At 37.7% G+C, this 57671-nt stretch carries 58 protein-coding genes, 2 tRNA genes and 3 pseudogenes (1 of these 63 cut by a window edge); 38 read left to right on the top strand and 25 right to left on the bottom strand.

Features of this window, described 5'->3' with window-relative positions; all coding sequences use genetic code 11:
- Positions 1 to 76 precede the first annotated feature (76 nt).
- From AC012T_RS12850 to map, 3 genes are all read left to right on the top strand, one after another.
- On the top strand, positions 77 to 709 hold the full coding sequence (locus AC012T_RS12850) for a PEP-CTERM sorting domain-containing protein (RefSeq protein WP_487066281.1): 633 nt from the start codon (positions 77 to 79) through the stop codon (positions 707 to 709).
- Positions 710 to 1120: 411 nt separating this feature from the next.
- Positions 1121 to 1519 (top strand): cupredoxin domain-containing protein, encoded by a 399-nt coding sequence (locus AC012T_RS12845; RefSeq protein ID WP_487066571.1) that lies wholly within the window; start codon positions 1121 to 1123, stop codon positions 1517 to 1519.
- 459 nt (positions 1520 to 1978) lie between these two features.
- Positions 1979 to 2806, top strand: a complete 828-nt coding sequence (map, locus tag AC012T_RS12840) for a type I methionyl aminopeptidase (RefSeq protein ID WP_487066279.1) — start codon at positions 1979 to 1981, stop codon at positions 2804 to 2806.
- A gap of 61 nt (positions 2807 to 2867) precedes the next feature.
- Here the strand turns inward: map and AC012T_RS12835 are convergent, their stop codons facing one another.
- On the bottom strand, positions 2868 to 3236 hold the full coding sequence (locus AC012T_RS12835) for a response regulator (protein WP_487066277.1): 369 nt from the start codon (positions 3234 to 3236) through the stop codon (positions 2868 to 2870).
- 364 nt (positions 3237 to 3600) lie between these two features.
- Here AC012T_RS12835 and AC012T_RS12830 point away from each other — a divergent pair, with 364 nt between their 5' ends.
- Both AC012T_RS12830 and AC012T_RS12825 read left to right on the top strand, forming a co-directional pair.
- Positions 3601 to 4998: an amidase gene (locus AC012T_RS12830; RefSeq protein WP_487066275.1), complete on the top strand. Its 1398-nt coding sequence runs from the start codon at positions 3601 to 3603 to the stop codon at positions 4996 to 4998.
- The gene (locus AC012T_RS12825) at positions 4998 to 5696 is read left to right on the top strand and encodes a Crp/Fnr family transcriptional regulator (RefSeq protein WP_487066273.1); all 699 of its coding nucleotides are present in this window, start codon (positions 4998 to 5000) and stop codon (positions 5694 to 5696) included. Before AC012T_RS12830 ends, AC012T_RS12825 begins: the two co-directional genes overlap by 1 nt.
- Before the next feature lie 75 nt (positions 5697 to 5771).
- Here AC012T_RS12825 and AC012T_RS12820 read toward each other — a convergent pair whose 3' ends face one another.
- From AC012T_RS12820 to AC012T_RS12810, 3 genes are read right to left on the bottom strand one after another with little or no spacing between them, the layout of a single operon-like run.
- The gene (locus AC012T_RS12820; protein WP_487066271.1) at positions 5772 to 6263 is read right to left on the bottom strand and encodes a hypothetical protein; all 492 of its coding nucleotides are present in this window, start codon (positions 6261 to 6263) and stop codon (positions 5772 to 5774) included.
- Between the two features lie 21 nt (positions 6264 to 6284).
- The gene (locus AC012T_RS12815) at positions 6285 to 6611 is read right to left on the bottom strand and encodes a cupin domain-containing protein (protein WP_487066269.1); all 327 of its coding nucleotides are present in this window, start codon (positions 6609 to 6611) and stop codon (positions 6285 to 6287) included.
- A 31-nt stretch (positions 6612 to 6642) separates the two neighbouring features.
- Positions 6643 to 7422 (bottom strand): SAM-dependent methyltransferase, encoded by a 780-nt coding sequence (locus tag AC012T_RS12810; protein ID WP_487066267.1) that lies wholly within the window; start codon positions 7420 to 7422, stop codon positions 6643 to 6645.
- Between the two features lie 450 nt (positions 7423 to 7872).
- Between AC012T_RS12810 and AC012T_RS12805 the strand changes: the two genes are divergently transcribed.
- The 5 genes from AC012T_RS12805 (at position 7873) to AC012T_RS12785 (ending at position 14815) form a co-directional block, all read left to right on the top strand.
- On the top strand, positions 7873 to 8640 hold the full coding sequence (locus AC012T_RS12805) for a hypothetical protein (RefSeq protein WP_487066265.1): 768 nt from the start codon (positions 7873 to 7875) through the stop codon (positions 8638 to 8640).
- Between the two features lie 198 nt (positions 8641 to 8838).
- A complete protein-coding gene (locus AC012T_RS12800) occupies positions 8839 to 10083 on the top strand; it encodes a family 10 glycosylhydrolase (protein ID WP_487066263.1) in 1245 nt (414 codons plus the stop codon).
- A 121-nt stretch (positions 10084 to 10204) separates the two neighbouring features.
- Positions 10205 to 10819: a hypothetical protein gene (locus tag AC012T_RS12795; protein WP_487066261.1), complete on the top strand. Its 615-nt coding sequence runs from the start codon at positions 10205 to 10207 to the stop codon at positions 10817 to 10819.
- 105 nt (positions 10820 to 10924) lie between these two features.
- Complete coding sequence (locus AC012T_RS12790) at positions 10925 to 11950, top strand: IS630 family transposase (RefSeq protein WP_487059962.1); 1026 nt, start codon at positions 10925 to 10927, stop codon at positions 11948 to 11950.
- A 51-nt stretch (positions 11951 to 12001) separates the two neighbouring features.
- Entirely contained in the window at positions 12002 to 14815 is a 2814-nt protein-coding gene (locus AC012T_RS12785) for a KGGVGR-motif variant AAA ATPase (protein ID WP_487066259.1), read from the top strand.
- A gap of 104 nt (positions 14816 to 14919) precedes the next feature.
- Here AC012T_RS12785 and ilvC read toward each other — a convergent pair whose 3' ends face one another.
- On the bottom strand, positions 14920 to 15915 hold the full coding sequence (gene ilvC, locus AC012T_RS12780) for a ketol-acid reductoisomerase (protein ID WP_487066257.1): 996 nt from the start codon (positions 15913 to 15915) through the stop codon (positions 14920 to 14922).
- A gap of 335 nt (positions 15916 to 16250) precedes the next feature.
- Between ilvC and AC012T_RS12775 the strand changes: the two genes are divergently transcribed.
- The 10 genes and pseudogenes from AC012T_RS12775 (at position 16251) to AC012T_RS12730 (ending at position 28560) form a co-directional block, all read left to right on the top strand.
- Positions 16251 to 17609: an NAD(P)/FAD-dependent oxidoreductase gene (locus AC012T_RS12775; protein ID WP_487066255.1), complete on the top strand. Its 1359-nt coding sequence runs from the start codon at positions 16251 to 16253 to the stop codon at positions 17607 to 17609.
- A 203-nt stretch (positions 17610 to 17812) separates the two neighbouring features.
- Positions 17813 to 18346 carry an REP-associated tyrosine transposase gene (locus tag AC012T_RS12770; RefSeq protein WP_487066253.1) on the top strand — a complete coding sequence of 178 codons (534 nt, stop codon included), beginning with the start codon at positions 17813 to 17815 and terminating at the stop codon, positions 18344 to 18346.
- A gap of 85 nt (positions 18347 to 18431) precedes the next feature.
- On the top strand, positions 18432 to 19466 hold the full coding sequence (locus AC012T_RS12765) for a pentapeptide repeat-containing protein (RefSeq protein ID WP_487066251.1): 1035 nt from the start codon (positions 18432 to 18434) through the stop codon (positions 19464 to 19466).
- A gap of 617 nt (positions 19467 to 20083) precedes the next feature.
- Positions 20084 to 21397 (top strand): FAD-binding oxidoreductase, encoded by a 1314-nt coding sequence (locus AC012T_RS12760; protein ID WP_487066249.1) that lies wholly within the window; start codon positions 20084 to 20086, stop codon positions 21395 to 21397.
- Between the two features lie 53 nt (positions 21398 to 21450).
- Entirely contained in the window at positions 21451 to 22803 is a 1353-nt protein-coding gene (locus AC012T_RS12755) for a (Fe-S)-binding protein (RefSeq protein WP_487066247.1), read from the top strand.
- A 169-nt stretch (positions 22804 to 22972) separates the two neighbouring features.
- Positions 22973 to 24189 (top strand): annotated as a pseudogene (locus AC012T_RS12750) (acetate kinase).
- Between the two features lie 25 nt (positions 24190 to 24214).
- On the top strand, positions 24215 to 25000 hold the full coding sequence (locus AC012T_RS12745; RefSeq protein ID WP_487066245.1) for a hypothetical protein: 786 nt from the start codon (positions 24215 to 24217) through the stop codon (positions 24998 to 25000).
- A gap of 266 nt (positions 25001 to 25266) precedes the next feature.
- Positions 25267 to 26058: an aminotransferase class IV gene (locus tag AC012T_RS12740; RefSeq protein ID WP_487066243.1), complete on the top strand. Its 792-nt coding sequence runs from the start codon at positions 25267 to 25269 to the stop codon at positions 26056 to 26058.
- Positions 26059 to 26198: 140 nt separating this feature from the next.
- Positions 26199 to 28040, top strand: a complete 1842-nt coding sequence (gene ftsH3 / locus AC012T_RS12735) for an ATP-dependent zinc metalloprotease FtsH3 (protein ID WP_438890052.1) — start codon at positions 26199 to 26201, stop codon at positions 28038 to 28040.
- A gap of 373 nt (positions 28041 to 28413) precedes the next feature.
- On the top strand, positions 28414 to 28560 hold the full coding sequence (locus AC012T_RS12730) for a TPR end-of-group domain-containing protein (protein WP_487066241.1): 147 nt from the start codon (positions 28414 to 28416) through the stop codon (positions 28558 to 28560).
- A 72-nt stretch (positions 28561 to 28632) separates the two neighbouring features.
- Here AC012T_RS12730 and AC012T_RS12725 read toward each other — a convergent pair whose 3' ends face one another.
- The 3 genes from AC012T_RS12725 to AC012T_RS12715 all read right to left on the bottom strand — a co-directional run bounded on the left by AC012T_RS12725 (position 28633) and on the right by AC012T_RS12715 (position 30331).
- The gene (locus AC012T_RS12725; protein ID WP_487066239.1) at positions 28633 to 29037 is read right to left on the bottom strand and encodes a type II toxin-antitoxin system VapC family toxin; all 405 of its coding nucleotides are present in this window, start codon (positions 29035 to 29037) and stop codon (positions 28633 to 28635) included.
- Positions 29034 to 29279, bottom strand: a complete 246-nt coding sequence (locus tag AC012T_RS12720) for a type II toxin-antitoxin system Phd/YefM family antitoxin (RefSeq protein WP_487066237.1) — start codon at positions 29277 to 29279, stop codon at positions 29034 to 29036. Before AC012T_RS12720 ends, AC012T_RS12725 begins: the two co-directional genes overlap by 4 nt.
- Positions 29280 to 29377: 98 nt before the next feature.
- Positions 29378 to 30331, bottom strand: coding sequence for an NAD(P)-dependent alcohol dehydrogenase (locus tag AC012T_RS12715; RefSeq protein ID WP_487066235.1), 954 nt, complete (start codon positions 30329 to 30331; stop codon positions 29378 to 29380).
- A gap of 241 nt (positions 30332 to 30572) precedes the next feature.
- On the opposite strand from AC012T_RS12715, the gene AC012T_RS12710 reads away from it, so the two are divergent.
- The 6 genes and pseudogenes from AC012T_RS12710 to AC012T_RS12685 all read left to right on the top strand — a co-directional run.
- Positions 30573 to 30734, top strand: a complete 162-nt coding sequence (locus tag AC012T_RS12710; protein ID WP_487066233.1) for a hypothetical protein — start codon at positions 30573 to 30575, stop codon at positions 30732 to 30734.
- 701 nt (positions 30735 to 31435) lie between these two features.
- On the top strand, positions 31436 to 32896 hold the full coding sequence (nifB, locus tag AC012T_RS12705) for a nitrogenase cofactor biosynthesis protein NifB (protein WP_487066231.1): 1461 nt from the start codon (positions 31436 to 31438) through the stop codon (positions 32894 to 32896).
- A 102-nt stretch (positions 32897 to 32998) separates the two neighbouring features.
- On the top strand, positions 32999 to 33337 hold the full coding sequence (locus tag AC012T_RS12700) for a DUF362 domain-containing protein (protein WP_487066229.1): 339 nt from the start codon (positions 32999 to 33001) through the stop codon (positions 33335 to 33337).
- A 129-nt stretch (positions 33338 to 33466) separates the two neighbouring features.
- Positions 33467 to 34672, top strand: coding sequence for a cysteine desulfurase NifS (gene nifS / locus AC012T_RS12695; RefSeq protein WP_487066569.1), 1206 nt, complete (start codon positions 33467 to 33469; stop codon positions 34670 to 34672).
- Between the two features lie 128 nt (positions 34673 to 34800).
- Positions 34801 to 35703 (top strand): Fe-S cluster assembly protein NifU, encoded by a 903-nt coding sequence (gene nifU / locus AC012T_RS12690; protein ID WP_487066227.1) that lies wholly within the window; start codon positions 34801 to 34803, stop codon positions 35701 to 35703.
- A 203-nt stretch (positions 35704 to 35906) separates the two neighbouring features.
- A pseudogene (locus AC012T_RS12685) lies at positions 35907 to 36341 on the top strand (AAA family ATPase); the annotation flags it as partial.
- A gap of 367 nt (positions 36342 to 36708) precedes the next feature.
- Here AC012T_RS12685 and AC012T_RS12680 read toward each other — a convergent pair.
- On the bottom strand, positions 36709 to 37581 hold the full coding sequence (locus tag AC012T_RS12680) for a hypothetical protein (RefSeq protein WP_487066225.1): 873 nt from the start codon (positions 37579 to 37581) through the stop codon (positions 36709 to 36711).
- Between the two features lie 418 nt (positions 37582 to 37999).
- On the opposite strand from AC012T_RS12680, the gene AC012T_RS12675 reads away from it, so the two are divergent.
- From AC012T_RS12675 to AC012T_RS12655, 5 genes are all read left to right on the top strand, one after another.
- Positions 38000 to 38197, top strand: a complete 198-nt coding sequence (locus AC012T_RS12675) for a hypothetical protein (protein ID WP_487066223.1) — start codon at positions 38000 to 38002, stop codon at positions 38195 to 38197.
- On the top strand, positions 38184 to 38444 hold the full coding sequence (locus AC012T_RS12670) for a hypothetical protein (RefSeq protein WP_127053906.1): 261 nt from the start codon (positions 38184 to 38186) through the stop codon (positions 38442 to 38444). The genes AC012T_RS12675 and AC012T_RS12670 overlap by 14 nt, the downstream gene beginning before the upstream one ends.
- Positions 38437 to 38856, top strand: coding sequence for a pepsin/retropepsin-like aspartic protease family protein (locus AC012T_RS12665; protein WP_487066567.1), 420 nt, complete (start codon positions 38437 to 38439; stop codon positions 38854 to 38856). The genes AC012T_RS12670 and AC012T_RS12665 overlap by 8 nt, the downstream gene beginning before the upstream one ends.
- A gap of 194 nt (positions 38857 to 39050) precedes the next feature.
- Entirely contained in the window at positions 39051 to 39311 is a 261-nt protein-coding gene (locus AC012T_RS12660; RefSeq protein WP_487066221.1) for a type II toxin-antitoxin system ParD family antitoxin, read from the top strand.
- On the top strand, positions 39311 to 39613 hold the full coding sequence (locus AC012T_RS12655; protein ID WP_487066219.1) for a type II toxin-antitoxin system RelE/ParE family toxin: 303 nt from the start codon (positions 39311 to 39313) through the stop codon (positions 39611 to 39613). The genes AC012T_RS12660 and AC012T_RS12655 overlap by 1 nt, the downstream gene beginning before the upstream one ends.
- Positions 39614 to 39657: 44 nt before the next feature.
- Here AC012T_RS12655 and AC012T_RS12650 read toward each other — a convergent pair whose 3' ends face one another.
- Both AC012T_RS12650 and AC012T_RS12645 read right to left on the bottom strand, forming a co-directional pair.
- Complete coding sequence (locus AC012T_RS12650; RefSeq protein WP_487066217.1) at positions 39658 to 39912, bottom strand: UPF0175 family protein; 255 nt, start codon at positions 39910 to 39912, stop codon at positions 39658 to 39660.
- Between the two features lie 39 nt (positions 39913 to 39951).
- Positions 39952 to 41382: a site-specific integrase gene (locus AC012T_RS12645; protein ID WP_487066215.1), complete on the bottom strand. Its 1431-nt coding sequence runs from the start codon at positions 41380 to 41382 to the stop codon at positions 39952 to 39954.
- 110 nt (positions 41383 to 41492) lie between these two features.
- Here AC012T_RS12645 and nifH point away from each other — a divergent pair.
- Positions 41493 to 41954 (top strand): annotated as a pseudogene (nifH, locus tag AC012T_RS12640) (nitrogenase reductase); the annotation flags it as partial.
- A 136-nt stretch (positions 41955 to 42090) separates the two neighbouring features.
- Positions 42091 to 43485, top strand: a complete 1395-nt coding sequence (nifD, locus tag AC012T_RS12635; RefSeq protein ID WP_487066213.1) for a nitrogenase molybdenum-iron protein alpha chain — start codon at positions 42091 to 42093, stop codon at positions 43483 to 43485.
- Between the two features lie 336 nt (positions 43486 to 43821).
- Here nifD and AC012T_RS12630 read toward each other — a convergent pair whose 3' ends face one another.
- Positions 43822 to 44526 carry a nuclease-related domain-containing protein gene (locus AC012T_RS12630; protein WP_487066211.1) on the bottom strand — a complete coding sequence of 235 codons (705 nt, stop codon included), beginning with the start codon at positions 44524 to 44526 and terminating at the stop codon, positions 43822 to 43824.
- A gap of 50 nt (positions 44527 to 44576) precedes the next feature.
- On the opposite strand from AC012T_RS12630, the gene AC012T_RS12625 reads away from it, so the two are divergent.
- A complete protein-coding gene (locus AC012T_RS12625) occupies positions 44577 to 45485 on the top strand; it encodes a Uma2 family endonuclease (RefSeq protein ID WP_487066209.1) in 909 nt (302 codons plus the stop codon).
- A gap of 105 nt (positions 45486 to 45590) precedes the next feature.
- Here AC012T_RS12625 and AC012T_RS12620 read toward each other — a convergent pair whose 3' ends face one another.
- The 3 genes from AC012T_RS12620 to AC012T_RS12610 form a co-directional block, all read right to left on the bottom strand.
- Positions 45591 to 46106, bottom strand: coding sequence for a peptidylprolyl isomerase (locus AC012T_RS12620; RefSeq protein ID WP_487066207.1), 516 nt, complete (start codon positions 46104 to 46106; stop codon positions 45591 to 45593).
- A gap of 155 nt (positions 46107 to 46261) precedes the next feature.
- Positions 46262 to 46840 carry a hypothetical protein gene (locus AC012T_RS12615; RefSeq protein ID WP_487066205.1) on the bottom strand — a complete coding sequence of 193 codons (579 nt, stop codon included), beginning with the start codon at positions 46838 to 46840 and terminating at the stop codon, positions 46262 to 46264.
- A gap of 71 nt (positions 46841 to 46911) precedes the next feature.
- The gene (locus AC012T_RS12610; protein ID WP_487066203.1) at positions 46912 to 47487 is read right to left on the bottom strand and encodes a Uma2 family endonuclease; all 576 of its coding nucleotides are present in this window, start codon (positions 47485 to 47487) and stop codon (positions 46912 to 46914) included.
- 283 nt (positions 47488 to 47770) lie between these two features.
- On the opposite strand from AC012T_RS12610, the gene AC012T_RS12605 reads away from it, so the two are divergent.
- The gene (locus AC012T_RS12605) at positions 47771 to 48694 is read left to right on the top strand and encodes an SDR family NAD(P)-dependent oxidoreductase (protein WP_487066201.1); all 924 of its coding nucleotides are present in this window, start codon (positions 47771 to 47773) and stop codon (positions 48692 to 48694) included.
- A gap of 112 nt (positions 48695 to 48806) precedes the next feature.
- On the opposite strand, the gene AC012T_RS12600 is transcribed toward AC012T_RS12605, so the two are convergent.
- The 6 genes from AC012T_RS12600 to AC012T_RS12575 form a co-directional block, all read right to left on the bottom strand.
- Positions 48807 to 49103, bottom strand: a complete 297-nt coding sequence (locus AC012T_RS12600; protein ID WP_487066199.1) for a type II toxin-antitoxin system RelE/ParE family toxin — start codon at positions 49101 to 49103, stop codon at positions 48807 to 48809.
- On the bottom strand, positions 49088 to 49273 hold the full coding sequence (locus AC012T_RS12595) for a hypothetical protein (protein ID WP_487066197.1): 186 nt from the start codon (positions 49271 to 49273) through the stop codon (positions 49088 to 49090). Before AC012T_RS12595 ends, AC012T_RS12600 begins: the two co-directional genes overlap by 16 nt.
- 120 nt (positions 49274 to 49393) lie before the next feature.
- Positions 49394 to 50554 (bottom strand): PIN domain-containing protein, encoded by a 1161-nt coding sequence (locus tag AC012T_RS12590; protein WP_487066195.1) that lies wholly within the window; start codon positions 50552 to 50554, stop codon positions 49394 to 49396.
- Between the two features lie 69 nt (positions 50555 to 50623).
- A complete protein-coding gene (locus AC012T_RS12585; protein ID WP_487066193.1) occupies positions 50624 to 52162 on the bottom strand; it encodes a slipin family protein in 1539 nt (512 codons plus the stop codon).
- A gap of 417 nt (positions 52163 to 52579) precedes the next feature.
- Positions 52580 to 52655: transfer RNA gene (locus tag AC012T_RS12580), tRNA-Lys, on the bottom strand.
- Between the two features lie 2 nt (positions 52656 to 52657).
- Positions 52658 to 52730: transfer RNA gene (locus AC012T_RS12575), tRNA-Lys, on the bottom strand.
- Between the two features lie 226 nt (positions 52731 to 52956).
- Between AC012T_RS12575 and AC012T_RS12570 the strand changes: the two genes are divergently transcribed.
- Positions 52957 to 53112, top strand: coding sequence for a hypothetical protein (locus AC012T_RS12570; RefSeq protein ID WP_487066191.1), 156 nt, complete (start codon positions 52957 to 52959; stop codon positions 53110 to 53112).
- A gap of 41 nt (positions 53113 to 53153) precedes the next feature.
- Here AC012T_RS12570 and AC012T_RS12565 read toward each other — a convergent pair whose 3' ends face one another.
- From AC012T_RS12565 to AC012T_RS12555, 3 genes are all read right to left on the bottom strand, one after another.
- Positions 53154 to 54878, bottom strand: coding sequence for a hypothetical protein (locus AC012T_RS12565; protein WP_487066189.1), 1725 nt, complete (start codon positions 54876 to 54878; stop codon positions 53154 to 53156).
- Positions 54879 to 54995: 117 nt separating this feature from the next.
- A complete protein-coding gene (locus AC012T_RS12560) occupies positions 54996 to 55364 on the bottom strand; it encodes a DUF5615 family PIN-like protein (RefSeq protein WP_487066187.1) in 369 nt (122 codons plus the stop codon).
- A complete protein-coding gene (locus tag AC012T_RS12555; RefSeq protein WP_487066185.1) occupies positions 55361 to 55645 on the bottom strand; it encodes a DUF433 domain-containing protein in 285 nt (94 codons plus the stop codon). Before AC012T_RS12555 ends, AC012T_RS12560 begins: the two co-directional genes overlap by 4 nt.
- A gap of 316 nt (positions 55646 to 55961) precedes the next feature.
- On the opposite strand from AC012T_RS12555, the gene AC012T_RS12550 reads away from it, so the two are divergent.
- Together AC012T_RS12550 and AC012T_RS12545 are read left to right on the top strand one after the other, a co-directional pair.
- On the top strand, positions 55962 to 56186 hold the full coding sequence (locus tag AC012T_RS12550; protein ID WP_487066183.1) for a DUF433 domain-containing protein: 225 nt from the start codon (positions 55962 to 55964) through the stop codon (positions 56184 to 56186).
- Positions 56183 to 56524, top strand: coding sequence for a DUF5615 family PIN-like protein (locus AC012T_RS12545; protein WP_487066181.1), 342 nt, complete (start codon positions 56183 to 56185; stop codon positions 56522 to 56524). The genes AC012T_RS12550 and AC012T_RS12545 overlap by 4 nt, the downstream gene beginning before the upstream one ends.
- A gap of 16 nt (positions 56525 to 56540) precedes the next feature.
- On the opposite strand, the gene AC012T_RS12540 is transcribed toward AC012T_RS12545, so the two are convergent.
- Positions 56541 to 57671 carry the 3' portion of a site-specific integrase gene (locus tag AC012T_RS12540; protein ID WP_487066179.1) on the bottom strand. Its footprint extends 171 nt past the window's final position, so the window shows 1131 of its 1302 coding nt (coding positions 172-1302); its start codon lies beyond the right edge, outside the window — the gene reads right to left on this strand; its stop codon occupies positions 56541 to 56543.

Below are 57671 nucleotides of genomic sequence, written 5' to 3'. Positions count from 1 at the left end.
AATTTCACGTTTTCTTAAGCTAACCAAAAATTAGCTGATAGCTAAAAGCAAAATCACAATAATTGGCATCAAAAAAATGAAAAGCATTTACAATCAAATCAAAGCAACAGTAGCTGTTGCTGCTGTTTCCTCTGTAGCGACTTTTGTTAATATTCCTAGCGCTAATGCAGCCGTATTCGGTATAAATTGGACAGGGGAACAAGGTTATACTGCTGAAGGGCGGTTCAGTTATAGTGATAGTCTCTTTGGTAGTGTCGTTACCCAAGATCAACTAAAGACATTTAGTCTTTCTTTCTTCAACCCCAGCGGCGATTTATTACAAACTTTCTCTTACAATTTCTCAAGCCCTAGTACTAGCCCTAGTTCTAGCTTCTTCAATTTCAACTTTGATACAGTAAACCAGACTGTTCTGCAATCAGGTAGTTATGATGCAGCTACTGGCTTTGACTTGGGAGATGAATTTACCGGATCTGGTAATGGGTTATTATTCTATACCTTCCAAGATCCTTTCCAAGGCTTGACAAACGCGACCATTTTTTTAAAGCCTAATGACCTTAACGCAGAAACCTGTGTCATTAGTGGAGGATGTGATTTTGATTTTGGTGGTCAGTTAACAGCAAATAAAATCCCTGAACCTGGAACAATTTTTGGTCTGTTGGTACTGGGTTCTGCGGTTGGATTCCTAAAGAAAAAGTCAGCTGTTGCCTAAGCAATCAAGCTAACTTAATTAAAAATCAAACTAATTGACTTTTATTCTAGCTCCAGCACCCAAAATGTCGAGGACTAGAACCGCATAAAATGTGTCAGGGGCTTATTTGCATAAGTCCCTGTATACTTTTGGATCAATCTTGTGATGTCATGTCAGACTAAAAAAGTTATGATTGCGATCGCTGCCAAGCAATCCTAAAACCTTACGTCTGATGTCCTGGCAATAATAGTAGAGGTGACAGGGAACAGAAAAATAGGAGAGTTTTATTTAGAGACTTCGGCTCATATCATAGATAATAGTCAGAGGTGTTACTAATAACCAAAGTGAGAAATGAGTAGTTTACTGACAAAAATTTCCAAACATATATATCCCGTCTTTTATTTCTTGACATTCCTAGTTTGTCTTAGCTTCATGGGTGCAACTCCAGCCAGAGCAGCAAATTTATCTGGTGATCTACTCAAACAACCAGCTACAGAAATTAAAGTCAGTTTGGGTAATGCCGCTGGTGAACTCAAGTTTGAGCCAAATTATCTAGAATTACAAGCTGGTAAACGCTACAACCTCCACCTAAATAATCCTAGCCCTGTGAAGCATTATTTTACGAGTAAAGATTTTGCTGATGCCATTTGGACACAAAAAGTCGAAGCTGGTAATGTAGAAATTAAAGGTGCTATCCACGAATTAGAACTAAAACCTGATGCAGAAGCAGAATGGGTATTTGTTCCTCTCAAACCAGGTAAATATGGTTTACGCTGTACCATCGCTGGACACGCAGAAGCGGGGATGGTTGGGGAAATTGTGGTTAATTAATAACTGTCTAAATCAGGATTTTCTAGGATTTACAAATCCTGTTTATCCTGTAAATCTTGATTCTGAATTGAGGATAGAAACAACCTTGCTGAAAAAAATTATTACAGAGATACTTTTTGAGTATACAGGTATAATACCAGAAAAAATGTATAGGTCAATATCAATTGCTGAAAAAACCTAAATTCGTCAAATTATTGATAATGTTGTCAACAATATTGAGAATAAAGGTAACTTATTGCTAAAAAGCTGATGCTGCACAATTTTTATAAAATTCCTATTTAAAAAACTTATTTATCTCAATTACTCCAATCCGAATGAAAACTATTTCCTCTTCCTAATCACCTCTATTTCTCCAGAGGCACAAAATAAGTTAAGTTAAATGTAGATATTTTTTCTCAACTAAGCTAGACAACTAATTAACACTTAGGCAGTCAAGCACCAGCAATTATTAATTTTCCCATGAACATTTTCAGTAACTTGCTTTCTAAACCAGCCCAGCCAAAACCTGCACCAAGACAACGCAGAGGAATTGAAATTAAATCTCCCCGCGAAATTGAAATTATGCGACAATCAGCGAAGATTGTGGCAACCGTACTCAAAGAAATTTCTGAGCTAGTCCAACCAGGAATGACTACGGCTGATTTGGATGCTCATGCGGAAAAACGCATCCGGGAAATGGGTGCAACTCCGAGTTTTAAAGGTTATCACGGCTTTCCGGCTTCAATTTGCTCTAGCATTAACAATGAGGTTGTGCATGGCATTCCCAGTCATAAAAAGGTGATTCGCACTGGAGATGTTTTAAAGGTAGATACAGGTGCTTATTATCAGGGGTTTCACGGCGATTCCTGTATTACAATTGCTGTGGGTGAGGTGACTCCAGAAGCTGCTAAACTAATTCGCGTTGCGGAAGAAGCTTTATTTAAAGGTATTGAACAGGTAAAAGCTGGTGTACATTTAGCAGAAATTGCTGGTGCTATTGAAGACCATGTGAAAATCAATAAATTTTGTGTAGTGGAAGAGTTCACTGGACATGGTGTTGGTCGAAATTTACATGAAGAACCTGCGGTATTTAATTACAGAACTCGTGATATTCCTAATGTGAAATTGCGTTCTGGGATGACTTTGGCGATTGAACCAATTTTGAATGCTGGTTCTAGATTTACCCGGATTTTATCTGATAGATGGACGGCTGTAACTGTTGATAATGCGCTTTCTGCTCAATTTGAGCATACGGTGTTAGTGACAGATAGTGGTTATGAGATTTTGACAGATAGATCATTGGTTTAATAAAGTAATACCCATATCCCCAACTTCTTGAATAAGTTGGGGATATCTTGATAAATACCAATTAGCAGTTAATATGACTCTGAATAGCCTGCAACAAATTGCTAACAGGTTCAGTTTTCGAGAAAAACGCCCCAACATTGCTCCCTCTTCTTGACCAATAACGAGTAAATTCATCATCTAAAGCAGTATGAATAATTACTGGAATATCCCTGGTTTCTGGATTAGAATATAGCCACTGACAGAGTTCAAAGCCATTCATCTGTGGTAATATAATGTCTGTTATGACTAAATCAGGGTGAGTGGTTTTGATAATTTCTACTGCTTCACTACCATTAGTTGCTTCAACAGTAATTAAATTAAGATTTTTAATTGCAGATACGAGTCTCTCTCTGACTTTGGAACTATAATCTACGATTAGGATTGTTTTCACTAAATTTACTCTTTATAATCGTCAATAGCTGGTTAAAAACTCTGATTTTCATTTATTTTCAATAAATATTTTATCAAGTTTGTGTCTCTAGACACAAGCATCTATAAATGATAACTTGCTAAAAAGTAGAAGTACGATTAAAATTTTAATGTTTATAATTTTGGGCGTTGCTGATTAAGAGTATGATTTTGTTATGCCTACGGCACGCTGCGCGAACACGCAGAGGCGCAGAGTTGCAGAGAGTAAGAGTTTGAAATCATTGATTTTTAAATTTCATACTTCAGTTCAGCAATGCCTAATTTTGAAATAGCCTGAATGTATAAATTTTGATAGATGTATGAAAATTACAGTTTAAAAAACAACAATGAATGAAATTGATTTGGCTTTTACACCGGCTTTAGATTTAGCGCAATTAATCCGTCATCGGGAAGTTTCACCCCTGGAGTTGGTAGAAATATATTTAGAACGGATTTCTCGCTTAAATCCCCAACTGGGAAGTTATTTTACGGTAACGGCGGATTTAGCTATTGCTGATGCTAAAGCGAAAACAGAATTACTCACAACCACTTCAGAACTACCACCATTTTTCGGTGTACCGATTTCTATTAAAGACCTCAATGCTGTAGCTGGTGTTCCCTGTAGTTACGGAAATCCGGCTTTGAAGAATAAGATTGCTAACCACGATGATGGCGTAGTGATCAAAATTAAACAAGCTGGATTTACAATTCTTGGTAAAACTGCAACCTCCGAATTAGGTTCTTTTCCTTACAGTGAAGCTACGGGATTTACCGCAGCTAGAAACCCTTGGAATTTGGAATATACTCCTGGTGGTTCTAGTGGTGGTGCAGCTTCGTCAGTGGCAGCGGGATTAAGTGCGATCGCACAAGGTTCCGATGGTGGTGGTTCCATTCGTGGCCCTGCGGCTTGTTGTGGGTTAGTAGGCATCAAACCAGCACGGGGAAGAGTCACTAAAGCACCTGTAGGCGATCGCTTGGGAGGAATAGCAGTTAATGGCCCTATAGCCCGCACAGTAGCCGATGCAGCCGCTATGTTAGATGTAATATCTGGCTATTTTGTCGGTGATCCTTATTGGTTGCCAGATCCAGAACCCTCATTTCTCGCTGCAACTCAAACCAAAACCAGTACTTTAAAAATTGCCTTTAGTACCAATCTTCGTCCCTTTGGAGAAGCTGATGATAACTGTAGACAAGGGGTTTTAAAAACAGTTCAATTACTAGAACAATTTGGACATCAAATTGAAGAAAAATGCCCAGATTTCAGCGGTTTAGTAGAATCATTTCAAATTGTCTGGCAATCTGGAATAGCGGCTTCAGGAATTCCCGCAGAAGCTTTACAACCCGTCAATCGGTGGTTATTAGCTAGAAGCGGTTCTGTGGGTGAATATTTACAAGCACTTGCCGTCATGCAAATAGTTTCACGGCAAATAGTCGCATTTTTTGATACTGTAGATATCTTGGTGTTACCAGTTTATCTGCATTCACCGATTCGCGTAGGTGAATGGGCAAATTTGAGTCCAGAACAGACATTTGAAAATATTGTTAACTGGGTTGCACCTTGTCCGGTAGCCAATGCCACTGGATTACCTGCGATCGCAATTCCTGTAGGTTTTGATAATAACGGCTTACCCATAAGTGTACAATTAATCGGTAAACCTGCCGCTGAATCTACCCTAATTAGTCTCGCAGCGCAATTAGAAACAGCTAACCCTTGGATTCAGCATCGTCCCGCATTTGCCCTATAATGCCAGCTTCCCTAGCACAAATTGCCCAAATTAAAGTACTTGCAGACTTAGAAATAGCAGATAGAATCAGTCTGCAAACTTATACTTTGGTGCAAAGTTATAGAAAAGGCGAGATAATTTTTCATGAAGGCGATTCTTTACCCGCTAAATTATATGCTGTTGCCAGTGGAGTAATTAAAGTTAGCAAAACAGCAAACACAGGTAAAGAAACAATACTTCGCAACTTAGGAACTGGAGAAATTTTCGCCGCACCTGCATTATTAGGTAATGGCATTTCTCCAGCTACTGTCACCGCTGAAACTGATTGTGAAATTCTCACCGTCGAACGAAATGCTTTATTAACAGCAATTCAACAAAAGCCTGATATTGCTTTGCGAATGTTAGTAGTTTTCAATAACCGCATTCAGCAACTACATGAAACAGTTCACGGCTTAGTTTCCGAAAGGGCAATTATTAGACTAGCCAGATTAATTCAATATTTTGCAACCACATCAGGAACAGAAACAACACCAAAAGGTGAAAAATTAAACGAAAAACTATCTTATTATCGCATGGCGCGGAGTATTGGCATCACCTATGAAGAATGTGTGCGATTAATTAAAAGTATCAACTCCATAATATCCTATCATCGAGGTGGAGAAATCACAATAATTGATATTGATAAATTAAACAATATTGCAGATGGAAACATCGAGTAGGGTAAGCATTTTCCATCTGACCAATTAACTGTCCCTCTCCGCGTCGGAGAGGGGTTGGGGAGAGGTTCATCGAATTTAAATCACCTTAGCAAGTTTTTCTTGTTCACGGGCATCAACAACCAAAACTAAACAAAGTGCAGCAACAGCCTTTTCCCATTCCTGGCGTACTTTAACATCTTCCACACCATCAAATAAACCAACCAAACGAGGAACAGCCTGTTCTAAAGCAGCGTGTGGAACAGGACGATGTAACTCAACTAAATGATTGATACTTTCTTGATTATTGAGAAAACCAATTACCCATTTTGTCGTATGATCTGGACTATCAGGAACACGCTTAACTCCTAACTCATTTTTTAGCCAATTATAAAAAGGCGGTAAATTTTCAGCTAATACTTGTCCTGCTGTGGGTAAAGTTTCTCGTAACAAGTTAACATCTAAACTGTCTAATTCTTGTTTTAATTCTGGTGAATTTAGCACCTCATTTAACGGTGTTGAAAGTATTGCTTCTATTTCTGGTGCAGAAAAAGCTAAATTTTGAGTGAAGCTAGAAATTAGTGATGACATTTGACACATCTCCAAAAATAATTAATTAATATCTGCTGATTTTTCAGAAAGTGTCAGCAGAAATGATAGATTAGATTCAGCCTGTAAAGCATGAGGTGCATTAGCAGGCATAAAAACAAAAACTCCGGGTTCTAATTTAATTTCTTCCCCTGATAAAGTTAGTAATCCTCTACCTTCCAAAACATTGACAGTAGCATTGCGAGTAGAAGTATGTTCGGAAATCTCAGTGTTAGCCGCTAGACAAAAGAGAGTATATTGACAAGCTGAATCCTTTACTAACACCTTGCTTAAAACTCCCGTACTGGGATATTCAATTTGTTCTTGTAATTGGGTAACAGTAGTAATCATAAAAAGTGCAAATTTCCAAAGTATCTAAATATTATTCAGCAGCAACAGCACAGATAATTATGTAGCCTAGTTCTTGCTGATATTTCTGGAAAACATCACGCATTTCTAAAACACGTTTTCTGATATCTGGCTTCGTCAAAATATTCCACAAAATCTGCATAGTTTTGAAAATGCCTTCATCTTGCAACATTCGCCACAAATTCAATAAACTCATAGCACCGATTTCATGTTTCTGTACCTGTAAACCTGCTTGTGTAAAAGCCTGAATCCAGTTAGTTGCTGAAAGAGGTGTAGAATTAACTTTAATTACTTTGGCTAAATCTGCACTAATTTCTGCTTCTTTGTCATTAGCTAATAATTCATGGGAGAGAAATTTACCCCCCGGTTTCAGTCGGTTGTGAATTTCTGTTAACAGCTTGGCTTTCCCCGGTGGAGATTGCATTGTCAGAATAGCTTCTGCAAAAACGAAATCAAACTTTCCTGGTATTGTATCCAGGTGGAAAATGTCACCTTCAATAATTTCAATTTCATTTTCTAAACCAGCAGCACGAATATTGGCACGCGCACTAGCTACACTTTCGGGATTTTTTTCTATTCCTACTACCTTTACATGGTAGCGTTGAACCAAAGAAATAGCACTATAACCAAAGCTAGAAGCTAATTCTAAAACTCTATCTCCTGGCTGAAAATTCGCCCATTGGCATAATTTTTCTGTAGCTATACGTCCACCGGGACGTAAATATTTTTTACCTGCTGCTGCTAAAACTTGGTGTCCTGAAGCAGTTGAGAAATTAAGGATAGTGTTGGTCATTTGTCTGACCCTCTGAAGTTGTTCTATCCCCAATCTGCCAGAATTTTATCATACTGTCTTTGAGGTAGCTCAAAGAAGGAACTTACAAATAAAAAATCTTCAATTTTTAGGATGTGTTAGAGGATGTTTGAAAAGTTTTGGGCGAATATAATTCGCTACTACACAAACGAAGTCCACCTGCGTGGACTAACCAAAAAACAGGTGTTTTAAACCCACGGAGGTGGGTTTTTTCTATGTAGCCGCGACTTCTAGTCGCCAGGGTTAGTATGGATTGAGACTTTTCAAACAACCTCTTAGGGCTAAAGTCCGTAACGCACCATCAACTTCAAGAATAATGGTGGGTTATGCTGAGGGAAAATTAATTTTTTACAAATTATTTAGGACTGGTATAGATAGGAGAATAAAGGGAATACTGTACTGGTAGATTATGTATTCTATACAAAAGCACTGATGAAAGTTGTAGAAGAAACTCACACTAGATTAGTTATCAAACACCGACCTGTTTCCAACTGGTTATTAGGAGGCTTATTTTTTATAGGTGGTTTGAGTTTTTGGATTTATTTGATATTTTTCGATTTTGCTTCCCTCCGTCTCTCCTGTACTCGTTCCGCACCTCCAGAAATTAACTGCGAATTAGAACGGTTTACTTTGCTGGGAAGTAGGAAAAGAATCAAGCTATTTGATCCTCAACAAGCATACGTGAAGACAATACTTGGTAGCAAGGGAAGTAAAAGCTATCAAACTGTTGTGGTGAGTAGGTTTGGAGAATTTTCTCTACTACCTAATATTAGTTATCAAAAAAATGAGGAGTTTATTTTTAAACTTAATAGTTTTATCAACTCTGGGGAAACTTCCTTGATAGTGACGCAAAATCGGCGTACATATCTCTTTTATATGAGTTTATTTGCATTAGTTATCACAGGAATTGGTGCTTTTTTAGCAACATCGCCTTTAAGCATTTGCACTTTTTATAAAAGTATCAATAAGGTTTTTGTAGAACGTAAAGGTTTGCGTGGTAATACAACCATTGAATATCCGCTGGAAGAAATTGTCCGATTTTATATTCTGGATAAGCAAGTTAAATATTCTAGGATTTATCAGGCTGTGATTTTTTTCAAAGATGGTAAAGAAATTCCCATTAATCCACAATATACAGATCAACAAAGCGTTCAACACGTAGTTATGAGAATCCGCCAATTTCTGAACGTTGATTTATAAGTTGATATAGAGGAGAGAAAATAATATAATCCTGATTTGGAAAATATTGTGGTAGATAAAATAAATTGGTTGCTTTTTATGTAAAGTTGAGTGAAGATTTTGCAACTATTAACCGTAAAGTACAAAATCTAAGTTGTATCTTATTCTCATAGATGCAAATTTGTCTATAGATTAAGATTCTCAGATAATAATCATATTATGTCAAAAAATAAACAAGAACCAAGTGGCTGTGGATGTGCCAATATCCCCATTTCTGTGATGTTAGTTTTTTTTGGAGGTTGTTATTGGTTATTTACTCAAAGAAACAATATAGATGTGAGTAAATTTGTTTCACAAGCACAACAAATCATGACTCCAATCTTCAATTCTATATCAACCATTACAGCAACTCCGACACCAATTATTTCACCAATACCTAAAACAACTCCTCAAGCAATTTCTACAAAAAGTCCTTCTCCTGCTGTACCAAGCATGGCTAAAATTATTCCTAATATTCAACCAACTGCTATTAAAACAACCAGAACAAAAACAACACCATTACCTGTAAACTCTTGGGAGAAAAAAGCAATTAGAGGTATTTATTTAAGTCGCTACCAAATTACTAATAATGCTGATGAAAAAACAATTCGTGAAAGAGTGCGTAACTATCACTCTCAAGGATTTAATACAATTATTCATGGTGTTTGGGGTAATGGTTGTACAATGTACAATAGTAAGGTGATGCAGCAGACTCTCGGTTATAAAAGTTGTCCAAATCTGTTTCAAGATCAATGGTTAGATTGGTTAATTGATGAAGCACATAAACAGGGAATGCAGGTTCACGCTTATTTTGAGAAAGGTATTAAAATAGATAAAAATAGCCCTATTTTTGATTTAGCAATTGAAAAAAAATGGGTTGTTCCTGGTGTAGATAAAACCTATCCTGCTATAGAACATTATGTTTTAGATGTAGAAATTCCTGAAGTTGCAAATTTCTTTAAAAATATCTTAGTAGAATTTGTGCAGCGGTATCCAAAAATTGATGCTGTACAATGGGATGATTATTTAGGTTATCATGCTGAATTACCAGGAAAAGTAGATCGGACTGCTAAGTTAACTACTTTTGTGCAGCAAATGATTACTGGCATGAAAAAAGCTAATTCAAGCGTTAGTTTTGATATTTGTCATCATAATCCATATTGGGCTAAACGATATTTTGCGGCTGATTGGGAAAAATGGAATGTGGATAGAGTTTTTATTCAGGTTTATAATGATGCTAATTTCCAAGAAGAATTAAATTATGTCAAAAATTATAATGGTATTGCTATTAGTGAACCACAATTTCATCGTTTGCAAGCATTATTAGATAACCCAGAAGTTAAGAGTGTTTTAGTTTTTCCTGCGTCTGGAAAACCTGAAGAAACGGCTTCTACCTTCAATAATTTGATTAAAAATAAGAAATAAAATAGGATCTAGCATACTCTAAAAATAATGTGAAAATATACTTTAAGATAAAATGTTCGTATCTATACTGCTATAATCCTGTCATTCCACTCCCCAATTAATTGGAAAAGATGACAGAATTATGTCTGACCTGTCTGCACTAAATCTAGACCAGTCACAACTTAAAGTAATTGAGCAGTTACTTGATGATATTGAATTGCAAATTAAGCAAAATCCTGTATCTGCTGCAACATATATTTACACGCTTAAAAATAAAATTGTAATACTGAACAACCAAAAAAGCCAATCAAACGGTAGCATGATTCCTGCCAGTACTCGTGAATTAAAAATGGCATTTCAGATTCATTTAGGTACTATTAAGGTTCAACCAGATGAAAATATTTCCTCCCACTTGCTTAGATTCTATGCTGTAGAGTCTGGATTAAAACTTATCTGGCTTAGAAGAAACGGAAGATTAACCGGAACCGATGAAATTCAGGATCAAACAATCCTCACAAAAGATGGACATAACTTAACCAGATGGGTTAAGGAACTGAAATTACCAGCTACAATAACTGGTAATGATAAAATTCCTCGGTTTCATCTTGCAAAGGATGGATCTATTCATGATGTAAGGCAATCTCACCAAGTTTGGCGATATGGTATTAAGATGAAACCTGAAGATGAAAGAAAATTAGTTGAATGGTTAGAGTGTATTTGCACTTGGCTTGAAGACAATATTAATCAAAGAAGATAAGAACTTTTTAGCTGAAGTAATTATAAATAGCAATCCGGAATCATTCATGAGAAAATACGGAGAGAGCTTAAAAGTAACGTTTGAAACCAAGGTGCAGGTGTGGTGATGTGGATACAATTATTAGAAGATTTTATCAAAAATAATAAAGAGCCACGTGAAATCAAGCGAGCTACAGCAGTAAAAATGCTGTTATGTGGATACAAGCATGAAGAGATAATGCCAATATTAGGTGTCTCATCTGGCTTCATTAGTACCTATAAAAAAGCATTTTTTAAACTGGGGCTGGAAGGGTTAAAACTAGGGCATAAAGGAAGTAAAGGTTTTCTAGATGAGCTTCAACGTGCCGAGGTAATGGAATGGTTGCAAACCAAAGACAGATGGACTTTAAATGAATTAGAGTACTATATTGCCTCAGAATATGGAGTAACATTCTCCTCAAAACAAAGTTACTACGATTTATTTGATGCTGCCAGTATTAGTTGGAAGAAAACTCAAGCAAATAATCCAAAATATAACCAAGAATTAGTAGATTCAAAAAAAAAAGAGATTTGTGAGTTGTTGGAGACGCGACGGTCTCAAATAGAGACAGGAGACCTAGTTGTGTTCATGGTAGATGAATGTCATTTACTTTGGGGGGATATAATAGGGTATGTTTGGGGGAAAACTAGTGAACGAGTAACAATACCAGTAGTAAATGCTCGTGATAAACAAACATATTTCGGTGCATTGGATTATAAAACCAAAGAATTTCTCACGTATAAAGCTGAAAAAGGTGACTCTAAAAACACAATTAATTTTTTAGAATATCTTCAAAAACAGCGACCTGGAGCCAAACTTTTAATAATTTGGGATGGTGCAAGTTATCATCGTTCACAAGAAATTCAAGATTATCTAGATTCATTAAATCGTGAACTTGAAAAAGAACAATGGTGGATTACCTGCTTGAGATTTGCCCCGAATGCACCACAACAGAATCCTGTAGAAGATATTTGGCTACAAGCAAAACGATTAATTAGAGAGTTTTATTTTTTCTGTCATTCTTTTACTGTAGTCAAGGCGTTATTTGAGTTATCCATTCATTGTCAAATTTTTGACTTTCCAAAACTTTATGAGTATGGTGTTTTCTCATGAATGATTTAGGATTGCTAAAGCATTTTATTGTTATCCCAAGGATTAAAAATTATGATTTCTACAGATACTCTTCTTTACGCTTGGTTAGATATTCGTCTTTATACTTGGCTTGATGTCGAAGAAGTTTTACTTCGCATTCAAGAAAAAACTAATCTACCAAATTGGTTAGTTTCGGTGCAAGCTTATTGGGATAGTTTAACAATTGGAATTCGCCCTGGTACTCAGGATGAGGCAAAAAGCTGGCTAAAAAATGTATATGATACTCGATTCCGAATTGATGAAGAAGATGATAGAGTAGACGGGCTAGTCATTTTAGAGAGTTTACCTAATAAACCACAGCTTTTACCAGTAATTCTTGAAGAAACAGAGGAAGATTATCGTGTTCCCAGACTAACACCAAGTTTAGTTAGACCAGGAATAATTGTTCCACATCGTCAAGATGATGATAGAGAACTTCCACCAAGTTTTGAAGCAGATTTTCCGCCAATAGTAGCTTTTCATTCTTTTAAAGGCGGTGTCGGACGCACAACTAATGCTCTTGCTTTTGCACAGGTTTTAATAGATGCAAACTATCGTGTACTGTTGGTAGATGGTGATTTGGAAGCTCCAGGGATTAGTTGGCTTTTAGAACAAAGATTACCTTCTCCACCTGTATCTTTTGCTGATTTAATAGCTTTGGTTCATGGTGATCCAGATCCAAAAGCAACTGATTCAATTCAATTAGTTGCTGATCGAATTCAGAATGCTTTAGTTGATAATATTTATTTCTTGCCAGCATTCCGTTCTACTAAAAGATTTACTTCATTAGAAATTAAACCTGAGCATCTTATTCAAGGCGCAAAAAATCCATATATATTAACGCAAATTCTGGCAGATTTAGGTAAAGTTTTAGGTGTAGATGTTGTTTTAGTTGACTTACGTGCAGGACTGTCTGAATTGTCTACAGGTCTAATTTTAGATCCACGAGTTTACCGGGTTTTTGTTACCACTTTGAGTGGACAATCAATTGCAGGTACAAAGCAACTTCTAGAAATCATAAGAGAAAGAGCGCCTTCTCAAAGAGATACAGATCCATTACCAACAATAATTATAAGTCAGGTTCCTGATGAATTAAAAGATTCTGAACTATTACGAGATGAAAATGAAAATCTTGATAAGCTTATTAATACGTCTGAATCATTTTCAGAAAAAAATATACAAAACACAGAAGCAAATATCCTTGATTCATCTAGAGATGTCCTTGCACAAGCTTTAAGACATTTAAACTTAACCACTCAATTTTCCGATAGTTTACTTGTCTTACCTACAACATGGGAACAAGTAAATTCTCGTCTTCATCGTTCTGGAATTGTAGATGACTTACGTCCATTACTAGATGTATTACCAATAAAGCAAACTCAAACAATTAAGGAAGATATTTCCTCAATTAACGATCATCCTCCAGCTATAAAATCTCAAAGAGAAAGCCTCAGAGATATTAGTAAAAAATTGGTGTATGCTGAAACGGCAGAAATTAAACAGTTTTTACCTACTATTCCTCTACGTCACTTGGCTTCAGATCACAGACACCAAATTCCGATTACAGTTGTAGTTGGAGCTAAAGGTTCTGGAAAAACTTACACTTTTTTACAAATTATTCACAGAGAAAATTGGCAAAAATTTGCAGAAGATGCTTGTGCCGCTCAAGTTCAAGTTGATGCTATCATTTCTCCTATTTTGGCATCAAACAATCTTAAGCCTGAAGATGTGAAACTAGTGGCAGATGTTCAAAAAAAGGCAGCACAAGCATTAGGTTTTGAAAATCCTCAAGAGATCCAAATTATTCGTGAAAACATTGAAAATTTTTGTCAGCAGGATCTTCTTGAAGGTCAGTGGAGAGAACATTGGTTAGATATCATTGCTTGGGGTGTGGGATTCCAGCCTGAGCAAAAAGGGGCTGGTAGAGCATTAACAGAACATTTGTTTTCCCAGCAACAGCGATTGCTAGTAGTTATTGATGGACTTGAAGACCTTTTTCAAGATTTCGCTAGTGACAAAACTCAACAGAAAGCATTGCGAGCTTTACTTCAATCAGTTCCAGAATGGCTGGGACAGCAACCAGGTCGTTTTTTAGGCATTCTCATTTTTATTAGACGTGATATGGTTTTGTCAGCCATACTGCAAAATGCAGCTCAGATGATGGCACGCTACGAGCCTTATGCTTTGAAGTGGAATAGAGAAGAAGCTTTAAGACTAGTAGCTTGGGTTACTTCTTTATCACCAAATATCTCACTTATATTACACAATACCTCACATAAGGCTATTGTAGAAGAACTTCAGAAAATGAAAGAAGAGGATCTAACACAGATTTTAGTTCCTCTATGGGGTAAAAAAGTGGGTACTGATACCTCCAAGGAAGCTGCTTCAGCTAGATTTGTAATAGCAGCACTTTCAGACTTTAGAGGACAAATTCAATCACGAGATTTAATGCGTCTTCTTTACTTAGCCGCAGAAGCTTCTGTAGATGATAATGATGATCGCTGGTTAAACCGTATTCTTACTCCCAAAGGAATCAAAGGCGCTTTACCAGAATGTAGCACAGAAAAAATAGCAGAAATTGAAAAAGAAAATACTACCCTGAAAGATATTTTTGCTAAATTACGGGATCTTTTTGAAGAGGAGCGAAAAATTCCTTTTACACGGCAGCAATTAAGATTATCTTTGGAAGAAATGAAAATATTAGAGGAAAACGGTGTAATTATTCGAGAAAAAGATGATTATTATATGCCAGAAATATTTCGGTTAGGCTTAGATTTTAAACTGACAGAAGCAGGGCGACCTGCGGTAATGTCTCTAGCTCGTCGTGCTGCTAAACAGGGAAGTTGACTTTGTATTTGTACTACCCCTGTCGCGGTATTAATTTGGTAAAAGGTAATGGTTAAAACTGGGTAATTACCAATCATCAATTACCAATTACCAATTACCAATTTTTATGCTTTTTTTAACCAGCTAAACATGGCGCGTAAATCTTTACCAACTTCCTCAATAGGATGTTCTGCTTCTTGACGACGCATAGCGGTGAAACCTGGTTTACCTGCTTGGTTTTCGAGAACAAATTCCCGCGCAAATTGTCCAGATTGAATTTCGCTCAAGATTTTCTTCATTTCTGCTTTGGTGTCAGCAGTAACGACTCTTGTCCCACGAGTATAATCGCCATACTCAGCAGTATTAGAAATACTATCGCGCATGGTGGCTAAACCACCTTCTACAACTAAATCAACAATTAATTTGACTTCGTGCAGACATTCAAAATATGCTAATTCTGGTTGATAACCTGCTTCAACTAAGGTTTCAAAACCGGCTTTGATTAAAGCACTCAAACCACCGCACAATACTGCTTGTTCACCAAACAAATCGGTTTCGGTTTCTTCGCGGAAAGTAGTTTCTAGGATACCTGCACGTGTACCACCGATACCTCTAGCATAAGCCATTGCGCGATCGCGTGCCTTGCCTGTAGCATCTTGATATACTGCAAATAACGCAGGTACACCTTGTCCTTGTTCATAAGTCCGACGCACTAAGTGTCCTGGCCCTTTTGGTGCAACCATGACGACATCAACATCAGCCGGGGGGACAACTTGTGCAAAGTGAATATTAAAGCCATGTGCAAAGGCTAAAACATTTCCTGCTTCTAAATTTGGTTCAATCTCGTTTTTGTAAATTGTTTTTTGAACTTCATCAGGTAATAAAATCATGATGAAATCAGCAGCTTTAGCAGCGTCAGCCACATTTTTCACAGTCAAGCCAGCAGCTTCGGCTTTTGCTGTTGACTTACTACCGGGATATAATCCGACAATTACATTTACACCACTGTCTTTTAAATTAAGGGCGTGGGCATGACCTTGAGAACCATAACCAATAATAGCAACAGTTTTTCCAGCCAAAAGGTCTAAATTGGCATCTTCATCATAGTACATCCGCGCCATAGAAGCATCTCCTGTCCGCAAGCATAGTTATAAAATAGGCAGACTTTTGATTTTACCCCAAATTGTGTTACCAAAATAAATACTCTAGGTTAGAATCTTGTCTCCAAGACATATTGGTATATTTTTTAACTTCAATTGCATATAAACTTGATATTAATCTTGCTTATCTTTAGGTGAAGAAAAAGTTATACACAAAATTTGCACTTTTATGTAGAAAATATGAATCCTGTAATTTTTTTTCAATAAGTTGAACATAAACAGAAAAAAATATGACAAATTTGTATCAATTCTGTTAAGAATAGTTACAGCACCTGTAATACAAGGAAACATTTCTTATGGTTGATGCACATGACAATAACTCACCACATGAGGTAGTTATCGTTGGTGGTGGTTTTGGTGGACTTTATGCCGCAAAATCACTGAAAAAAGCAAATGTCAACGTGACACTGATTGATAAACGCAATTTTCATCTATTTCAACCACTTCTGTATCAAGTCGCTACAGGTGCTTTGTCTCCGGCTGATATTTCTTCACCGTTACGTTCTGTTCTCAGCAAGAGTAAAAATACAAAAGTGCTGTTGGGTGAAGTTGATGATATTAATCCTGATGCAAAACAGGTAATTGTTGGTGGTGAAGCCGTAGCTTATGATACTTTAATTGTAGCTACAGGTGCGAAGCATTCTTATTTTGGCAAAGATAACTGGGAAGAATTTGCACCCGGTTTGAAAACGGTGGAAGATGCTATTCAAATGCGTCACCGGATTTTTATGGCCTTTGAAGCCGCAGAAAAGGAAAGTGATCCGGTACAGCGTCAGGCTTGGTTAACTTTTGTGATTGTAGGTGGTGGCCCGACTGGTGTAGAATTGGCTGGTGCGATCGCAGAATTGGCAACCAAAACCCTGAAAGAAGATTTCCGCAACATTGACACATCAGAAGCGCGAATCTTGCTTTTAGAAGGTATGGATAGAATTCTCCCACCTTTTGCCCCAGAATTATCCCAAGAAGCAGAAACTTCATTAACACAATTAGGTGTAAATGTCCAGACAAAAACCCTGGTAACAAATATTGCCAATGATATTGTGACTATCAAACAAGGTGATGATGTTAAAGAGATAGCCGCAAAAACAGTATTATGGGCTGCGGGTGTGAAAGCTTCTGCAATGGGGAAAGTTTTGACAGAACGAACTGGAGTGGAGAGCGATCGCGCCGGGCGTGTTATCGTTGAACCAGACCTGAGTATTAAAGGACATCCCAACATCTTTGTAGTTGGTGACTTAGCAAATTTTGCCCATCAAAATAATAAACCCTTACCTGGTGTCGCACCAGTCGCCATGCAAGAAGGCGAATATGTAGCTAAACTAATTCAGAAACGCCTTAAAGGTGAAACATTACCACAATTTAACTATGTTGATAGAGGAAGTTTAGCAATGATTGGGCAACACGCCGCCGTTGTTGACTTAGGTTTCATCAAACTTAAAGGTTTCTTCGCATGGTTTTTCTGGTTATTCGTTCATATCTACTTCCTCATTGAATTTGATAACAAATTAGTCGTCATGATTCAATGGATTTGGAATTATTTTACCCGCAATCGTGGCGCGAGATTAATTACAGGGAAAGAAAATATTTCATCTGTCCCAATTGACAGTAATGGAAATTATCAACCAGTGAAAACTAGACAACCCCTAAATGTTTAGCTATCCCTCGTTCCCAGTCGGAGACTGGGAATGCCATCAAGAGGCTCTGCCTCCCAAAATACCATAATAGAAGCTCTGTCTCCCAAGAACTCAAAATCAATTCATGTATCTCATATTTACTAATTATCGTTGATAATACGATGTATAACTTCTGCCTCCCATATTAAAATCAAATCACCACATCTACCAAACCAAATCATCCAATGGGACGCAGCCGCTATCATGTATTAGGAAGTCAACCACATTTTATAACCAGCACAATCGTCAATTGGATGCCATTATTTGGACAAATTGAACTTGTTCAAGTTATCATAGATTCCCTCAACTTTCTGCAACGACAGCAGCGTATGACATTGTATGGTTACATCATCATGGAAAATCATCTTCACCTCATCGCTGCGGCTGCAAACTTATCTAAAGAAATAGGAAATTTTAAATCATTTACTGCTCGTTCTATTATTGATTTACTTCATAAAAATAAAGCTGAATATATACTTGGTCAACTGGAGTTTTATAAAATAAAACATAAGATAAAACAAGAGTATCAACTGTGGCAAGAAGGTTTTCATCCCCAGGCGATTTTAGATGAGGAAATGTTGAGGCAAAAATTAGAGTATATGCACAATAATCCGGTGCGACGTGGTTATGTTGATGATCTGCTTCATTGGCGTTATTCTAGTTATCGGAATTATATGGGATTACCGAGTTTATTAGATGTGGATTTAATTGATTTGTGAGATATTGAGGCAGAGCCTCATCGTAGCATTCCCAGTCAGAGACTGGGAACGAGGAATTGTGTATTTAGGGAATAGAATTAATATTATGTCTAACGATGATATAAACGATATAAAAAGAAATTGGTTGATAGCCGCAGTGGTAGTAATTCTTGCTATACCTATTTTAGTTGTAATATATTCAATTGCAATTATTTTAACTACTGAGAGGATAGAATTAGTAAAAGAAAAATATGAATACGTGGTGGAAATTTTAAAAACTGCTGGCTTATTTATTGGTGGAATTGCAGTATTTATTAATATTTTCTTTGCAGCCAAGCGTGCATACGCTATGGAAGAAAGTGCGATTGCTGCTAATAAAAATGCTGAAATTGCACAAGATAAGCAAATTACAGAACGCTTTGCTAAAGCAATAGAACAGCTCGCGAGTGAAAAAATTGAAGTCAGATTAGGCGCGATTTATACTTTAGAGAGAATTGCCAAAGATTCAGAAAAAGATCAATGGACAATTATGGAAGTTCTTACAGCTTTTGTGCGTGAAAATGCACCTATTAAAAAAGAAGAGAAGTCACAGAAGAAAAAACCGTTAATAGATGAATTTCTAAATAGTCAAAATAAAAAAGAGATAGAAGAATTACCAAAACTTCAGCTTGATATTCAAGAATGTCTCACTGTAATTGGACGACGCGAACATCCAGATCCAGAAAATAAAAGGCTTGATTTAAGTAATGTTAATATCAGTAAAGCCAATCTTAAAAAAGCTAAACTTGAAAAAGCTAACTTTGAAGGAGCTAAACTTGAAGAAGTTAACCTCATACTTGCTAAACTGAAAGGAACAATCTTCATAGGAGCTAGCCTCCAAAAAGCATATCTCGAACAAGCCGACCTCAAAGGAGCCTTTCTATCTAAAGCCAACCTTCAAGAAGCCAAACTTGTATTAGCTAATCTCCAAATAGCCCTCCTTACTGAAGCTGACCTCCAAAGAGCCAACCTCGAAAATGCTAACTTTGAAAGCGCATATCTCAGAAAAGCCAACTTCTCAGGAGCCATACTCGAAGGTGTTAACTTCAAAGGAGCCAACCTCGAAGGAGCTACAATGCCAGATGGGTCAATTCATGATTAGGAAGATTTGATACTTCCACATTCTCAATAAACAAGACTTTCTTACCCAGCAAAACCGAATATTTAAAACAGTCGCTACCATTTTCTGAACCTAATCATATTGCTACATAATAGAAATAAAAATTCTATCTTTAGGATTGTCAACAAAGTATCAAATAGATCCGCCACTTTCCCCTAAAGAAACATTACCGACAATGTATGATCTTCCTAGCGAAGACCCGGAGGAACCTGATTTACCAGATCAATTTCATTTACTACAACCACAATTATTCCTCTCGTTCCCAGTCTCCGACTGGGAATGCAATTTAGAGGCTCTGCCTCCACCTAAATACCAATATAAATCAAAATCTTCATAGAGAATCATCTTCATCTTATCGCTGATGCTACAAACTTATCTAAAGAAAGAAGAACCATCTCATTGACGTTATTCTGGTTATCGAAATTATATGGAATTACTCAGTTTATTGCAGATTGAGTTTATTGATGAGTGATGAGGCAGAGCCTCTATGGTAGCATTCCTAGTCAGAGACTAGGAACGAGAAATGAGAAAAATCAGCTTGTGCGTTTTGAGTCAAAATAACCATTACATTAATAAGTAAGGATATAAAAAATAAACTGATGAATGCGATGTCTAACGAAAAGACACAAAGTGTCTACGCATCTACCCTAGCATCTATTATCAACGCAGAAAACGCTGTCTTACCTTGGGAAAATCTCGAACCTAGTCAGCAACAACGCATCCAGCAAGCAATGGACTCCAAAAGCCATCCCAGTTGTATCGTTTATCCCCACACCCAAGCAGAATTAGCCACTGTCATAGCCACCGCTAACCGCAATAAATGGCGCGTTCTAGCTCAAGGTAGCGGTAGTAAACTCAACTGGGGTGGTTTAGCTAAAAATATTGATATTGTCGTTAGTACGGAACGCATAAACCAACTTATAGAACACGCAGTTGGTGATTTAACTGTCACCGTTGAAACTGGAATGAAATTTGCCCATCTTCAGGAAATTTTAGCAAAATCTCGCCAAACATTAGCCCTAGACCCTGCTAAACCCACATCAGCCACCATTGGTGGTATTGTCGCAACTGCTGATACAGGTTCTCTGCGTCAACGTTTTGGGGGTGTACGTGACCAACTTTTAGGTATAACTTTTATCCGTGCAGATGGACAAATTGCCAAAGCTGGAGGAAGGGTAGTAAAAAATGTTGCCGGTTACGATTTGATGAAATTGTTCACCGGTGCTTACGGTACTTTAGGAATTATCAGCCAAGTCACTTTTCGAGTTTATCCTTTAGCAGAAACATCAGCAACGGTAATATTAACTGGTAAAGCTGAGGCTATATCCCAAGCTGCAACAATTTTGCAAGGTTCTGAGTTAACACCAACTCAAGCAGATTTATTATCAAATAAGTTGGTTTCTAATTTAGATTTAGGTACAGGAATAGGTTTAATTACCCGGTTTCAAAGTATTAGCGAAAGTGTGAAAGAACAGTCAAATCGACTTTTAGCAATTGGGCAAAAATTGGGTTTAGATGGATCAATTTATTCAACAGAAAATGAAGCTGATCTATGGCAACGATTACCAGAACAAATCCATGCTGATGTTACAAATTCTCTAATTAGTTGCAAAATAGGAATATTACCAACTAAGGCTGTTGAGGTTATTAATCAGATAGAAATAGGTTTGATTCACCTTAGTAGTGGTTTGGGTTTGGTAAGGTTAGAAAATCAAAATCAAGTTTTGTCATTGCGTCAGTTATGTCAATCTAATTATGGCTTTTTAAGTGTTTTAGCTGCACCAGTGGAAATAAAGGAAAGGTTGGATGTGTGGGGTTACACTGGGAATGCTTTACAACTGATGCGGGGTATTAAGGAACAGTTTGATGGTAATTATATTTTAAGTCCTGGTCGGTTTGTGGGTGGGATTTAAGAATAACGAACCGCGAAGGCGCGAAGAACGCGAAGTTAAGAGGGGAAAGAGAAATGCAAGAAGTTTCAGATGGTGCTATTGAGAATATTGCTAGTATTAAGAATTTGAAGGGGTTTGATGAAAGTCATCCTCCTGATCCAAAGTTGATTGATAGTTGTGTTCATTGTGGTTTTTGTCTCTCTACTTGTCCTAGTTATCGGGTGTTAGGTAAGGAGATGGATTCACCAAGGGGACGCATCTATTTAATGGATGCTATTAATGAAGGTGAAATTGCTTTAAATACGGCAACTGTTGAACATTTTGATTCTTGTTTGGGTTGTCTGGCTTGTGTGTCAACTTGTCCTTCCGGTGTGCAGTATGATAAGTTAATTTCGGCAACTCGGCATCAGGTTGAGAGAAATTATAACCGCAGTTTACCTGATAAGTTAGTGCGTCAATTGATTTTTTCTCTGTTTCCCAATCCTGATCTTTTAAGAATTTTACTTTTTCCCTTATTGGTTTATCAAAAGTTGGGAGTTTCTAAATTATTGCAAGCCACTGGGTTAATTAAAGCTATTTCTCCCCGGTTAGCAGCAATGGAATCTATTCTGCCAGAAATTACTCTCAAGTCTTTTCAAGATAATTTACCCGATGTAATTCCGGCTAAAGGTGAAAAAAGATATCGTGTTGGGGTGATTTTGGGATGTGTACAACGGTTGTTTTTCTCTCCTGTCAATGAAGCAACGGTGAGAGTATTGACTGCAAATGGCTGTGAAGTGATAATTCCTAAATCCCAAGGTTGTTGTGCTGCGCTTCCTGAACATCAAGGACAAACGGAACAAGCGCAGGTTTTAGCAAGACAAATGATTGATAGTTTTGCTGATACTAATGTGGATTTTATCATTATTAATGCTGCTGGTTGTGGTCATACTTTAAAAGAATATGGTCACATATTAGCTGATGATCCAGAATATGCAGAAAAAGCCAAAGCATTTGCAGCGAAAGTTAAAGATGCACAAGAGTTTTTAATGAATGTGGGTTTAACGGCTAAACTTTCACCTTTAACTGATAAAAATCTAACTTTGGTTTATCAAGATGCTTGTCATTTATTACATGGACAAAAGATTAGTGTTCAACCTCGTCAGTTATTAAGAAAAATTCCCGGAGTGACTTTAAGAGAACCAATAGACGCGGCTTTATGTTGTGGTAGTGCAGGTGTTTATAATATGCTGCAACCGGAAGTTGCTGAAGAACTAGGTAAGCAAAAAGTACAAAATTTATTAAATACAGGTGCTGAGTTAATTGCTTCTGCAAATCCCGGTTGTACGTTGCAAATTAGTAAGTATTTACCGGATAATAAAATTTCGGTAATGCACCCAATGGAGTTGTTAGATTATTCAATTCAGGGTGTGAAGTTGGAGATTTAGAAACTCACCTACAAACCCCCTTAACTCATGAAAAGGGGGCTAATTTTTATAAAATATGATGGTAATATAAGGTTTTTTAAGGTAAATTTTTCCTACCCAGTGGCAGACTTTTATGAGCAATTGTTAAGATCATGAAATTATTAGACCAGGTGAAGTTTCCTATTATTCTATGAAAATACTAGTACTTAATGCCGGTTCTAGCAGCCAAAAAAGTTGTTTGTATGAAATTCCAGATGCAAGTTTACCTAACCAAGCAATCCAACCCTGTTGGGAAGGAAAAGTTAACTGGAATCAAGACGGGGGTGTGGCAGAAATTGAGGTAAGAACAGCGACTGGTGAGGTGTTGCAAGAATGTATTTCTGGGGACTCGCTACAAGCACACGTTGTTTATATGTTGAATACTCTCAATAGCGGTGCGACTAAGGTGATTAGTCATTTATCAGAAATAGATGTGGTAGGACATCGGGTAGTACATGGTGGACAAGATTACCGTAATAGTGTGGTAATTACAGAAGAGGTCAAAAAAGAGATAGGTCATCTTTCTACCCTTGCCCCAGCCCATAATCCAGCCGCTTTAGAAGGAATAGAAGCCATTGAACAGAGCTGGGAAATGTTACCCAAGTGGCAGTATTTGATACTGGATTTCATAGTACTTTACCCGACGCGGCTGCAATTTATCCTGGCCCCTATGAATGGGTGGAAAAAGGTATCCGTCGCTATGGTTTTCATGGTATTAGTCATCAGTATTGTGCTAGTCGTGCAGCGCAAATTCTAGGACGAGATTTAACATCACTGCGATTAATTACCTGCCATTTAGGTAACGGTTGTTCTTTGTCCGCAATTAAAAATGGTCGAAGTATTGATACAACTATGGGTTTTACACCTCTTGATGGCTTGATGATGGGTAGCCGTTGTGGTTCAATTGATCCAGGAATTTTAATTTACCTGCTAGGGCAATCTGATTACTCAGCAGAAAGGTTAGATTATGTTTTAAATAAAGCTTCTGGCTTAAGAGGAATTTCGGGTGTTTCCAGTGATTTACGGGAAGTAATAGCAGCAATTAACCAAGGTAATGATCGCGCTCAATTAGCTTATGATATCTATGTACATCACTTGCGCGCTGGCATCGGTGCTATGCTGGCTAGTCTAGGGGGATTAGATGCTTTAGTGTTTACCGCTGGGGTGGGAGAAAACTCTTCAGAAATTCGTCAAGCTGTCTGTGATGCTTGGGAATTTTTGGGACTGAAAATAGACCTTGAAAAGAATCAACAACAGCCAATTGATATAGATATTGCTACTTCTGATTCAACTGTGCGAGTATTAGTGATACACACTCAAGAAGATTGGGAAATTGCTCAACAATGTTGGCAAATACTGCAAAAATAACAATTGTGATTGTAAATGTCTGAATATGCTTTTATCTCGTGAAGCTATTACTACACCTTTGGTAGCTTGTTTGTGTATTTTAGGAGTTAGCTTAAGTCAATTTCCTAGACTGCAAAAACTCTTAATTAGTAAACAAACTGCATCTATAGAAACTCTAGAAAAAGACCAGCAAAAAGAAAATCTGCGTCTTAATTTACTCAAACAAATGCCCAGTTTTGGTTACGATAACGTTATTGCTGATTGGGTATATATAGATTTTTTGCAATACTTTGGAGACAATGAAGTCAGAGATAAAATCGGTTATGGTTTAAGTCCAGAATATTTTGAAGTTATTCTTAAACGTGACCCAAGATTTTTAGCAGCTTATCTAGGTCTTTCGGTCAGTACTTCTTTATATGCTGGTATGCCAGAAAGGTCTATTGGCTTAATGGAAAAAGGTTTAAAATCTCTATCTCCTCAAGTACCTCAGAAATCTTATTATGTCTGGCGCTATAAAGGAACTGATGAGTTATTATTTTTAGGTGACTCTCAATCGGCAAAAGAATCTTTCTCACAAGCTGCTAGTTGGGCTAGTAATTTTGCTGATGATGAAAGTAAAAAGGCTGCTTTTATTTCGGGAAAAACTGCTGAATTTCTCCAAAACAATCCTGACAGTAAGTTTGCACGAATTGCTACCTGGACAATGGTTTTACAAAACAATGTTGATGAAAAAACTCGCAAGAGAGCAATTGATGAAATAGAGAAATTGGGAGGAAAGGTAGTAATTAATGATAATGGACTACCTGCTGTTACTCTCCCTGAAAAAGATTAAAATAATTCGTAATTCGTAATTGGTGATAAGTAATAAGAGAACTCCACAAAAAGAAATGCCCAATGTCATTCTGAATGGAACGAAGTGTAGTGTTCGCGTAGCGTTCTGAAGGAAAGAATCCTCCGAGATGCTAGAGCCTCCGGCTCCCGTAAGGGATACGTTTCTCTTCGCTACACTCAGCATGACAAGACAGGATCATTTATTTTGTGGCTTACTCTAAGTAATAAGTAATAAAGTCTTCTTCCCCTGCTCCCTATTCCCTCTTTATGTATTGGTATTGTGGCAAATTAATTACATCTCAAACTCTAGAATTGGATATTAATGATCCGGGGTTACTTTATGGGGCGACGGTTTTTACAACTTTGCGGGTGTATGATCATTCCCTTGATCATAGTTTAACTAACTGGGAAGCACATTGTTCCCGGTTGAAATTGAGTTTACAAAGTTTTGGTTGGAAAGAACCTGATTGGAATTTTGTGCGTCAAGGTGCAGAAATCCTCTTGAAAGATTTTCCTGTTCTCAGAATTACTATCTTTCCTGATGGGAGAGAATGGATAATTGGTAGATTATTACCGCCTAATTTGACAGAAAAGCAAAATAATGGTATAATATGCGCCCTGGCTAAATCGGAATTTGCTCGTTCTCTCCCTAAGCATAAAACCGGAAATTATTTGAGTGCTTGGTTAGCAAAAAATAGTGTGCAATCTTTACAAGCCGAAGAAGCGATTTTAACAGATGCTTTGGGAAATTGGCTGGAAACCAGTACTGGCAATCTTTGGGCTTGGTATGATGGCTGTTGGTGGACACCGCCTTTAGAAGTGGGAATTTTGCCAGGAATAGAGCGATCGCACATCATCAGCCAGTTAAAAAATCGCCAAATCGCTATCCAGCAAGAACCTTGGACACCGGAGCTAGTCAAAAAATTAGTAGCGATCGCTTACACTAATAGCGTTATCGAGATTATTCCCATCCATACCGTACAACAGCCCACAGGGTCGCTACAATATAATCCCCACCATAAATGTTTTTTGGAACTTAAAGGATTATTTGTATCATGACACGAACACCTTTTTGGTATACGTTAAGATAAGTTAACATAATTCTAATAAAGCTCTCTCTGATTTTAAAGCCGTGATGCTATCGCGCAGAACGCCTGCTAAAAACGAAACAGACAAAATATACAGGAGAATAGACCTCTGTGAATAAAAGATGGAGAAATGCGGGGCTGTATGCACTGCTTTTTATTGTTGTAATTGCTTTAGGGACTGCGTTTTTCGACAACCAACCCCCTCAAGTAGAAACATGGCGCTACAGTGAATTTATTCAAGAAGTTGACAAAGGCAGAGTAGAAAAGGTCAGTCTCAGTTCAGACCGTTCTACAGCAATGGTTACACCTAAATACGACCCTAATAAAAAGCGCGTCACCTTAGTTAACGACCCAGATTTAATTAATACTCTGACAGCCAAAGGCGTTGATATTGCAGTATTACCCCAAACCGACGAAGGATTTTGGTTTAAAGCACTAAGCAGCTTATTTTTCCCTGTATTACTTCTGGTTGGTTTATTTTTCTTACTCCGTCGCGCTCAAAGTGGACCAGGTAGCCAAGCAATGAACTTTGGTAAATCTAAAGCCAGAGTGCAAATGGAACCCCAAACCCAAGTCACATTTGGTGATGTAGCGGGTATTGACCAAGCCAAGTTGGAATTAAACGAAGTTGTAGACTTTTTGAAAAACGCCGATCGCTTTACCGCAGTTGGTGCAAAAATTCCTAAAGGTGTACTTTTAGTTGGCCCTCCTGGTACAGGTAAAACCCTCCTCGCTCGTGCTGTAGCTGGGGAAGCAGGTGTACCTTTCTTCTCAATCTCCGGTTCCGAATTTGTGGAAATGTTCGTTGGTGTAGGTGCTTCCCGCGTCCGCGATTTATTTGAACAAGCTAAAACCAACGCTCCTTGTATCGTCTTCATTGATGAAATTGACGCAGTAGGTCGTCAACGGGGTGCAGGTTTAGGTGGTGGTAACGACGAACGGGAACAAACCCTCAACCAGTTACTGACCGAAATGGATGGTTTTGAAGGTAACACAGGTATCATCATCATTGCTGCTACCAACCGTCCTGACGTACTAGATGCAGCTTTATTGCGTCCCGGTCGTTTTGACCGTCAAGTGGTTGTAGACCGTCCTGACTACGCTGGACGCAGCGAAATTCTCAAAGTTCACGCACGAGGTAAAACCTTATCGAAAGATGTGGACTTGGATAAAATCGCTCGTCGTACCCCTGGTTTCACCGGTGCAGATTTATCTAACTTGTTGAACGAAGCCGCAATTTTAGCAGCACGTCGCAACTTAACCGAAATTTCGATGGATGAAATCAATGATGCCATCGACCGCGTATTAGCTGGGCCAGAGAAGAAAGACCGTGTAATGAGCGAAAAGCGCAAAACTTTGGTTGCTTATCACGAAGCTGGTCACGCTTTAGTTGGGGCTTTGATGCCTGACTATGACCCTGTACAGAAGATTAGCATTATTCCCCGTGGTCGTGCCGGTGGCTTGACTTGGTTTACTCCTAGCGAAGACCGCATGGATACAGGTTTATATAGCCGTGCTTATTTGGAAAATCAAATGGCTGTGGCTTTAGGTGGTCGTTTAGCTGAAGAGATTATCTTTGGTGAAGATGAAGTGACAACAGGTGCTTCCAACGACTTGCAACAGGTAGCCAGAGTTGCTAAACAGATGATAACTCGATTTGGGATGAGCGATCGCTTGGGTCCCGTGGCTTTAGGTCGTCAACAAGGCAATATGTTCCTCGGTCGAGATATCATGTCAGAACGTGACTTCTCAGAAGAAACCGCAGCCGCAATTGATGAAGAAGTTCGCAAATTAGTCGATACAGCTTATATTCGCGCTAAAGAAGTCTTGGTAAATAATCGCCACATTCTTGACGAAATCGCCCAAATGCTGGTTGATAAAGAAACCGTAGACGCTGATGAATTGCAAGAAATTCTCACAAATAACGATGTTAGAACCGCTGCTTTTGCTTAATAGCTGGTAGTGGGAATTTAAGATTTAAAATAGGGGTAATTCTGGGTTTTCTGGAATTACCCCTATTTTTTATCTCACGCAGAGGGGTTTTGTGAGAGGAATTTGTAACAACGGGAAAGCCAGGGATATCAGTGGTAAGCTGTGCTAACGCTCTCCATAACAATACTTTTAAATCCGATTTAATTATACTTAATGTTAACGTGAGTTCGACATAAGATAATTTGTGGAAAACTCGCCACAAGTAGGAGTCTCAAACCCTTATTCTCTCGCCCTTAAAAATCATAACTCCGTTCGCGTAGCGTCTCCATTCGGCGAAGCCGTGCCGTAGGCATAGGAGAAACACCGAACACCGAACTCACGTTAATGTTATGTCTTGCAAGGTGACGTTGATTTAGCCCTGGAAAATTTGCAACAGGCAATTAATATCAAACCTCGTCGATGTCGGAGTGAAGCGAAAATTAATCCTGATTTTGACAGCATTCGCAATGATGTGCGGTTTCAAGTATTACTGCTAGGGTAAATTATTTGTGAAGAACAAGATTTCCTACTTATTAAGTTTGTTTCGTTGTCTTATTTTAGGAATATAACTTTCCTAACTTTTATTAGCTGCCCAAAGAATAGTAGCATCTTTATACTGTTTGAACATTGAATCGGCAGTAACAAGCGTCATGTCCTCCATTTGTGCCTGTGCAATTAGCATTCGGTCAAAAGGATCTCGATGATGTAAGGGTAATGTAGCCGTTCGTAATGCATGAGAAGCTGTAATTTCCAAATATCTCGCACCCAACCTTACCATGCGGCTAGAAATGTAACTGTCCAGTGGTTCTGGTAATGGCAACTTACCAATTGCAACTTTTATTCCCATTTCCCACACACTAGCAACAGAAAGCCATAGTTCGTTGTTTTCATCTGTGATTTGCGTAATTACTTCTTGATTCAAACGTTCTGGTTGGGTAAACCACCATAACCAACACTGGGTATCTAGTAAAAGTTTCACTTCTCATTGCCCTCAAATGCTGCCAAAATGTCATCTGGTAAGGGTGCATTAAAGTCCTCTGGAACTACAAACAATCCTCTATCTTGCCCTAAACTATCCCGTCGATTAGATGAGACACTAAAGGGAACTAGTTTGGCGACAGGAACACCCCGGTTGGAAATAATGATCTCTTCACCAAGTTCTACACGAGACAAAAGGCGTGAGAGATTTGTTTTAGCTTGATGGATATTTACGGTTTCCACAGTTTTATAGCTAAGTCTACAAACTAAGTTTAGTTTTATTTTCAGATTGGTGCAAGATGTCAGCTAAAGAGTAACGGCTATGCCTGTAGCAAGCGTGGCTATAGCGTACAGCGCGACCTAGTAATCGCAATTTTTCCCACTGCACGCTCTCCTTCACTATACCGATGAGCTTCTGCTAATTCTTGTAAAGGATAGGTGCTATCAATCACAGTTCGCATTTTACCCCCTTCAATCAAATCTTTTAAATAAACCAAATCCTTGCTATTAGGTCTTTCCAACACAAATTTCACCTTTTGACCAGGCAGAAACATTGTTAAAAAACTCTGCACAATCACTTCCGGGTTAGGCAACGTAGACACATAAACCCCATTTGGCTTTAAAACTTTTCTGCAATTAGAAAATGCTCTTTTAGCAACTGCATCAAAAATAATATCGTACCGAACATTACCTTCTGTAAAATCCTGTTGCGTATAGTCAATTACTAAATCTGCATTTAAAGATTTCACCAAATCCAAATTTCTGGTACTGCAAACACCCGTCACCTCAGCCCCCAACGCCTTAGCAATTTGCACCGCAAAAACGCCCACACCGCCCGAAGCTCCATTAATCAATACCGTTTGACCTAATTTGATATTTCCCAAGTCTCGCAGGGCTTGTAGAGCCGTTAGCGCCGCTAAAGGTACAGTAGCGGCTTCCTCATAACTCATATTTGTGGGTTTGGGAGCCGCAAAATTTTCCGGGATAGCTGCAAATTCTGCATAAGCACCTCCAGGAAAACTAGTGCTGCCATAAATAGCATCACCTACTTTGAAGCGCGTCACTTGTGAACCAACTTCTACCACTTCCCCAGCCACATCAAACCCCAGAATCATGGGGAAATAGTTTCCCGTCAATAAACTCAACATTCCCTGGCGGATTTTCCAGTCAATGGGATTAACACTACTAGCGTGAACCTTTACAAGTAACTGCTCAGGCTTGATTTTCGGCTGTTCCACCTCTTCATACTGTAACACTTCAGCAGAACCATAGCGACGGATAACAACAGCTTTCATGACATTTTCCCCTGTTTGACTTGTTCGCCACATATATAGTGTAGCGATGCCAAAAGTTCAAAACGATTAATTTTTTTCCCATTCCCTGTTCCCTGATTTGACATTATTTATCATTCCCGAACAGCTTTAAGAACGTGAAACCAGGAAAAACTGCTGTAAAAAACTAAATTTATTGCAAATAATCTGCATTAAGAGTTATCATCCTATTAGAGCTTAAATGCTGATTCAACATAGGTGAGAAGTGCAATTCACATCATTAATCATTGAAAAGTTAAAAGAATATGAACTGCATTTTTATCTCAAAAAAAATGATATGTTGGATACAGAATATAAATTGGCAGATATCTGGACTATGACAACGTTTTCTACTCCAGATCTCCAACTCAAATCCCTTGTTAACTAAGGCTTTCAGCAGGATTTGAGGATTGTTTGAGTACATGGGTAATGTAGCCCAAATTTAACTAAATTATTACTCAATCCCTTGCAGGTATTGGGTTTTGACTGAGTACAAAGAAATCCTGAACCCCACTCGAAAAATACTCGTACCCCAACTGAAAAATACTAGAACCTGTACCCGAAAAAATTTTATTTAATTTTTGTAACCCTGGCAAAGATTGGGGTTTCTATATCTGAGTACAAACATAATATATCCAATAAATCCTATCCTAGACAGCCCAAGCACCTATCTAGAAACGGCTGCTATAAATCATTTATCGCCAATCACTTAACGCTCCTTAACAAAGTTAGAAGCCAAAAGTGAGTGGAGGGATGAGATAGCACCATGCCTAGAGTGAATGGAAGTCGCGGCTGTACACACAAAGTCTACCCAAGACCCAAACGTTGACACACACCAGCCGAACCCCAAACATTATCTGCCCACCATTGTATCAAATTTAGATTAGGAATTTGGAAGTTTGGATAAAAAGCCTTGATTAATAGGCTATTCCCAGAAATATAAATTATCCTACTTGTCTAAATTTTGTATCAATACCAGGTGAACACCTGTGGGCAAGTGAGTAAGACGCGACTTCGGTTCATAGGCATTGGCAGTAGTAAAAGCATCTCCCACAGTGGCTCTCAAGTCCACCGACCTTGCGAAATTCAATGACACTACCTGCTACAAACATTCTCACCTCCTCCAATCAGGAATCCATTATCACCCCAGCTAAATCTGGTGGTTGCGGTTGCGACAGCACCACAACTCCAGAAATGGACGAAAAACTTATAGAACGCATTGCCAAACATCCTTGCTATAGTGAAGAAGCTCATCATCACTACGCCCGGATGCACGTTGCAGTTGCACCAGCTTGTAATATTCAATGCAACTATTGTAACCGCAAGTATGACTGTGCTAACGAAAGTCGCCCTGGAGTGGTAAGTGAGTTGCTCACACCTGAAGAAGCCGCACATAAAGTGTTGGTAATTGCGGGTAAAATTCCCCAAATGACTGTTTTGGGAGTTGCGGGGCCTGGTGATCCTTTGGCTAATCCAGAAAAAACCTTCCGTACTTTTGAATTGATTGCAGACAAAGCACCAGATATTAAACTGTGCTTATCTACTAACGGTTTGATGTTAACAGAATATGTTGATCGCATCAAACAATTAAATATAGATCACGTTACTATCACCCTTAACACCATCGATCCAGAAATAGGCGCACAAATCTATTCTTGGGTTCATTACAAACGTAAGCGTTATAGAGGCGTGGAAGGAGCAAAAATTCTCCTAGAAAAGCAGTTGGAAGGTTTGCAAGCTCTCAAAGAAGCTGATATCTTGTGTAAAGTTAATTCCGTGATGATTCCTGGAGTTAATGACCAACATTTGGTAGAAGTTAATAAAGCCATTCGTGAGAGAGGGGCATTCTTACACAACATCATGCCGCTGATTTCTGCACCGGAACATGGTACACACTTTGGTTTAACAGGTCAACGGGGACCTACAGGTAAAGAACTGAAGGAAGTCCAAGACAACTGTTCTGGTAACATGAAAATGATGCGTCACTGTCGTCAGTGCCGAGCAGATGCGGTAGGATTATTAGGAGAAGACCGCAGCCAAGAATTCACTAAAGATAAATTCTTGGAAATGGCTCCAGAATATAACTTGGAAACACGCCAAGAAGTTCACGAAGGTATTGAGAAATTTAGAGAAGAAATTAAAGCAGCTAAAGATAAAGCCAAAGCAACTGCTGTAGAGAGCAATAATGGCAAATCTCTACAAAACAAACCCAAAATCTTAGTTGCAGTAGCAACAAAAGGTGGTGGATTGGTTAACCAACACTTCGGACACGCTAAAGAATTTCAAGTGTATGAAGTTGATGGTAACGAAGTGCGCTTTGTCAGTCATCGCAAGATTGACCAATATTGTCAAGGTGGATACAGCGAAGAAGCTACCGCAGACAATATAATGAAAGCGATCGCAGATTGTAAAGCGGTCTTGGTATCCAAAATCGGCAACTGTCCTAAAGAAAAACTAGAAGCAGCCGGAATAAAAACTGTTGAAGCTTACGACGTAATTGAAAAGGTTGCTTTAGAGTTTTACGAGCAATATGTAGCGACTGGGGAATAGGGACTGGGGACTAGGGACTGGGGACTAGGAAAGAAACTTTTCCCAATACCCAGTACCCAGTACCCAATCACTAATCACCAATTCACACAAAGGCAAATAATCATGGCTTACAAAATTACTAGCCAGTGTATTTCCTGCAAGCTTTGTTTGTCTGTTTGTCCCACCGGTGCAATTAAAGTAGTTGACGGTATTCACTGGATTGACTCTGAACTTTGCACAAACTGTGTTGGCAGCATTCACACTGTACCTCAATGTAAAGCTGGTTGTCCCACTGCTCATGGTTGCGTTAAACAACCAAGCGATTATTGGGAAGGTTGGTTTGCTAATTACAATCGCGTCTTAGCAAAGTTGACAAATAAACAAGATTACTGGGAAACTTGGCGGAATACTTATTCTCAGAAGTTCTCCGAACAGTTGCAAAAGCATCAAGTAGTGGTTTAGGTGACAGGTGATAGGTGATAGGTGACAGGTGACAGAAAAGAAGTAAGTTTTTACCAATTACCAATTACCTATTCCCAATTACCCATTACCTATTCCCAATAAGTAATAACTAATAACTTAATGACTAAAATGCAAAAGAATTGCATCTATCTCGATAACAATGCTACCACCAAAGTAGATCCAGCAGTTTTAGAGGCGATGCTGCCTTATCTGACGGACTATTACGGTAATCCTTCTAGTATGCACAGTTTTGGTGGACAACTTGGTAAAGGTGTCAAAATAGCCAGAGAACAAGTTGCGGCTTTATTAGGAGCAGAAGAATCAGAAATAGTCTTTACCAGTTGTGGAACTGAGGGAGATAATGCTGCGATTCGTGCTGCATTATTAGCTCAACCAGAAAAACGCCACATTATCACAACTCAGGTAGAACATCCCGCAGTTTTGAATGTCTGCAAACAGTTAGAAACCCAAGGTTATACTGTTACTTATTTGTCAGTAAATGCGAAGGGACAGTTAGATTTAGATGAACTGGAAGCTTCCCTGACAGGTAACACCGCTTTGGTGAGCGTGATGTATGCCAATAATGAAACCGGCACTATCTTTCCAATTGAAGAGATTGGTGCTAGAGTTAAGGAATACGGCGCTATCTTCCATGTCGATGCAGTCCAAGCGGTAGGTAAATTACCCTTGAACATGAAGACCAGCACCATAGATATGTTAACTATATCTGGTCACAAAATCCACGCACCTAAAGGCATTGGTGTTCTATATGTGCGTCGTGGGGTTCGGTTCCGTCCTTTCCTTCTTGGTGGACACCAAGAACGGGGACGCAGAGCAGGTACAGAGAACGTTCCCGGAATTATTGCTTTAGGCAAAGCTGCGGAATTGGAAATGCTACATTTAGAAGAGGCAACCAAGAGAGAAAGCCGATTGCGCGATCGCTTGGAAAAAGCTCTCCTTGCTAAAATTCCCGACTGTGAAGTCAATGGTGATCCTAGTCATAGATTGCCAAACACCACAAATATTGGTTTCAAATATATTGAAGGTGAAGCAATTTTGCTCTCCTTAAATAAATACGGTATTTGTGCTTCCTCTGGTTCTGCTTGTACTTCTGGTTCATTAGAACCTTCCCACGTTTTGCGGGCTATGGGTTTACCCTACACCACTTTACATGGTTCGATTCGTTTCAGTCTTTGTCGCTACACAACCGAAGCTGAAATTGATCAAGTTATTGCAGTTATGCCAGAAATTGTTGAACGTCTCCGCGCTTTATCTCCCTTCAAAAATGATAATGCGGGTTGGTTACAACAACAATCATTAGTTAGTAGTAAATAGCTGATGGGTGATAGGTGATATGTAAAAGTCTCCTAAATCCTGTAAGGGTTTAGCATTGCTAAACCCCTACCCAATCCTCAATTAGTTCTTATAATCCAAAATCTAAAATCCAAAATCCAAAATCAACTATGTGGGACTACACAGATAAAGTATTAGAATTGTTTTACGATCCTAAAAACCAGGGTGCAATTGAAGAAACAGGCGAAGCAGGAGTTAAGGTTGCAACTGGAGAGATAGGTAGTATTGCTTGCGGTGATGCTCTGAGATTGCATTTAAAAGTGGAAGTTGCATCTGATAAGATTCTCGATGCTCGCTTTCAAACCTTTGGCTGTACCAGTGCGATCGCATCTTCCAGTGCTTTAACCGAAATGGTAAAAGGTTTGACATTAGATGAAGCCTTAAAGGTTTCTAATAAAGATATTGCCGATTACCTGGGTGGTTTGCCAGAAGCAAAAATGCACTGTTCCGTGATGGGACAAGAAGCTTTAGAAGCTGCCATCTATAATTATCGAGGCATCCCTTTAGCTGCCCATGATGATGATGATGAAGGCGTACTAATTTGTAGCTGTTTTGGTATCACCGACACTAAGATTAGAAAGGCTATTGCACAAAATAATCTCCTCAGTGCAGAGCAAGTAACAAATTATGTAAAAGCTGGTGGCGGATGCGGTTCCTGTTTAACGAAAATTGATGATATAATAAGAGAAGTAAAGCAGGAAACCGCCAAACAAACTCTCAACACCAACGGCGTGAAAGCTACTACAGAAATTGCTAATTCAGGGACTCAAAAACCATTAACCAATGTTCAAAGAATTGCCCTGATTCAAAAAGTATTAGATGAAGAAGTCCGACCCGTATTAATTGCCGACGGGGGAGATGTAGAACTCTACGATATAGAAGGCAATAAAGTCCAAGTTATTCTCAAAGGTGCTTGCGGTTCATGTTCCAGCAGCACAGCCACTTTAAAAGTTGCGATTGAAGCGAGATTACGCGATCGCATCAACAAAGAAATCATAGTCGAAGCAGTGTAGGGGCAGGTTCTCCTCGCCCATGAAAAAACTAGTAATTCTTACAACCCAATAAACACCATGTACACAACCAAATTATCTGTAGAGCGATCGCCTCCATAGCGACGTTCTACACACGCTCACTGCCGTAGATAAATAGGCGTGAGAACCAAAAGACGAAAGACAAACACCCCAATCAACCAACAAATTCTAGGAAAAAACGAACAATGAGTACCGACGCAAATATTAGACAAATAGCTTTCTACGGCAAGGGCGGTATCGGTAAATCTACCACCTCTCAAAACACCCTCGCAGCAATGGCTGAAATGGGTCAACGCATCATGATCGTAGGTTGCGACCCTAAAGCTGACTCTACCCGTTTGATGCTTCACTCCAAGGCTCAAACCACCGTTCTTTCCTTGGCTGCTGAAAGAGGTGCAGTTGAAGATTTAGAACTCCACGAAGTCATGTTGACCGGTTTCCGTGGTGTTAAGTGCGTAGAATCTGGTGGTCCAGAACCCGGTGTAGGTTGTGCAGGTCGTGGTATTATCACCGCTATTAACTTCCTAGAAGAAAACGGTGCTTACCAAGACTTAGATTTCGTATCTTACGACGTATTAGGTGACGTTGTATGCGGTGGTTTTGCTATGCCTATCCGTGAAGAATAAGCTGTTTTGTTTAGGGTTTTTGTTAATGCAATTGGTTGGGAATTTTGATTTTTTTATGCCCTATTTATGCCCTGGGATATTTTAGTGAAATGGGCAATTTGTTTTGTTTTTCTTCTTTTGTATACCCTATTTTATCCCTAGTGTCAAGAGGTATACATGATTTTTGATAAATAGGTTACTGATTTTTTGTTTATGATTGAGTTGTGAAAGTTTTGACGAATATTTTTGGAAAAAACAATCATTTGGAAACAAACCTACTCCCCTCAAAAATTCCCATTTTGTGATGATTAACCCGTAAGCATAAAACGTGAAATTTTAGAATGGAATAGTCCTGGTTTGTACTAACTTAGTATCTTATCTTTTACTTGATTTGACTAGACTGTGTTGAGGAAAGAAGTTCTGAGCCAAAATTAAGATAGTATTTATGCCAATCTTTGAATAATTCAATTCGCTCGATACCTGAATTACTACTACGATCAAAATATCTGTACTTATTCTGACCCACAGTGAGTTTAGGTTTATCTCTCAAAAATGACCAATCTGTTCTACCTAAAAATAAATATTCATCATTGATTAAAAAACCATGCCAATGAGGTAAATTTTTATAAACTTTAGCCGCAATAATCAACCTATTTCTTAATTGTTCCGGTATGCCATTCATGAAATTATTAATATCTCTTACGCGCTGTTTACTTTCCTCTGACCAATTGATATCATAATTTTCAAGATTCAGAGATTCCAAATATTGGTAATCAACAAATGTCAATTCAATAGTTGCATAAGCATCAGGAAAATCTTTCAAAATCTTGGGAATTTTATCACAAATAAACCTCCATGAAAAAGTCATAGCAACTGCTATAACTTTAATCTCTATTTTATTCTGTTGTTCCGTAGTATTTTTGTTTTTTTTCATTCCATCATTGAGAGTGGATATAATATATGTCTCTGTAGCTCTTAGAGCATCAACATAATCAGCATAGGGTTTTTCTTGTTGAGCAATTTTTTCTATTTGTTTACTGATATCTTTAAGTATTTGTGTAACTTCTTCACTTTGGTCAGCAATTTTACCTAGTTGTTTTTGAGCTTCCAATTCAACACCATCTTTTGATAGTTTAGCCTTCACAACCCGGTTGATAAGCCCAATCATTGGTTTGGCATAGACTAAACCTAGAATCAACACTACTATCCAAGGCATTAAAGAAGTTATATTCTTGAGTACATCATTCAGATTCATGATTATTTTGACCTTCACGGATGATAATTTTGTACGTACTGACTTATAAAATCAGTATAAGTAATTGGACTGAAATATTTACACTTATGTTTTCAACTGGTTAAGGGTTTAACACCATATTTTGTGTAATTAATTTTGCCTTACTACTTAATACAGCACTTTGCGTAAGGTTTACGTACAATAGTTGAATAGATCAACTGGAAAATAAGATAAAACCTGTTTCAGTTAATCGCGCAAAGTGCTGTATCTCCAAAAATTAGCATAACTGGACTGCAATAACCTATAGCTTGTATCAAAATTTATCTGCTGTCATCTAAATATTATGCAATGACTGTCTACACCAGGAGTAAGTAGGCACAAATAAACCTAACTAGTAACAAAATGTAAAAAACTCAAAACCCTTGCGATCGCATTTCCGGTGTTGTGGTTTGAGTGCGATCGCATTTGGGATATGTGCGTTGTGGATGCGATCGCATTTCCGATGTTGTGGTTTGGTGCGATCGCATTTGGGATATGTGCGTTGTGGGGATGCGATCGCATTTCCAGTATTGTGGGTTGTGAGAGCGATGTTATCTTAGTATTATCTTATCCATTTTTACAATATGCCACTAAATGAATTATTACCTACTGTTAGTCAACTATCTCACGAAGACAAATTGCGTCTTATTCATTTTCTATTATTAGCCGTAGCAAAAGAAGAAGGATGCAATTTAGAATCACCTGATAATCAACAACAAGAACACTTACTACTAAAACAACTAGCATCAACAGAAGCCGTTGTCTGGTCTCCTTATGATGCCCATGAAGCCGCTCAAACATTATCTGATATGCTGACAGCAGCAAAGGAAGAAGATGATGCTTGAGGGTAAAAGATTTCCCTTTATTGAGAGAAGTAATACTCCTGGTGTTTCTAGCACCATGCCTTATTTACCATTAACTTTGACTCACAAAAACAATTCTGTTGAAGTTATGGCTTTGTTAGATACAGGTGCAAGCGTTAATGTATTACCTTATGAAATAGGTCTGCAACTAGGAGCAGTTTGGGAAGAGCAAAAAGTCCCAATTCAATTAATTGGAAATCTAGCTAATTTTCAAGCAAGAGGATTAATTTTATCAGCTACCGTTGCTGAATTTTCGCCTATTTTGCTTGCATTTGCTTGGACAGAATCTAGAGAAGCACCTATAATACTCGGACACATTAATTTTTTTGCAGAGTTTGATGTGTGTTTTTATCGCGCAGATTTAGCTTTCGAGGTACGTCCCAGAAATAAATAATAAAGCGATAGCGAAGCCCTACGTAGGAATCGCATTTCCGGTGTTGTGGGTTTTGAGTGCGATCGCTTTTCGGATGTTATGGGTTGTGAGGTGCGATCGCATTTAGTGGATCAAAGTAGGTGATTTAATGCTAAAATTAGTATTGAGAATATAATTTTGAGAATTGTTATTAATTCAAAGAGAAGGAGATAAAGATGCAAATTGCAGTCAAGCCAGATCAAGAAAAATACATTCTTGAAAAACTACAACAAGGTAAGTATAAAAACATTGATGAACTATTATCTGTAGCTTTTCAACTTTTAGAACAACATGATGAAAAAGAAAAGCAACTCATTGAATTAAGACAAAAAATTGCTGAAGGAACAGAGCAACTTCGTCAAGGAGAAGTAGTTGAAGGTGAATTAGTTTTTCAACAACTACAACAAAAGTTAAAGCAAATGGAACAATCTCAATAATGGGTACTTATTTTTTCTCTAAACTTGCAGTTAAAGACCTCAATGAAATTTGTGAATTTATCGGACAAACAAATATCAACGCAGCAAGTCAACTTTTTGATAATATTAGGCAAAAATGTAAGTTAGTCTCTGGTTTTCCAAACATGGGAAAAGGCTATGCTTGGGTTGCATCTGATTTACGTGGTTTTATAGTTAATGATTATATTGTTTTTTATTATCCTGTGGAAAATGGAATTGAAATTGTCCGTGTTGTTTATGGAAAACGAGATTTAAAGGCTGTATTTGAAGAATTTAAAGATTAATTTTAGTCAATACAATTAATGGTGAACTATTCACAACCCATCGTCTAGTCACGCGCTAATTCCTCAGCTAATTCTTCAGGAGTAACCTGAAAAGGTGAAACATGATAACGGTTAAGTGCTTCTAGAAATTGATGACGACTAACTCCAGCAATTTCAGCAGCTTTAAATTGGGAAATCATACCAATTTCATACCATTTAACAGCAGCACCTAAACGCATTTCTTGAACAAAAGTTTCTGGGTTACTGCGAAGGGCAGAAAAAACATCATTGGGAAGTTCAACATTGATGTTTATAGTCATAGCGTTAATTATGTTGACTGATTTTTCTTAGGCTAACTCTTATCTTAGCTCAATTCTCATCAAACTTTGATTTCCTATCTTTAACCTCAACCTTTCATTCTCAATTTTCAATCTCTCATTTTCCTGTTCCAATCTAATCACCATATCCTGCAAATCTTCGACCTTTGATTTTTTCTTAATCGCTTCCTCGATTGCAACCTTACGATTTTCCAAACTAAACCACTTTTGATAAATGGATGTGTGCATATTCACAGAATGACCCAAATTATCAGCAGCAGCTTTAATCGGAATCCCCATCAAATGCGCTCTAATTGCCCAACCATGCCGTAAATCATAGGGTTGAAAAGGAATCCCCACAAATCTAAACCATCTATCTGTACCATGTCGCGCAGAGTTGATTTCTCTACTCGTAACTTTGTCTTTAATTTTTGCCTTTAATAATTCAATTGCTGCTGTATCCGTTTTTAAATTAAAAGTTTCTACCCAACGAGGATATAATGGTAAAGCTTCCCTTTCTCCGGTTTTACACTCTTCATTTACCCGCCATGTATTCATCACATTCTCTGATGATAGCCACCAATTTAAATCAGGATTAACAAAAATTTCAATTGGTCTTAATCCATAAGTTGCTAACATCCCATATACCCAACGCCAAAGTTTCCAATTATTTCTATCTTCCCTAGTTATCAACTTACTAGAACGATTAATAGCATAATTTTCAAACTTCAGATATTCCTGTTCTATCTCTGCATCTGTAGGAATATCACGTTTACGTTGAGAAATAGCCTTGATTTTTAAATTACTTAATTCTGGAACTTCTACACCAGAACATTTACATAAAACCCTAATCACCTTAATTAATTCATTTTTCACACTATCCGAAGATGGGCAGAATTTCACAGCATCAATAAAATTGGCATTTATGGCTAGTTTATCTTTTGGTAAATGTGTTTTAGCAATATAGAAATAACTATTAAAAGTATTGTTACTTTTGAGAGTGCGTTTTCTCGTTTTGAAATAGTTTTGTTCAAACTCAGAAATCAATTCTCCGATTGTGATGAATTTAGCTTTAAATCTAGTTTTGCCTAAATATTTATCAGTCCAGATAAATTGTTTTCTGGCAATCAATTTTCCTAACTCATTCGCTTCCTCTTCCGCAGTATTTAAACCATCAAAACTAAATGGTATCCCTAAAGAAATATCATATTGCTTAGTTCCTATACCGTTTTTATCAATATCACCTGGTTTAATAGGTAGGGTAGTTCTCAATTGTAATGAATTACCAGATTTTCTGACAGAAACACTCACCCTTGCGGCTCTTAGTCTACCATTAATTGCTTTTAATTCTGTTGTCAGTTTTGCCGTTAGGTGATTTTCTTGATTTTCTACTGCTTGCATTCTGCCTAAATATCCCCCATCGGTAATAGCTGTTTGGTGAAAATCGGCAAATGCTTCCTGTGTTCTGTCCATACCCTAGATTTACCCTAATAAAAAAACTGTTTACTCAAAACAATGATTGCGGTAAACATTGCATAAAATAAACATTTTCTGGCTATTAGAATAATATTATTACTCTTTCCCGTGAAGGTAAAGCACAAGAAATCTACATCGTTACCTCTGGTGAAATGATGGCGATGTACGCTGCAAACAACATCGCTCGTGGTGTTCTTAAATATGCTCACTCCGGTGGTGTACGTTTAGGTGGTTTGATCTGTAACAGCCGTAAGGTTGACCGTGAAATCGAATTGATCGAAACCTTGGCTGAACGTTTGAACACTCAAATGATTCACTTCGTACCCCGCGACAACATCGTTCAACACGCAGAATTGCGTCGGATGACTGTTAACGAGTACGCACCTGATAGCGATCAGGGTAATGAATACCGCGCATTAGCTAAGAAGATCATCAACAACAAGAACCTCACCATCCCCACACCAATTGAAATGGATGAGTTGGAAGCATTGTTGATTGAATTCGGTATTCTTGATGATGACACCAAGCACGCTGAAATCATCGGTAAGCCCGCTGGTGCTACCAAGTAGTAATTGATTATTTAGGAACAGGAAAAAGGAAAACACTACATAATTTCCTTTTTACCTTCCTTTCCCTCCATTCCCCACCGGGGACATTAAGTCCCCAAACCTATCCCCCGTTCCTTAGGAGCAAGAGAGACAGAATATGACTCCTCCAGATGACAAGAAGATTGTTGAACAAAGAAAAGAACTAGTTAAAGAAGTTCTGAAAGCTTACCCCGAAAAAGCTGCTAAAAAGCGTGAAAAGCACTTAAACGTATACGAAGAAGGCAAGGCTGATTGTGGTGTTAAATCTAACATCAAATCCCTTCCTGGTGTAATGACCGCTCGTGGTTGTGCTTACGCAGGTTCCAAGGGTGTGGTTTGGGGTCCTATTAAGGACATGATCCACATCAGCCACGGTCCCGTAGGTTGCGGTTACTGGTCTTGGTCTGGTCGTCGTAACTACTACATTGGTACAACAGGTGTTGACACCTTCGGTACCATGCACTTCACCTCTGACTTCCAAGAACGCGACATCGTGTTTGGTGGTGACAAGAAACTCATTAAGCTAATTGAAGAATTAGAAATATTATTCCCTCTCAACCGTGGTGTTTCCATTCAATCTGAATGTCCCATTGGTCTAATTGGGGATGACATCGAAGCAGTAGCTAAGAAGTCAGCTAAAGCAATTGGTAAGCCTGTTGTTCCTGTACGTTGCGAAGGTTTCCGTGGTGTGTCTCAGTCTTTAGGACACCACATCGCTAACGACATGATTCGTGACTGGGTATTCCCCAGAGCCGATCAAGCTAAGAAAGATGGGACATTGAAGTTTGAAGGCACTCCTTATGACGTAGCCATCATTGGTGACTACAACATTGGTGGAGATGCTTGGGCCAGCCGCATTCTGTTAGAAGAAATCGGTTTGCGCGTTGTTGCTCAATGGTCTGGCGATGGTACAATCAACGAAATGTTGATGACCCCCAACGTGAAGATGAACCTCATCCACTGTTACCGCTCGATGAACTACATCAGCCGTCACATGGAAGAAGCTTATGGTATACCCTGGTTGGAGTATAATTTCTTCGGACCCACCAAGATTGCTGCATCTTTACGTGAAATCGCTTCTAAGTTTGATGAAAAGATTCAAGCAAATGCTGAGAAGGTAATTGCTAAGTACCAACCCACAATGGATGCGATCGTTTCTAAATATCGCCCCCGTTTGGAAGGTAAGACAGTTGCAATGATGGTTGGTGGTCTACGTCCTCGTCACGTTGTTCCCGCTTTCCAAGATTTAGGAATGAAGATGATTGGTACTGGTTATGAGTTCGCTCATAATGACGACTATAAACGTACTACCAACTACATCGAAAACGGAACTATCGTTTATGACGACGTTACCGCTTACGAATTTGAAGAATTCATCAAAGCATTGAAGCCAGACTTAGTTGCTTCTGGTGTGAAAGAGAAGTACGTATTCCAAAAGATGGGTCTTCCTTTCCGTCAAATGCACTCTTGGGATTACTCCGAACCTGATAATGTTGGTGGAAAGGTGCGTTAATTTGAGGTTTTTTAGTTGGGAAATTAAGAGAATTTGATTTTTAGACTAAATGTAATTTATTATGTTCTATAATAACATTGTTTGTAGGTGGCTGCAAGTAATAAAAGTCTTATTCTGTCTAGTTTTGAGGTTTGGATTAAATTTGACTTCAATCAATAATGTTCAACAGAAAACTTTTTTATGGGGAATTTTATTAGCCTAAATTTATCTAATTTAGTGTAAACTGATAAACTTTTAATTTGCATAAGTATGGCGAGCAGGATGCCCACCACACAAAAGTTTTATTTTTAAGTTTATTTTAAGAAATATGCAAGTTCAATTTCCAACAGCTTACGACTAATCCAGCGACTTTAAAAGTGGGATTAATTTTTCCTTTCCAACCACGTAAACATTTTGTAATTTTTCTGATGGTAAGGAAACTTGAGCATTAGAAAAAGCCACAATTGGTGTAACAAAATTTAAGGTTTTCTGTTTCTTGACTTGTAAAGCTTGCTTCATTGCTTGTTGCAAAAAATTCTTTTCAAAGGGATAAGTTGATTTTCCCATCTGTTTATATAACTGTGTTCCATCTGTGGTAACTTCTCCTCGGTGTGATTTAACATCAATTACATAAGCTTTTCCTTTAGGTGAAATGCAAATAATATCAGCATCTCCTAATCCATTACCTAAGCGCATTCCATATTCAATTTGCCATCCTACGTATTTTAATTGAGTCATTAATTGGGCAATATCCTCTTCACCTTTAGCACCTTGATCAGCATGATTTGCTCTTTTCCACAAATAAATACCATTGATGAATAAGCCGACAGAAATAAAAATAAACAGAGCATAAAAAATTATTGGGAATTGTAACGTTGGAGGTGGTGTTTGGGAAGAATTTAGAGAAAATATTTTTTTCAAAAAATCATCGAAAATTTTCACAAATAAAAATGGGAATAACACCATAAAACCTGCGGAAGCAAAAGAAGTAATGGCTTTTATCCGTCTTTTTAAAGCCATTTCACGAACGTTTTCTCCTGCTTGATGATTTAGCTTTGGCATGGGTATCTGAAAAATGCTACAATAAACAAATAATTACTTGGTATCATATCATGATGATTACTCAAGCACTAGAATCACAACCCAATATCTCAGAAGATATATCTGAAGATATCATTTTCCCACCTAGTGACCTATATAGTGATGAACCTCCTGTGGAAACAGAACTGCATCTCGAACAAATAATGCTCTTAATAAAATCACTCAAATGGTTATGGAAAGAGAGAACTGATTTTTATGCTGTCGGAAACCTGAGTATTTACTATAGTCCTCATCAAAAGAAATCAGAAGATGTGAGAGGTCCAGATTTTTTCGTAGTTTTAGGAACAGAACGGAAAACTAGAAAAAGTTGGGTTGTGTGGGAAGAAAATGGTAAATATCCTCATGTTATTGTCGAAATTCTTTCACCAACTACAGCTAAAACTGATAGAGAAACTAAAAAACTACTTTATCAAGATACTTTCCGTACACCTGATTATTTTTGGTTTGATCCTTATACATTAGAATTTGCAGGATTTAATTTAATCAGTGGCAAATATCAACCCTTAGAACCTAACGAAAAAGGATATTTGTGGAGTGAAGAGTTGGGGTTGTATTTAGGAATTCATGATGGTTTATTAAGATATTTACCTGATGTTTCTTTTGTGCGGGCTGCACGTCTGCGTCAAAGCCCCCGTTATTTTGGGGAACTTGTGCCAGATTTAGTAGTAGAAATTAAATCTCAAAGTGATAGAATTAAACCTTTAGTTACTAAAATTCTCAACTTTATAAACTTAGGTGCGGTGATTGGAATTTTAATTGATCCTGATGAGGAAACTGTAACAGTTTATCGTCATCAAGGTGAAACAAGTATTTTAAATAATGGCGATATTTTAACTTTACCAGAACTTTTTCCAGGTTGGGAAGTAGCTGTTTCTGAATTATGGCCTCCTATTTTTACTGAAGAAGAAACTCAAGGTTAGTTTGTTTAATCGGATTAGTTTTTCTGTGGAGTTATTTCATGAGAAACAGGGGATTTTGCCTGAAGATAGCGGTGTGCGGAGGTTTCTCCGCACTAATCCCTGATTTTATTCGTGAATAGTCACTTTGATCATTTTAACTGGAGTTTTGGGGCGATCGCCTTGTCCCGTTGGAGTTGTTTCAATGGCTTTCAAAACATCCATCCCTTCAGTAACGCGACCAAAAACAGGATGCTTGGATGGACCGGGTGTAAACCAATCCAGATAGGAGTTGTGGACAGTGTTGATGAAAAACTGGCAACTCCCACTATTAGGTCTCCCCGTATTAGCCATAGATAGAGTTCCTGGTTCGTTGGAAATTTTCCCATCTTCAGGATGCTCATCTTGAATGCACCCATCAGGACCATTACCTGTCCCCGCACGAGGAGAGCTAGGATCTTTGCTATAGGGACAACCAAACTGCACCATAAAGTTTTTAATCACACGGTGGAAATGCAGACCATCATAAAAGCCACTTTTAGCCAATTTGATGAAATTTCCGGCAGTTATGGGCATAACGTCGGTGAATAGCTCCAGAGTAATAGTACCAAGGGAAGTTTCAAGGGTTGCGGTGGGATTTGTCATGAATATTGAATTACTAATCTGTGCAATGCGTTATTTTGTCGCTTCCAGTTTACCCAAAATTTTGAACATAATGTTGACTGAAATCCATAACTTTTCAAACCAACAACTTCCACTTGTGATAAAGAAACTCAAGGTTAGGTTGTTTTTTCAGCGTTTTAATCTGGGAAAGCTAAACCAGTTCTGGGATCTCTGATATATAATCCCAGTGTCAAACTCCGCATCACTTCATCCCAAACAGGTATTAATTGTTCTGCTTGATCTGCCCAATAATCAAAGGTAATCAAGCATTGAATATTTGAACCTAAACCAACACAAGTCCGAGAAAAAGCTTCCCTTGGTTCAGCTTGAGTATCAATAAATTTAATTTCACACCACATAATCCGGGCAGTTTGTCGCTTGACGGTAATCACTTCTCCCCTTTCAATCACATCACGGCTATCATCTTCCATGATTTTCTTCAAAGTAGATTTGAGGGGAAATAGAGTCCAGTCATTTGGTGGTAAGTGATTGTAAGATACCTCCAAGCAACAATCATCATTAGGAGGTTTTTTATCCATGAACTTAAATGATTTTTCCTGGGGTTCAGAGATCCAATCACGAGGAACATTGAAACGTACAGCCCCTCTACCTGCTACAAAAATATTATATTCTGGGGGAGATTCCCAATGATGATCTGGCTTTAATTCCAGGGTTTCTTTAATCCATTGAAAATTACTTTTTTTACGTTTTGCCATAATCTTAATAAGTCACTAAATTCTATTTTATATTCAGATTTATTTGATCAAGTATGTTGATTGTAGTGTTATTATTCGGTTTCCAACCCAACACCATCATAAAGCATTTCAATCGGAAATTCAAATTCAATACTTGATAAAGTGATGATGTCTCCAGTAGTGTAAGGATAATAAAGCCACATTCTTCCTTCTCCCCGACAGTAACGTTCAACAGATATTTTTTCAGAATCAATCAAGATGTATTCTTGCAAACTGGGAATTGTTAAATAATATCTGAATTTTTCTCCTCTATCTTTACTGCTTGTACCAGGAGAAAGAACTTCAACAATTAATTTAGGATATTGAATAAATTTACGGGCGTTGAGGTCGTCAGGGTGACAACTAACGATAAGATCAGGATAGAAATATGGGCTTTTAGGGGTAACTTGTACTTTTACATCTGATACATTGACTCGACAACCTCTAGGACGGAGATGAGAGTATAAAGGTCTGTAAAGATTGAGAGCAATATCATTATGGGGAATTGTACCACCTGTCATGGCCAAGACTTCGCCGTTGATGTATTCATAGCGAATATCCTGGTCAAGTTCCCATGTGAGATATTCCTCAATGGTCATTTTTTGCGGTTGTTGGGGAATAGCTATCATATCAGGATTTTTTTAAGTTTGTTTTGATTATAGCAACTACAATTACAGTTATTTTCAGGTAAGTTTTGCGCCAAGATACAAAGGAGGAAAGTAAGGAAGGATGCAAATATTCACAAATTATTAAGATTATTTTCACATTTTGCGGCGCAGATAGTGGTTTAAAATGATTCTAGTATATTACAGGTAAATATATTTGCCTGAAACAAAGCTGAAAAATTAAATATTTTTGCTAGGTTGAATGTGGCATTTATTTGTGTAAATTAGTTAATTTAACTATCTTATTATGATGAAAACCGAAAAATGGAACACGGAAGATATTCTAAGTCAAAAAGGAAGAATAGTAATTGTCACAGGTTCGAGTAGCGGCATCGGTTATGAAACGGCGCGGGTTTTAGCTAATAAACAAGCATCTGTGATCATTGCGGTTCGTAATTTGGAGAAGGGAAATAAGGCGTTGGCGAAAATTATTCAGCAGAATAAAGAGGCTGATGTTCAGGTCATGGAACTTGATTTGGCAAATTTAGCATCGGTTAAAAATTTCGCTGAAAACTTTCAGAAAAATTATTCCCGTTTGGATTTATTGATTAATAATGCAGGTGTGATGATTCCACCGTATTCAAAAACTAAAGATGGTTTTGAATTACAATTTGGAACTAATCATCTCGGACATTTTGCTTTGACGGGACAACTTTTAAAACTTTTAATTAGTACGGAAGGTTCACGAATTGTCAATGTTTCCAGCGGCGCACATAATTTTGGTAAAATAGATTTCGATGATTTGAATTGGGAAAAGAGAAATTATGCCCAATGGACGGCTTATGGTGATAGCAAACTTGCTAATCTTTATTTTACCTACGAACTCGACCGAAAACTCAAAGAGCAGGGGATCAACACCCTTGTAACTGCCTCACATCCAGGTTGGACTGCTACTGAATTACAGAGAACTGCGGGTGATGTGATGAAATATCTCAATGGTATCTTTGCTCAAGATATCACGATGGGTGCGTTACCGACTCTGCGGGCGGCAATTGAAAAAGGTTTGAAGGGGGCGGAATATTTTGGTCCCAATGGGTTTATGGAGATAAGTGGCTATCCAGTCAAGGTGGAATCGAATGAGTTATCTAAAGATCGTGCGATCGCTCAAAAACTATGGGAAGTGTCGGAAAAACTCACCAGCGTGAAATTTGAATTTGATAAACAGGTGTAAAGTAAGGGAAAATAAGCAGTGTCCGGTAAAATCTACCGGACGTTTTATTTTTGAAGATATGATTGAGATATTGAGAGCGAAGCACTCCGCGAGAATCTTCTTATTTCCCAAATCAGATTTCCAGATTCTCTTGAGAAGCGTGCCAAAACCTAGCAATACTAATTTGCTTTTTATCTTCTTCAATTCTGTAAACAATCCGATATGGCTTGAGAATAAGTTGACGAATACACGGATCATTAAACTCAGGTACTTTTTGCCCTTTCATCGGAAATTGACTTAACTCTTTGGTCTTTTTCAGCAACTTTTGACCCAAATTTCTAGCTGCTTCAGGATTATACAGTGCAATATACCTGACAATATCTTCTAAATCAGTAACAGCCCTGGGAGCAAGAATTATACAGTAGTCCATGATTCAATCATCTGCTCCACTGATTCAATTGATACACCTTCCCCTTGGTCAATCTCATTTAATCCTTCTTGAACTGCTAAAATGAACTCAATTTCTTTAATTATGTTACGAATTGAGACATCTGCTGGCAGACGTTTTACAAGTTCCAGGACAGTTTCTTTGTCACTCATAATAGTTTACGATCTTGTTCTGTAGTTATTTATTATTTTAATCTAAATGTAGAGTTTAGGGATACCGAATCACTTGTCGGGGTTGGGGAAAGTGCTAACACTCAGTTTTTATGCTCTTTCTCAGTAATCAGAATCTTCGTACATCCAATCTGGCTCCAATTCTCCAAAATCAATGTCATGTGTTGTTATCTCAACTTCAACATCATTTACCTCAATCTCTGCACCAATTTTATTCAAATTACCTACAAATGAAATTAAAACATCAACATCCAAATTAGTTTCAATATTTTCACTACTATTCCCCATTGAAACATAGTCTTTATCTATAGAATCCCATATAGATAATGAAAAACTGCACTCTATATTGACATCAATACTCAATTTAGATTCAACTACCAAACTATTCTTATCAAAGTTGATTGGTCTAAATATTATGTTAGGAGAATCAATAATCTTAAATTCAAAGTCATTGAGAGTTATTTCTGTTGAATCTAATTCACAATAAAATCGAGAGTTTACTTCTGGATTAATATCAATATCGTTTATTTTATACTCTAAAGCATCAGTAATGGCGACTGTTATATTTTCAAGCTCACCATTTTCATACCGTTCTGACAAGTATTTACATATATCATCAGCATCTTGAAGTTGGAATAATCCTAAAGCTACGGCAAAATCATCAATATAAATAAGTCTTTCCGAATCTTCACAAAAGTCTTTCCAATCATTATCAGACGAAACAACACAAATTTCTGTATCGTTTTTCTTAGCCCAGTTTTCCAAAGAAATTAAAGCAATAGCATCAGGAAATTCATTTTTTTTCTTACCTGTTTCCGCGAATGGTGGTTTTGCTTGAAAGTATTTTTGTATTAAATCACCGACCATTACATAGTCTTGAGCATTAATTATCTCTAAAAAAGTAGCCTCTTCAAAATTACTAAATCTTTTCAGCGTGATTTCTTGTGCTTCATAGTCACCAAAAATGGAGTTTTTTATTTTTTCTATATCTTCATTATTAATATGCCAGTGTTCCTTTGCTTGTCTTAAAGAGTTCTCAATTTCTTTCTGCACATCTCTTGCCTTTTTTGTTAGATGTGATAGCACCTCATTTTTTACAACTTCAGAAATAATCAGTCTTGTAGAACTATCTCGAAATTGTTCTAGTTGCTTAAGTAGACCTGACTCTAAGCGCAAACCCTGAGCATCAAAAATAGATGTGTCTAGGGTCATAGCTCCAACTTGACCCGTTCTGACAAGATTTTTAAGTTCGTCTAGTTCCATTGATTCCATATAAGCAAAATACTGGTAGATATCATTAGCACAAAATTACCATACTATATTTTACCCCCATTACTGTGAATTCATTCTAATTAAATCCGTCAAAATACTATCCAAACTACCATTAACTTGAATCCGATCAATCTTCTCCGCAATACGTTCTAAAACCTCCAATTCCTTCAACCTTAACGCCACTGGATTATCTTCCATCACCTTCGCAGTATTCAACATACTCCGAGTAGCAGCAGTCTCTTCTCTACGTCTGACAACATTCGCTTGAGCAGCTTTTTCAGCTTCAACAACCTTACTCAAAATAGTCTTAATTTCGCCAGGTAAAATAATATCTTTCACCCCTACAGAATCTACTTCAATTCCATAATCAGCAGCTTTTTGGCGAATATATTCAGAGATACTTCTATCAATAGCTCCTTTATCTTCCAATAAAGTATCTAAAGTCCGTTCACCAACTGCACCACGCAAAGCAAATTGCAACTCTTTGTATAAAAATCCATTAATATCTGATAACGTATTTTTGGCTTTTAATGGGTCTTGAATGCGGAAACCAGCAGTTAAATTTAACCGCAATGGGACTTTATCTTTAGAAAGGATTTCTTGACCAGAAATTTCCATGTTTTGCAATCGCAAGTCAATGGTTTCCGTTTGCAAAGAACGTCCTAATGACCACCAAGCGTGTATTCCTGGTTGGAGTTGCCCTTGAAATTCTTGATTAATGTAAAATAGTCCGATATGTTGAGAAGGAACTTGGCAGATATGCAAATAATTACGAGTGAGAAATTTTATTTCTGCTGCACCCTCAACCAACTCAGCGACTAAGGGTGATTGTAATTTTGCATTATTGCTAATGTCGATAATTTCCACTTCTACACCTTGCCAAAATAGCTTGCGGCTTGTGGGTGGTAAAATAGAAATTACTTTTCCTCGATAGCGCACAATTGCAACTTGTGAAGGCAGTAATTCCACGATTTCACAATAAGCCGCTACAAAATCAGGATGTTTTTCAATGAGGATATCTTCTAGGGGAAAATCTGGGTTAGGGACAATCCGGCTAATATTCCGCACAGCCACTGTCTTATCTATTGACCAAAAAGCATACTCTCCTGGTTCTAGAGGTCGGACAAAATTATTTTGGAGATATAGTAAACCAATTTCAGACTCAAAGATTTGGAATTTCTTCAGTCCATTTAAAGCAACTGAGCGCAATTGTTGGACAAAGGAATTAGGTAATTCCCCGTTTTCTTCTAAGTTAAAAAGATGAAATTCTACCTCTATAAAACCACGCCAAAAAGCCCGTAATTGATTAGGAGCAATGCTTATCCAATTCTGACCCAAACGAACTAAAGCCGCTTCATTAAATGCAGTTTTGACAATTAATATATGTTCTTGCAATTCAGTTCCATGATTTCGCAACAATAATTCTAGATTGTCAATTTCCGCTTCTGGTTCGTTGAGGTCATAGGTTTTAATTTGCCAATGACGACCAAAATAAGTATATGTACCAGGCTGTAAAATTTTCTTAAAGTCGCTGCGGTGATATAAAATCCCGATTTCGTTAGGTTTGATATAAAATGTTTTCCACATAGTAATTTGCATATTTAGACGATAAATTATTTATTGTATTTACTTGTAATTGAATACTACAATATATTTTTTACTCTGTCAATACAAGTGTTCACAGTTTATGTGTGGGCAAAAACTTCGCCAAAACTGGATTAAGATGAATGTAACTTTTTCCTAGCTGCTTTGTAGCAACCGAGAGCAAGAAAACATTCTGCAAATATGCCGTTCAGTTGTCCTTATGGAAACTGAAGGGACAAACTCAAGTTAGGGAGAAAAGCAGTTGCGCTTACTCATTAACTGTAGCCATTGAGCATCACCCTTGCGAGTAATGACCAACAGCAGAACACTTGCACCGCAGAGTTAGTGAAGATAACACGGATTTGAACCGTAGGATTTCTCCTTTACCACTTGCTACTTCCCAAAAGTAGTGTCCTTGAACCCGGACAGGGTTGGTTGAAAGTACAGGATTTGAACCTGTTACAGATCGATTAAAAGTCGATTGCTCTACCAAATGAGCTAACTTCCGGGGGTTTGATACAGGAGTCGAACCTGTGACGGGTTGATTAAAAGTCAACTGCTCTACCAACTGAGCTAATCAAACGATAGAATAGTTTTGAGGACTCGGCGGTATACGCTCATACTAGAGTTTGGCGCACCAGTTAGGTATACAGAACCTAAACTATAGCTTTGTAACTTTACTACTATCCCACTTCAAATGTAGCATATTGTAATTTACTATGAATTTTTTTTATTTTTGCCAAAATTAGTGAGACTTTGACTAGATACACAGTGTTCTTTATGGTGGTTTGCTGAACCTGAGCGTTTGAATGAAGAGGCGATGTCTTCGGCGATCGCTGCGATCGCACATATTGCTGATGAAAGCAATGAACTATGGCTTTTTGTGGCTAAAGGTTAGTTTGGGAAGTGCGATCGCTGTTTGGGGTTTGGGAAGAGTGCGATCGCTCAAACCGTGCAAATGCTGAAGTGGCGTTTTATGATTTTTCTAAAAACTTACTCCACATTATTAAGGTGATTTAACCTTCCTGAAACGTTTTCTCATATTTGCACATACAGGACACCAAGTACCAAAAAAAACATTACTTGCTCTTGCATTCCACTTATGCCCTTCCTTACATTCCCACAAAAGAGGAGTTATACTGTTTATATACTGCTCTGACAAACATTTTCCACCACGAGCTACAGCCAAAGCTTGCATATCTTGAATATTTCTGCCTTTCCCAACACATTTTGGACACCAGCTACCACTATTCTTCACATTATTTGGTGCTGCTTTAAAGCGATGACCTTCTCTACATTCCCACTCTAGATTTTCAAATATTCCTAAATATTTTCTAGAAATTAACTTACCTCCTCGTTCCATTGCAACAGTTTGTAGTTCTTCTAACTTATTTGGACAGTAAACTTTGTTTAGATCGATATCTTTATTTTCAAAATCTGGGGGTAGAGTAATATTATTTTTTAATAGCTCTCTAGCAATAAATAATTTAACTTGATCAATACCAAGTATTTCTAGAATTGATGGCACTTCTATAAGAACTACTCCATTAGCTCTACATAAATCACGTTTATGTTGATCACGACTTTGAATTGTTTGCAATTTAGTTTTGGATGAATGAAAGTATTTGATACTCTTATAATGCTGCGAGCCTTGATGTTCAAATGCAATCTTTAATACGTGAGAATAACCATCAAGCTCCATTTGATACCCCTCAGAAGTACGCAGCCAAGTTGGTCTAGCCTTTTTGAAAGGATAACCTAAAAGCTGCTCAAAAAATTCTCGACAGATACGCTCTCCTAAACCAGAACTGCACTCAGAACACCAACCTCCTCTGATAATAACCGATGGTCTTGTTTCCCACTGATGTCCCTCTTGACATTCCCACAATAGTTTTCTATTAACTCCTTTATAGGTAGATGATAGACACTTACCTCCACGTTCTAATGCAAGTTTTTGCATATCTTCAAGAGATTTTCCTTGATTACCCGCACATATAGGACACCACTTTCCTCCGTTTACTACATTGTCAGCATTAGCCTGCCATTGATGACCCTCAATACATTCCCATAACAGATAGTCCTTAACATTGGCGAATACAAGAGACAAGCATCGTCCATTCTTAGTATTGGCAAATGCTTTCATATCATCAATAGTGTGTTTTTTCCGTTTCTCCGCACGAGTTTTTTGAGCGCATAAAGGACACCAAGAACCACCCTTAATTTGGTGCGGAGTAGCTTCCCAAATATGCCCCTCTAAGCATTGCCAAGTTAGTTTTTTTACGACACTTTCAAAATTAGATGATAAACACAAACCGCTAAATGAACTAGCCAGATTTTGCATATCTACTAATGAGTATCGTCTCCGATTTCTATCACTTTTAGCACGTCCACAGATAGGACACCATCTGCCAAGACTTTTAATATTTCGGGGTAATGCTTCCCATCTGTGTCCTTCAGTACACTCCCAGATGTGCTTTTTATCCATACCCAGAAAATGTTCAGATAAGCAACGTCCTCCATGTCTACTCGCTAGTTCTTGTAAGTCTTCAATAGTTTTACCTCTTCCAGCACAAAATGGACACCAGTTACCTGCTTTAAGATAATCCCAACATGATTGAAATTGATGTCCATTTTCGCACTGAAAAAGTAGTTTGCTGCTGGAATTTACATATTTATCTGAAATACAGCGACCGCCCTTTTGTCGAGCAATTGCACGTAATTCTTCAAGCATTTTTTCCTTATTTAACATACAGGTATTTATTGTTGTCTGATATTCAATGAATATATACCTATTGGATACAATATAAGCTGTGACGTAGCTTAATAGTCTAATGATTGATAACTCTCTTTATATTTCATCAGGGTAAGCACTCAGAAACACTAACTGATTGATCATGTCTTCTGCTGATTTATCTACCATCAACTTGAGAACCCTTCGCATTTGTTCACCAATTGAATAATCCTGAGATGAAATTATAATTCCGGCATGAATCCGTTTTTCTTCTATGTAGTTACTATGTAACTGGCAAAAGTCACCAACATTAAATGTGTAAAAAACTCTTTGCAGTTCAGTCGCTAAAAGCAGTTGTTCTTTATCACTAGAACTGATAGTTTCAACTTCAGCAACAGTAATAACATCTACTCCTCTAGCTCTTAATGCTTTAATAAATCTTTGATCCATTGAATCTTCATCAATGAATAATTGAATTAAACTCATATTGCTTGCCCCATTTCTGTTGCTAACCGTTGATAATCAGCTTTTTCAGCAGCAATATAACCCTCAATTTCTTCTCGATTAGCATGATAATAAGTTAATGCTGCATACACTTGAACAAGAGTTACATTCCCCATGCGTTCAGCGATTTCTTCCGCATTTAATCCCATTTTGTACCAAGCTGTAATTCGTTGCACAGAAACCCTAGTACCAGCAATGCGAGGACGACCCCCTAAAGTGTCTGATGATTTAATAATTAGTGTCCCAATATCAGTAGCTTGCATAAAGATTTTGATTATTGTTGACAAACTAATTATACCACATCACACAAAAATGAGATTTTTGATTCACCAAACTTAAGTCCGTTTATAAACCATTTCCATCCTCAACTTCTCCACCTCAATCCTCAATCGTTCATTTTCCATTTCTAACCCTGTGTTTTTATCCTTATTAATACAATTAAATTTCTATTATTCACTAACTGAACTTAATCTTAATCACAAATTTTAACTTAAAAAAAATAACAAGTGGATAAAAATCATGTAAAATAATATTATTCTTAGCTACTTAACACTAAGTTTATAAAAAGGAAAAACTGTTATGGAAAAGCGAATAACTATTGATCCAGATATTTGCAACGGCAGACCGATTATTACTAACACTCGAATTTCTGTACAAACAATTATGGAATTTTTAGGTGCTGGAGATTCTATAGAAGAAATTTTGGAAGAATACCCATCTTTAGAAAGAGAAGATATTTATGCTTGTATCCAATTCGCGGCAAAATTGATGGGGAATCATTACAAAGTGAGAAAAATTGCATGAATGGGTTTTTATTTGATGAAAATCTCCCCACTAAAATTCAATTTACTCCATCTTTACCCATCATTCATGTTTCTATTTTAGGGAATAATCCAAGTGATACCCAAATCTGGGAGTATGCAAAGGAAAAAGAATTGGTGATTGTTACTAAAGATGCAGATTTTTCGGATCGGTTGATGCTTGATTCTTCTCCACCTAAAATAGTGCATCTACGTTTTGGAAATATGCGAAAACGTGAATTTCACTCATTTCTAGCTAGAGTTTGGCTGGAGATTGAAATATTAGTCACTGATCACAAGCTGATTAATGTTTATTCTGATCAAATTGAGGCATTTAAATAGTGTTATAGTGCATTACTTAACTCCTTTTATAAAGCATTTCCATTCTCAACTTCTCCACCTCAATCTTCAACCGTTCATTCTCCATTTTCAATCCTGTATTTTCATCCTTAATCAACTCCACCTCATTCCGTTTACTCAAAGCCTGATTAATTGCCAACTTCCGCATATCCAAAGAAAACCAACGTTGATAAGTTTTCGTATGAATCTGGACACTATGACCCAAATTATCCGCCGCAGCTTTGATAGGAACTCCCAAAATATGCGCTCGAATTGCCCAACCATGACGTAAATCATAGGGTTTAAAATCTAAACCAATTTTTCTAAACCACCAACTCACTCTTTGGATTAAAGCTGTGATTTCTGCATGATTATTTTGGTCTTTTTTACTAATTGCTATTGCCAACATTTCTAAAGACTTAGGATTCCTTAAATCAAATTCATCAATCCATTCCTTATATAAAGGTAAAGCTTCCCTTTCACCCGTTTTACAATCTTTATCAACTTTCCAAGTTAAATCTACATTTTCATTACTCAACCACCAATCAATATGAGGATTAACAAAAAGCTCACGGGGACGTAAACCGAAAACTGCTAACATTCCATACACCCAGCGCCATAATTGCCAACTATCTTTGACATCTTGATTAACTTGCTTACCTCGATTATTCAGATATTCATCAAACTTGTAAAATCCTGCAACTATTTCCTTATCTGTAGGAACATTCCGAGAATTACTTTCAGGAACTTTAGAATAACTAGTTAAATTAATCTCAATTTTAAAAAGTTGACAAAAAACAGAAATAGCCCTCACAGCATTATATCTAGCCCATTCCTTATCTATTTTATCAATTGCATGAATAAAATTTTCCCCAGTTGTCAAATCGTTAACATTTGTATAACGCTTAATGCGGGAATAATAATAGAAAAAACTATGTTCACTTTTAGTGGTGCGTTTATGGGTTTTAAAATATTCCTCTTCAAATTTTTCTAATAGCTCACCAATGGTTGGTAAATCTTTTTTTATTGCCTCATTTCCCAAATACTTCTCATTCCAAACAAAACTTTTTCTCGCAATTAACTTACCTAACTCATAAGCTTCCTCCTCAGCCGTTTTTAAACCTGGTAAATTTGCGGGAATATTCAAACT

Source organism: Anabaena sp. EIM26 (assembly GCF_057568715.1).
This window is presented reverse-complemented; position numbering and strand designations above follow the sequence as displayed.

What these genes read in the sequence shown, in the direction of transcription:
- map (WP_487066279.1), top strand. Translation starts at nt 1,979, where the DNA reads ATGAACATTTTCAGTAACTTGCTTTCTAAACCAGCCCAGCCAAAACCT.
- ilvC (WP_487066257.1), bottom strand. Translation starts at nt 15,915, where the DNA reads ATGGCGCGGATGTACTATGATGAAGATGCCAATTTAGACCTTTTGGCT.
- AC012T_RS12625 (WP_487066209.1), top strand. Translation starts at nt 44,577, where the DNA reads ATGATGATTACTCAAGCACTAGAATCACAACCCAATATCTCAGAAGAT.
- AC012T_RS12755 (WP_487066247.1), top strand. Translation starts at nt 21,451, where the DNA reads ATGCAAGAAGTTTCAGATGGTGCTATTGAGAATATTGCTAGTATTAAG.
- AC012T_RS12805 (WP_487066265.1), top strand. Translation starts at nt 7,873, where the DNA reads ATGAAAGTTGTAGAAGAAACTCACACTAGATTAGTTATCAAACACCGA.
- AC012T_RS12775 (WP_487066255.1), top strand. Translation starts at nt 16,251, where the DNA reads ATGGTTGATGCACATGACAATAACTCACCACATGAGGTAGTTATCGTT.
- AC012T_RS12765 (WP_487066251.1), top strand. Translation starts at nt 18,432, where the DNA reads ATGTCTAACGATGATATAAACGATATAAAAAGAAATTGGTTGATAGCC.
- AC012T_RS12820 (WP_487066271.1), bottom strand. Translation starts at nt 6,263, where the DNA reads ATGTCATCACTAATTTCTAGCTTCACTCAAAATTTAGCTTTTTCTGCA.
- AC012T_RS12785 (WP_487066259.1), top strand. Translation starts at nt 12,002, where the DNA reads ATGATTTCTACAGATACTCTTCTTTACGCTTGGTTAGATATTCGTCTT.
- AC012T_RS12825 (WP_487066273.1), top strand. Translation starts at nt 4,998, where the DNA reads ATGCCAGCTTCCCTAGCACAAATTGCCCAAATTAAAGTACTTGCAGAC.
- AC012T_RS12565 (WP_487066189.1), bottom strand. Translation starts at nt 54,878, where the DNA reads ATGCTTGAAGAATTACGTGCAATTGCTCGACAAAAGGGCGGTCGCTGT.
- nifB (WP_487066231.1), top strand. Translation starts at nt 31,436, where the DNA reads ATGACACTACCTGCTACAAACATTCTCACCTCCTCCAATCAGGAATCC.
- AC012T_RS12680 (WP_487066225.1), bottom strand. Translation starts at nt 37,581, where the DNA reads ATGAATCTGAATGATGTACTCAAGAATATAACTTCTTTAATGCCTTGG.
- nifS (WP_487066569.1), top strand. Translation starts at nt 33,467, where the DNA reads ATGCAAAAGAATTGCATCTATCTCGATAACAATGCTACCACCAAAGTA.
- nifU (WP_487066227.1), top strand. Translation starts at nt 34,801, where the DNA reads ATGTGGGACTACACAGATAAAGTATTAGAATTGTTTTACGATCCTAAA.
- AC012T_RS12715 (WP_487066235.1), bottom strand. Translation starts at nt 30,331, where the DNA reads ATGAAAGCTGTTGTTATCCGTCGCTATGGTTCTGCTGAAGTGTTACAG.
- AC012T_RS12615 (WP_487066205.1), bottom strand. Translation starts at nt 46,840, where the DNA reads ATGGCAAAACGTAAAAAAAGTAATTTTCAATGGATTAAAGAAACCCTG.
- AC012T_RS12845 (WP_487066571.1), top strand. Translation starts at nt 1,121, where the DNA reads ATGGGTGCAACTCCAGCCAGAGCAGCAAATTTATCTGGTGATCTACTC.
- AC012T_RS12550 (WP_487066183.1), top strand. Translation starts at nt 55,962, where the DNA reads ATGGAAAAGCGAATAACTATTGATCCAGATATTTGCAACGGCAGACCG.
- AC012T_RS12620 (WP_487066207.1), bottom strand. Translation starts at nt 46,106, where the DNA reads ATGACAAATCCCACCGCAACCCTTGAAACTTCCCTTGGTACTATTACT.
- AC012T_RS12560 (WP_487066187.1), bottom strand. Translation starts at nt 55,364, where the DNA reads ATGAGTTTAATTCAATTATTCATTGATGAAGATTCAATGGATCAAAGA.
- AC012T_RS12795 (WP_487066261.1), top strand. Translation starts at nt 10,205, where the DNA reads ATGTCTGACCTGTCTGCACTAAATCTAGACCAGTCACAACTTAAAGTA.
- AC012T_RS12670 (WP_127053906.1), top strand. Translation starts at nt 38,184, where the DNA reads ATGCCACTAAATGAATTATTACCTACTGTTAGTCAACTATCTCACGAA.
- AC012T_RS12605 (WP_487066201.1), top strand. Translation starts at nt 47,771, where the DNA reads ATGATGAAAACCGAAAAATGGAACACGGAAGATATTCTAAGTCAAAAA.
- AC012T_RS12745 (WP_487066245.1), top strand. Translation starts at nt 24,215, where the DNA reads ATGCTTTTATCTCGTGAAGCTATTACTACACCTTTGGTAGCTTGTTTG.
- AC012T_RS12850 (WP_487066281.1), top strand. Translation starts at nt 77, where the DNA reads ATGAAAAGCATTTACAATCAAATCAAAGCAACAGTAGCTGTTGCTGCT.
- AC012T_RS12555 (WP_487066185.1), bottom strand. Translation starts at nt 55,645, where the DNA reads ATGCAAGCTACTGATATTGGGACACTAATTATTAAATCATCAGACACT.
- AC012T_RS12810 (WP_487066267.1), bottom strand. Translation starts at nt 7,422, where the DNA reads ATGACCAACACTATCCTTAATTTCTCAACTGCTTCAGGACACCAAGTT.
- AC012T_RS12790 (WP_487059962.1), top strand. Translation starts at nt 10,925, where the DNA reads ATGTGGATACAATTATTAGAAGATTTTATCAAAAATAATAAAGAGCCA.
- AC012T_RS12815 (WP_487066269.1), bottom strand. Translation starts at nt 6,611, where the DNA reads ATGATTACTACTGTTACCCAATTACAAGAACAAATTGAATATCCCAGT.
- AC012T_RS12650 (WP_487066217.1), bottom strand. Translation starts at nt 39,912, where the DNA reads ATGACTATAAACATCAATGTTGAACTTCCCAATGATGTTTTTTCTGCC.
- AC012T_RS12630 (WP_487066211.1), bottom strand. Translation starts at nt 44,526, where the DNA reads ATGCCAAAGCTAAATCATCAAGCAGGAGAAAACGTTCGTGAAATGGCT.
- AC012T_RS12645 (WP_487066215.1), bottom strand. Translation starts at nt 41,382, where the DNA reads ATGGACAGAACACAGGAAGCATTTGCCGATTTTCACCAAACAGCTATT.
- AC012T_RS12740 (WP_487066243.1), top strand. Translation starts at nt 25,267, where the DNA reads ATGTATTGGTATTGTGGCAAATTAATTACATCTCAAACTCTAGAATTG.
- AC012T_RS12585 (WP_487066193.1), bottom strand. Translation starts at nt 52,162, where the DNA reads ATGCAAATTACTATGTGGAAAACATTTTATATCAAACCTAACGAAATC.
- AC012T_RS12590 (WP_487066195.1), bottom strand. Translation starts at nt 50,554, where the DNA reads ATGGAACTAGACGAACTTAAAAATCTTGTCAGAACGGGTCAAGTTGGA.
- AC012T_RS12830 (WP_487066275.1), top strand. Translation starts at nt 3,601, where the DNA reads ATGAATGAAATTGATTTGGCTTTTACACCGGCTTTAGATTTAGCGCAA.
- AC012T_RS12570 (WP_487066191.1), top strand. Translation starts at nt 52,957, where the DNA reads ATGAAGAGGCGATGTCTTCGGCGATCGCTGCGATCGCACATATTGCTG.
- AC012T_RS12665 (WP_487066567.1), top strand. Translation starts at nt 38,437, where the DNA reads ATGCTTGAGGGTAAAAGATTTCCCTTTATTGAGAGAAGTAATACTCCT.
- AC012T_RS12760 (WP_487066249.1), top strand. Translation starts at nt 20,084, where the DNA reads ATGAATGCGATGTCTAACGAAAAGACACAAAGTGTCTACGCATCTACC.
- AC012T_RS12700 (WP_487066229.1), top strand. Translation starts at nt 32,999, where the DNA reads ATGGCTTACAAAATTACTAGCCAGTGTATTTCCTGCAAGCTTTGTTTG.
- AC012T_RS12770 (WP_487066253.1), top strand. Translation starts at nt 17,813, where the DNA reads ATGGGACGCAGCCGCTATCATGTATTAGGAAGTCAACCACATTTTATA.
- AC012T_RS12655 (WP_487066219.1), top strand. Translation starts at nt 39,311, where the DNA reads ATGGGTACTTATTTTTTCTCTAAACTTGCAGTTAAAGACCTCAATGAA.
- nifD (WP_487066213.1), top strand. Translation starts at nt 42,091, where the DNA reads ATGACTCCTCCAGATGACAAGAAGATTGTTGAACAAAGAAAAGAACTA.
- AC012T_RS12660 (WP_487066221.1), top strand. Translation starts at nt 39,051, where the DNA reads ATGCAAATTGCAGTCAAGCCAGATCAAGAAAAATACATTCTTGAAAAA.
- AC012T_RS12595 (WP_487066197.1), bottom strand. Translation starts at nt 49,273, where the DNA reads ATGAGTGACAAAGAAACTGTCCTGGAACTTGTAAAACGTCTGCCAGCA.
- AC012T_RS12545 (WP_487066181.1), top strand. Translation starts at nt 56,183, where the DNA reads ATGAATGGGTTTTTATTTGATGAAAATCTCCCCACTAAAATTCAATTT.
- AC012T_RS12600 (WP_487066199.1), bottom strand. Translation starts at nt 49,103, where the DNA reads ATGGACTACTGTATAATTCTTGCTCCCAGGGCTGTTACTGATTTAGAA.
- AC012T_RS12610 (WP_487066203.1), bottom strand. Translation starts at nt 47,487, where the DNA reads ATGATAGCTATTCCCCAACAACCGCAAAAAATGACCATTGAGGAATAT.
- AC012T_RS12800 (WP_487066263.1), top strand. Translation starts at nt 8,839, where the DNA reads ATGTCAAAAAATAAACAAGAACCAAGTGGCTGTGGATGTGCCAATATC.